Source organism: Acinetobacter sp. TGL-Y2 (assembly GCF_001612555.1).
Taxonomy (GTDB): domain Bacteria; phylum Pseudomonadota; class Gammaproteobacteria; order Pseudomonadales; family Moraxellaceae; genus Acinetobacter.
This window is the reverse complement of sequence record NZ_CP015110.1, coordinates 922745-980415: the sequence shown is the minus strand read 5'-3', so window position 1 is coordinate 980415 and position 57671 is coordinate 922745. Positions and strand designations below refer to the sequence as shown.

59 protein-coding genes, 6 tRNA genes and 1 other RNA gene (2 of these 66 running past the window's edge) are annotated in these 57671 nt (G+C 39.7%); 38 read left to right on the top strand and 28 right to left on the bottom strand.

The window, feature by feature from the left end:
* On the top strand, positions 1-1391 hold the 3' portion of the coding sequence (locus tag AMD27_RS04625; protein WP_067656994.1) for an aminopeptidase P family protein. It extends 412 nt beyond the left edge of the window; only the last 1391 of its 1803 coding nucleotides appear in the window; its start codon lies off the left edge, out of view; it ends in the stop codon at positions 1389-1391.
* Positions 1392-1477: 86 nt separating this feature from the next.
* Here AMD27_RS04625 and AMD27_RS04620 read toward each other — a convergent pair whose 3' ends face one another.
* From AMD27_RS04620 to AMD27_RS04610, 3 genes are all read right to left on the bottom strand, one after another.
* Positions 1478-2932 carry a flavin-containing monooxygenase gene (locus tag AMD27_RS04620; protein ID WP_067662770.1) on the bottom strand — a complete coding sequence of 485 codons (1455 nt, stop codon included), beginning with the start codon at positions 2930-2932 and terminating at the stop codon, positions 1478-1480.
* Positions 2933-3175: 243 nt separating this feature from the next.
* Positions 3176-4021, bottom strand: a complete 846-nt coding sequence (locus AMD27_RS04615) for an SDR family NAD(P)-dependent oxidoreductase (RefSeq protein WP_067656991.1) — start codon at positions 4019-4021, stop codon at positions 3176-3178.
* 74 nt (positions 4022-4095) lie between these two features.
* Positions 4096-5052 carry a metal-dependent hydrolase gene (locus AMD27_RS04610; RefSeq protein ID WP_067656988.1) on the bottom strand — a complete coding sequence of 319 codons (957 nt, stop codon included), beginning with the start codon at positions 5050-5052 and terminating at the stop codon, positions 4096-4098.
* A gap of 331 nt (positions 5053-5383) precedes the next feature.
* On the opposite strand from AMD27_RS04610, the gene AMD27_RS04605 reads away from it, so the two are divergent.
* From AMD27_RS04605 to AMD27_RS04595, 3 genes are all read left to right on the top strand, one after another.
* On the top strand, positions 5384-5893 hold the full coding sequence (locus AMD27_RS04605) for a hypothetical protein (protein ID WP_067656985.1): 510 nt from the start codon (positions 5384-5386) through the stop codon (positions 5891-5893).
* 269 nt (positions 5894-6162) lie between these two features.
* Complete coding sequence (locus AMD27_RS04600) at positions 6163-7788, top strand: NAD+ synthase (protein WP_067656982.1); 1626 nt, start codon at positions 6163-6165, stop codon at positions 7786-7788.
* Positions 7781-8797 (top strand): hypothetical protein, encoded by a 1017-nt coding sequence (locus AMD27_RS04595; RefSeq protein WP_228140705.1) that lies wholly within the window; start codon positions 7781-7783, stop codon positions 8795-8797. Before AMD27_RS04600 ends, AMD27_RS04595 begins: the two co-directional genes overlap by 8 nt.
* Positions 8798-8868: 71 nt before the next feature.
* Here the strand turns inward: AMD27_RS04595 and AMD27_RS04590 are convergent.
* A tRNA-Met gene (locus AMD27_RS04590) sits at positions 8869-8945 on the bottom strand.
* Between the two features lie 162 nt (positions 8946-9107).
* Here AMD27_RS04590 and AMD27_RS04585 point away from each other — a divergent pair.
* Positions 9108-9515 (top strand): hypothetical protein, encoded by a 408-nt coding sequence (locus AMD27_RS04585; protein WP_067656976.1) that lies wholly within the window; start codon positions 9108-9110, stop codon positions 9513-9515.
* Between the two features lie 643 nt (positions 9516-10158).
* Here AMD27_RS04585 and AMD27_RS04575 read toward each other — a convergent pair.
* The 4 genes from AMD27_RS04575 to coaD all read right to left on the bottom strand — a co-directional run bounded on the left by AMD27_RS04575 (position 10159) and on the right by coaD (position 11474).
* Positions 10159-10235, bottom strand: a tRNA-Met gene (locus tag AMD27_RS04575).
* 72 nt (positions 10236-10307) lie between these two features.
* Positions 10308-10689, bottom strand: an RNA gene (gene rnpB / locus AMD27_RS04570) — RNase P RNA component class A.
* 28 nt (positions 10690-10717) lie between these two features.
* Positions 10718-10981, bottom strand: coding sequence for a YfhL family 4Fe-4S dicluster ferredoxin (locus tag AMD27_RS04565; RefSeq protein ID WP_067656971.1), 264 nt, complete (start codon positions 10979-10981; stop codon positions 10718-10720).
* Between the two features lies 1 nt (position 10982).
* A complete protein-coding gene (gene coaD / locus AMD27_RS04560) occupies positions 10983-11474 on the bottom strand; it encodes a pantetheine-phosphate adenylyltransferase (protein WP_067656968.1) in 492 nt (163 codons plus the stop codon).
* A gap of 141 nt (positions 11475-11615) precedes the next feature.
* Between coaD and smpB the strand changes: the two genes are divergently transcribed.
* On the top strand, positions 11616-12092 hold the full coding sequence (smpB, locus tag AMD27_RS04555) for an SsrA-binding protein SmpB (protein WP_067656964.1): 477 nt from the start codon (positions 11616-11618) through the stop codon (positions 12090-12092).
* Between the two features lie 64 nt (positions 12093-12156).
* Here the strand turns inward: smpB and AMD27_RS04550 are convergent, their stop codons facing one another.
* The 6 genes from AMD27_RS04550 to rluD all read right to left on the bottom strand — a co-directional run bounded on the left by AMD27_RS04550 (position 12157) and on the right by rluD (position 17901).
* Positions 12157-13416 (bottom strand): hypothetical protein, encoded by a 1260-nt coding sequence (locus AMD27_RS04550; RefSeq protein ID WP_228140704.1) that lies wholly within the window; start codon positions 13414-13416, stop codon positions 12157-12159.
* On the bottom strand, positions 13397-13618 hold the full coding sequence (locus AMD27_RS19030) for a hypothetical protein (protein WP_228140703.1): 222 nt from the start codon (positions 13616-13618) through the stop codon (positions 13397-13399). The genes AMD27_RS04550 and AMD27_RS19030 overlap by 20 nt, the downstream gene beginning before the upstream one ends.
* Positions 13619-14012: 394 nt before the next feature.
* Complete coding sequence (locus AMD27_RS04545; RefSeq protein WP_067656961.1) at positions 14013-15299, bottom strand: hypothetical protein; 1287 nt, start codon at positions 15297-15299, stop codon at positions 14013-14015.
* Positions 15300-15478: 179 nt separating this feature from the next.
* The gene (locus tag AMD27_RS04540; RefSeq protein ID WP_067656958.1) at positions 15479-16033 is read right to left on the bottom strand and encodes a flavodoxin family protein; all 555 of its coding nucleotides are present in this window, start codon (positions 16031-16033) and stop codon (positions 15479-15481) included.
* 40 nt (positions 16034-16073) lie between these two features.
* Entirely contained in the window at positions 16074-16814 is a 741-nt protein-coding gene (gene pgeF / locus AMD27_RS04535) for a peptidoglycan editing factor PgeF (protein WP_067656955.1), read from the bottom strand.
* Positions 16815-16848: 34 nt separating this feature from the next.
* Positions 16849-17901, bottom strand: a complete 1053-nt coding sequence (gene rluD, locus AMD27_RS04530; RefSeq protein ID WP_067656952.1) for a 23S rRNA pseudouridine(1911/1915/1917) synthase RluD — start codon at positions 17899-17901, stop codon at positions 16849-16851.
* A gap of 71 nt (positions 17902-17972) precedes the next feature.
* Here rluD and AMD27_RS04525 point away from each other — a divergent pair, with 71 nt between their 5' ends.
* On the top strand, positions 17973-18992 hold the full coding sequence (locus AMD27_RS04525; protein WP_067656949.1) for an outer membrane protein assembly factor BamD: 1020 nt from the start codon (positions 17973-17975) through the stop codon (positions 18990-18992).
* Positions 18993-19144: 152 nt separating this feature from the next.
* Entirely contained in the window at positions 19145-21073 is a 1929-nt protein-coding gene (locus tag AMD27_RS04520) for a DNA primase (protein ID WP_067656946.1), read from the top strand.
* Between the two features lie 34 nt (positions 21074-21107).
* On the opposite strand, the gene hemA is transcribed toward AMD27_RS04520, so the two are convergent.
* Complete coding sequence (gene hemA / locus AMD27_RS04515) at positions 21108-22391, bottom strand: glutamyl-tRNA reductase (protein WP_067656943.1); 1284 nt, start codon at positions 22389-22391, stop codon at positions 21108-21110.
* 85 nt (positions 22392-22476) lie between these two features.
* Between hemA and AMD27_RS04510 the strand changes: the two genes are divergently transcribed.
* From AMD27_RS04510 to panD, 11 genes are all read left to right on the top strand, one after another.
* Positions 22477-24180 (top strand): tetratricopeptide repeat protein, encoded by a 1704-nt coding sequence (locus tag AMD27_RS04510; RefSeq protein WP_212846466.1) that lies wholly within the window; start codon positions 22477-22479, stop codon positions 24178-24180.
* A 5-nt stretch (positions 24181-24185) separates the two neighbouring features.
* Complete coding sequence (gene lolB, locus AMD27_RS04505) at positions 24186-24767, top strand: lipoprotein insertase outer membrane protein LolB (protein WP_067656937.1); 582 nt, start codon at positions 24186-24188, stop codon at positions 24765-24767.
* 40 nt (positions 24768-24807) lie between these two features.
* A complete protein-coding gene (ispE, locus tag AMD27_RS04500) occupies positions 24808-25638 on the top strand; it encodes a 4-(cytidine 5'-diphospho)-2-C-methyl-D-erythritol kinase (RefSeq protein ID WP_067656933.1) in 831 nt (276 codons plus the stop codon).
* Between the two features lies 1 nt (position 25639).
* A tRNA-Gln gene (locus AMD27_RS04495) sits at positions 25640-25714 on the top strand.
* Positions 25715-25755: 41 nt separating this feature from the next.
* Positions 25756-25830: transfer RNA gene (locus AMD27_RS04490), tRNA-Gln, on the top strand.
* Between the two features lie 30 nt (positions 25831-25860).
* Positions 25861-25935: transfer RNA gene (locus tag AMD27_RS04485), tRNA-Gln, on the top strand.
* A gap of 93 nt (positions 25936-26028) precedes the next feature.
* A tRNA-Gln gene (locus AMD27_RS04480) sits at positions 26029-26103 on the top strand.
* Between the two features lie 36 nt (positions 26104-26139).
* On the top strand, positions 26140-27093 hold the full coding sequence (locus tag AMD27_RS04475) for a ribose-phosphate pyrophosphokinase (RefSeq protein WP_067656930.1): 954 nt from the start codon (positions 26140-26142) through the stop codon (positions 27091-27093).
* 97 nt (positions 27094-27190) lie between these two features.
* A complete protein-coding gene (locus AMD27_RS04470; RefSeq protein ID WP_212846458.1) occupies positions 27191-27826 on the top strand; it encodes a 50S ribosomal protein L25/general stress protein Ctc in 636 nt (211 codons plus the stop codon).
* 8 nt (positions 27827-27834) lie between these two features.
* On the top strand, positions 27835-28425 hold the full coding sequence (pth, locus tag AMD27_RS04465) for an aminoacyl-tRNA hydrolase (RefSeq protein WP_067656923.1): 591 nt from the start codon (positions 27835-27837) through the stop codon (positions 28423-28425).
* Positions 28426-28571: 146 nt separating this feature from the next.
* Complete coding sequence (panD, locus tag AMD27_RS04460) at positions 28572-28952, top strand: aspartate 1-decarboxylase (protein ID WP_067656920.1); 381 nt, start codon at positions 28572-28574, stop codon at positions 28950-28952.
* 94 nt (positions 28953-29046) lie between these two features.
* Here the strand turns inward: panD and AMD27_RS04455 are convergent, their stop codons facing one another.
* Entirely contained in the window at positions 29047-29532 is a 486-nt protein-coding gene (locus AMD27_RS04455) for a DUF1289 domain-containing protein (RefSeq protein WP_067662766.1), read from the bottom strand.
* Between the two features lie 116 nt (positions 29533-29648).
* Between AMD27_RS04455 and AMD27_RS04450 the strand changes: the two genes are divergently transcribed.
* From AMD27_RS04450 to AMD27_RS04440, 3 genes are all read left to right on the top strand, one after another.
* Positions 29649-30581 carry a rhodanese-related sulfurtransferase gene (locus AMD27_RS04450; RefSeq protein WP_067656917.1) on the top strand — a complete coding sequence of 311 codons (933 nt, stop codon included), beginning with the start codon at positions 29649-29651 and terminating at the stop codon, positions 30579-30581.
* 207 nt (positions 30582-30788) lie between these two features.
* On the top strand, positions 30789-31094 hold the full coding sequence (locus tag AMD27_RS04445; RefSeq protein WP_067656914.1) for a hypothetical protein: 306 nt from the start codon (positions 30789-30791) through the stop codon (positions 31092-31094).
* Between the two features lie 163 nt (positions 31095-31257).
* The gene (locus AMD27_RS04440) at positions 31258-31851 is read left to right on the top strand and encodes a DedA family protein (RefSeq protein WP_067662763.1); all 594 of its coding nucleotides are present in this window, start codon (positions 31258-31260) and stop codon (positions 31849-31851) included.
* 196 nt (positions 31852-32047) lie between these two features.
* Here the strand turns inward: AMD27_RS04440 and AMD27_RS04435 are convergent, their stop codons facing one another.
* Both AMD27_RS04435 and AMD27_RS04430 read right to left on the bottom strand, forming a co-directional pair.
* The gene (locus tag AMD27_RS04435) at positions 32048-32572 is read right to left on the bottom strand and encodes a YecA family protein (RefSeq protein ID WP_067656911.1); all 525 of its coding nucleotides are present in this window, start codon (positions 32570-32572) and stop codon (positions 32048-32050) included.
* Between the two features lie 68 nt (positions 32573-32640).
* Positions 32641-32847 carry a PA3496 family putative envelope integrity protein gene (locus AMD27_RS04430; RefSeq protein WP_067656908.1) on the bottom strand — a complete coding sequence of 69 codons (207 nt, stop codon included), beginning with the start codon at positions 32845-32847 and terminating at the stop codon, positions 32641-32643.
* A 294-nt stretch (positions 32848-33141) separates the two neighbouring features.
* Between AMD27_RS04430 and rpoD the strand changes: the two genes are divergently transcribed.
* From rpoD to AMD27_RS04415, 3 genes are all read left to right on the top strand, one after another.
* Positions 33142-35085: an RNA polymerase sigma factor RpoD gene (gene rpoD, locus AMD27_RS04425; RefSeq protein ID WP_228140740.1), complete on the top strand. Its 1944-nt coding sequence runs from the start codon at positions 33142-33144 to the stop codon at positions 35083-35085.
* 127 nt (positions 35086-35212) lie between these two features.
* Positions 35213-35500 carry a YbeD family protein gene (locus AMD27_RS04420; protein WP_067662760.1) on the top strand — a complete coding sequence of 96 codons (288 nt, stop codon included), beginning with the start codon at positions 35213-35215 and terminating at the stop codon, positions 35498-35500.
* A 139-nt stretch (positions 35501-35639) separates the two neighbouring features.
* A complete protein-coding gene (locus AMD27_RS04415) occupies positions 35640-36587 on the top strand; it encodes an IS30 family transposase (RefSeq protein ID WP_067656902.1) in 948 nt (315 codons plus the stop codon).
* A gap of 101 nt (positions 36588-36688) precedes the next feature.
* Here the strand turns inward: AMD27_RS04415 and AMD27_RS04410 are convergent, their stop codons facing one another.
* A complete protein-coding gene (locus tag AMD27_RS04410; RefSeq protein WP_067656900.1) occupies positions 36689-37315 on the bottom strand; it encodes a class I SAM-dependent methyltransferase in 627 nt (208 codons plus the stop codon).
* Positions 37316-38376: 1061 nt separating this feature from the next.
* Here AMD27_RS04410 and AMD27_RS04400 point away from each other — a divergent pair.
* On the top strand, positions 38377-38643 hold the full coding sequence (locus AMD27_RS04400) for a hypothetical protein (protein WP_067656894.1): 267 nt from the start codon (positions 38377-38379) through the stop codon (positions 38641-38643).
* 21 nt (positions 38644-38664) lie between these two features.
* Here AMD27_RS04400 and AMD27_RS04395 read toward each other — a convergent pair whose 3' ends face one another.
* On the bottom strand, positions 38665-39363 hold the full coding sequence (locus tag AMD27_RS04395) for a hypothetical protein (protein ID WP_067656891.1): 699 nt from the start codon (positions 39361-39363) through the stop codon (positions 38665-38667).
* Between the two features lie 88 nt (positions 39364-39451).
* Here AMD27_RS04395 and AMD27_RS04390 point away from each other — a divergent pair, with 88 nt between their 5' ends.
* The 9 genes from AMD27_RS04390 to AMD27_RS04350 all read left to right on the top strand — a co-directional run bounded on the left by AMD27_RS04390 (position 39452) and on the right by AMD27_RS04350 (position 46814).
* On the top strand, positions 39452-39772 hold the full coding sequence (locus AMD27_RS04390) for a hypothetical protein (RefSeq protein WP_067656888.1): 321 nt from the start codon (positions 39452-39454) through the stop codon (positions 39770-39772).
* A gap of 10 nt (positions 39773-39782) precedes the next feature.
* Positions 39783-40682 (top strand): hypothetical protein, encoded by a 900-nt coding sequence (locus AMD27_RS04385; protein WP_067656885.1) that lies wholly within the window; start codon positions 39783-39785, stop codon positions 40680-40682.
* 59 nt (positions 40683-40741) lie between these two features.
* Positions 40742-41362: a hypothetical protein gene (locus AMD27_RS04380; RefSeq protein ID WP_067656882.1), complete on the top strand. Its 621-nt coding sequence runs from the start codon at positions 40742-40744 to the stop codon at positions 41360-41362.
* A 223-nt stretch (positions 41363-41585) separates the two neighbouring features.
* A complete protein-coding gene (locus tag AMD27_RS04375; protein ID WP_067655598.1) occupies positions 41586-41960 on the top strand; it encodes an IS630 transposase-related protein in 375 nt (124 codons plus the stop codon).
* On the top strand, positions 41957-42505 hold the full coding sequence (locus AMD27_RS17990) for an IS630 family transposase (RefSeq protein WP_081405901.1): 549 nt from the start codon (positions 41957-41959) through the stop codon (positions 42503-42505). Before AMD27_RS04375 ends, AMD27_RS17990 begins: the two co-directional genes overlap by 4 nt.
* Before the next feature lie 175 nt (positions 42506-42680).
* On the top strand, positions 42681-43358 hold the full coding sequence (lipB, locus tag AMD27_RS04365; RefSeq protein WP_067656878.1) for a lipoyl(octanoyl) transferase LipB: 678 nt from the start codon (positions 42681-42683) through the stop codon (positions 43356-43358).
* A gap of 76 nt (positions 43359-43434) precedes the next feature.
* Complete coding sequence (locus AMD27_RS04360; RefSeq protein WP_067656874.1) at positions 43435-43974, top strand: hypothetical protein; 540 nt, start codon at positions 43435-43437, stop codon at positions 43972-43974.
* Entirely contained in the window at positions 43971-45155 is a 1185-nt protein-coding gene (locus tag AMD27_RS04355; RefSeq protein ID WP_067656871.1) for an iron-containing alcohol dehydrogenase, read from the top strand. Before AMD27_RS04360 ends, AMD27_RS04355 begins: the two co-directional genes overlap by 4 nt.
* 267 nt (positions 45156-45422) lie before the next feature.
* Positions 45423-46814, top strand: coding sequence for an APC family permease (locus tag AMD27_RS04350; protein WP_067656868.1), 1392 nt, complete (start codon positions 45423-45425; stop codon positions 46812-46814).
* Between the two features lie 63 nt (positions 46815-46877).
* On the opposite strand, the gene AMD27_RS04345 is transcribed toward AMD27_RS04350, so the two are convergent.
* The 8 genes from AMD27_RS04345 to rplU form a co-directional block, all read right to left on the bottom strand.
* Positions 46878-47315, bottom strand: a complete 438-nt coding sequence (locus AMD27_RS04345) for a hypothetical protein (RefSeq protein ID WP_150115750.1) — start codon at positions 47313-47315, stop codon at positions 46878-46880.
* 157 nt (positions 47316-47472) lie between these two features.
* Entirely contained in the window at positions 47473-47952 is a 480-nt protein-coding gene (locus AMD27_RS04340; RefSeq protein WP_067656862.1) for a tRNA (cytidine(34)-2'-O)-methyltransferase, read from the bottom strand.
* Positions 47953-47987: 35 nt separating this feature from the next.
* Complete coding sequence (cysG, locus tag AMD27_RS04335; RefSeq protein ID WP_067656859.1) at positions 47988-49364, bottom strand: siroheme synthase CysG; 1377 nt, start codon at positions 49362-49364, stop codon at positions 47988-47990.
* A gap of 91 nt (positions 49365-49455) precedes the next feature.
* Positions 49456-50727 carry a serine--tRNA ligase gene (serS, locus tag AMD27_RS04330; RefSeq protein ID WP_067656856.1) on the bottom strand — a complete coding sequence of 424 codons (1272 nt, stop codon included), beginning with the start codon at positions 50725-50727 and terminating at the stop codon, positions 49456-49458.
* A gap of 119 nt (positions 50728-50846) precedes the next feature.
* Positions 50847-51578 (bottom strand): RsiV family protein, encoded by a 732-nt coding sequence (locus tag AMD27_RS04325; RefSeq protein ID WP_228140739.1) that lies wholly within the window; start codon positions 51576-51578, stop codon positions 50847-50849.
* A gap of 356 nt (positions 51579-51934) precedes the next feature.
* Positions 51935-52633: an outer membrane lipoprotein chaperone LolA gene (gene lolA, locus AMD27_RS04320; protein WP_067656849.1), complete on the bottom strand. Its 699-nt coding sequence runs from the start codon at positions 52631-52633 to the stop codon at positions 51935-51937.
* Between the two features lie 229 nt (positions 52634-52862).
* A complete protein-coding gene (gene rpmA, locus AMD27_RS04315; RefSeq protein WP_067656846.1) occupies positions 52863-53120 on the bottom strand; it encodes a 50S ribosomal protein L27 in 258 nt (85 codons plus the stop codon).
* A gap of 18 nt (positions 53121-53138) precedes the next feature.
* Positions 53139-53450 carry a 50S ribosomal protein L21 gene (rplU, locus tag AMD27_RS04310; protein WP_067656843.1) on the bottom strand — a complete coding sequence of 104 codons (312 nt, stop codon included), beginning with the start codon at positions 53448-53450 and terminating at the stop codon, positions 53139-53141.
* A gap of 417 nt (positions 53451-53867) precedes the next feature.
* Between rplU and sdsA the strand changes: the two genes are divergently transcribed.
* From sdsA to AMD27_RS04295, 3 genes are all read left to right on the top strand, one after another.
* Positions 53868-54845 carry an All-trans-nonaprenyl-diphosphate synthase gene (gene sdsA / locus AMD27_RS04305; RefSeq protein ID WP_067656840.1) on the top strand — a complete coding sequence of 326 codons (978 nt, stop codon included), beginning with the start codon at positions 53868-53870 and terminating at the stop codon, positions 54843-54845.
* An 18-nt stretch (positions 54846-54863) separates the two neighbouring features.
* Positions 54864-56918 carry a site-specific recombinase gene (locus AMD27_RS04300; RefSeq protein ID WP_067656837.1) on the top strand — a complete coding sequence of 685 codons (2055 nt, stop codon included), beginning with the start codon at positions 54864-54866 and terminating at the stop codon, positions 56916-56918.
* 160 nt (positions 56919-57078) lie between these two features.
* On the top strand, positions 57079-57671 hold the 5' portion of the coding sequence (locus tag AMD27_RS04295) for a phosphatase PAP2 family protein (protein WP_228140702.1). It continues 31 nt past the right edge of the window; 593 of the gene's 624 nt are visible here — the first part of the coding sequence; its start codon is at positions 57079-57081; the stop codon falls past the right edge of the window.

Here is a 57671-nt window from a genome sequence, read left to right as displayed (position 1 = left end):
ACATTTCTACTCAAATTGACTTAATATCCGAAATTTGGGCAGACCGACCTGCACTACCGAATCAAATGATTTGGCAAATGCCAGAGGGTCTAAATGCCTTAACACGTGCTGAAAAGATCCAAGCGATTCGTTTAAAAATAACTGAGTCAAATGCTTCAGCGCATTTCATTTCAGCTTTAGATGATATTGCATGGCTTTTGAACTGTCGTGGAAAAGACGTTGAGTACAATCCTGTATTCTTGGCACACCTTTGGATTGAGGCTGAGCACGTTTTTTTATTTATTGATACGACTAAAGTTTCGGAACAACTCAAAGACAACCTCATTGCAGATGGTGTTCAAATACTACCTTATATAGAAAGTCATGCTTTTCTCAGCGCACAGCAAAATCAAACCGTGCTGATTGACCCTGCTAAAGTTTCGATTCTACATGTACAACAAATAGCTAAAAATAACCGTTTGATTGAGCAAATAAATCCATCCACTTTATTCAAATCACGAAAGCATCCTTCTGAAATTGCACATATTCGCAATGCCATGCAAAAGGATGGTGTTGCACTGTGTCATTTTTTCCACTGGTTAGAAAATGCTTTAGCATCAAAGCAAAATATTTCTGAACTCACCATCGATGAAAAAATCACGGCTTTTCGTGCGGAACAACCAGGTTTTATTGGGCTAAGTTTTTCAACCATTGCAGGCTTTAATGAAAATGGTGCCTTGCCACACTACCGAGCAACCGAAGAGCACTACAGTCAAATTTCAGGCAATGGCTTCCTGCTAATCGATTCTGGCGGTCAATATGTGGATGGCACGACCGACATTACGCGTGTGGTTCCTGTAGGTCAGCTTACAGCGCAACAACGGCGTGACTACACCCTTGTTCTAAAATGTCATATCGCTTTGGCACAAACCACTTACCCTGAAGGTCTACAATCACCACTGCTCGATGCAATCTCTAGACAATCCTTATGGAAATATGGTTTAGATTATCGCCACGGAACAGGTCACGGCGTTGGTTTTGCTTTGAATGTACACGAAGGCCCTCAAGTGTTGTCTTATTACGCCCCTGTGACTGAACATACGCGCTTACGTGAAGGCATGATTATCTCCAATGAACCTGGTTTATATCATGCAGGACAATACGGTATTCGGATTGAAAACCTAGTCGTTAATCAGCTCAAACCATTAGATGATGATAGCTACGGCGAATTCCTTGAATTTGAAACACTGACTGTATGTCCGATTCATCTGGACCCCATTGATCTGGCGCTTTTAGATGACAGTGAAAAAAAATGGTTAAATGAATACCATCAAATGGTTTTTGAAAAATTGTCTCCCTTATTAAAGGGTGATGTCTTGGCTTGGTTAACACATCATACACGTGCAATTTAACTGCACGCTAAACCCACTCCTTGTATATAAAAAAGCCTGAATCAACATTCAGGCTTTTTTATCATTTACTCGTTCAAAATCTTAAATTAAGCGGCATCATAGTGATTCAATTCCAATGTTTTAAGCTGTTGTTTGAGTTTCTTCAGCGACCATGGCCATGCAGCAAAGTTTCGACCATTGACATCTAAATAATAACTCTTACAACCACCAGCATTAAATACTGTGGTTTTCAGATGTTTTTGCAGCAGATAATTATGCTTATCTAGCACATCTTTCTTAATTTGAATTTGCTTAATATTTTTAGACTTCATTTTTACCAAGCCATCGATAATATATTGAATTTGTGCTTCAGCAATGCCAATAAATGAATCATAGACCAAAATATTTGGTCCCAGAACCAAAAAGGCATTCGGCAAGCCTTCAATACTGGTGCCCAAGTACGCTTCTGGCGATGAACCTTTCCATCGATCTGCGAGCAATTTACCTTCAATATCATAGACGCGCTTACCAATGGGCGGATGTGACACTTCAAACCCAGTGCCCCAGATAATCACATCGACTTCATGGCGCTCACCATTGGCAGAAACGACTGTATTCCCATCAATTTCAACCAAACCATGCGGAATCAAACTGACATTGTCTTGTTGCAAAGCTGGATAATAATTATTGGCAAACAGTAAACGCTTACAGCCAATATCGAAATTAGGCGTCACGTCTTTACGTAATTGCTCATCTTCAATTTGAAGTTTAAGCAACTGACGACTCAATAGATTGATTGGTTTTAATACTTTTGGATTGCGTAAACCAAAATTAATCCCATTTAAAATTTGCGCAATACTGCCCCGCCATGTCTTTTGGATCATTGGAAAGCGCTTAATCACACCTTTGGCGGCATCACTTAAATCCATGTCTGCTTTTGGCAGCACCCACGGTGCAGTTCTTTGAAAGACGAATAACTCTTTTGCCAGTGGTTGCACTTGTGGAATAAATTGAATCGCGGATGCCCCTGTTCCAATCACGGCGACACGCTTACCTGTCAAATCATAATCATGATTCCAACGTGCCGAATGAAACATTTCTCCTTTAAAGGTCTCAATCCCTTTTAGTTTTGGCAAAGAGGGTTCCGTGATCGGACCCGTGGTGAATATAACGGTCTTCGCTTGATACATGCCTTTTGATGTTTCTAAGCTCCAAATTGCTTTGGCTTGATCCCATTTTGCAGTTTTAAGTTCATTGTTTAATTCAATCTTTTTATTTAAATCGAATTTACGCGTTACATTCTCTAAATAACTTAGAATTTCAGGCTGTTTGGCAAATAAATGACTCCACTTATGGCTTGGCGCAAAAGAGAAAGAATAAAGCGCAGAAGGAACATCACAACCACAACCGGGATAGTCGTTGTCACGCCATGTTCCACCTACTCGATCCGCTTTCTCTAGTACCACGTAATCATGATAGCCTGCTTGATTCATCTTATATGCCGCAGCAATACCAGAGATGCCTGCACCCACCACAATCGTGTCATAAATATGTATGTTCATATTCACTTTAGCATCTGAATTTGATTGTTGTTTTTGCTCTGCATCTTGGGTTGAACTACTCTCTGTTAATGAGTTTGCAATAAGATGAACTGGCGCTACTTTTAACTTATTATCAACAACATTCTGAGTGGTACTTTCTTTCACTGTAGCTTTTGATTTTTGTTTTGCTTGATTTTGATTGGTCATTTTTATGTCTCACTCACTGAATCTGAATCATTATTTCAAACACTTCATTCTGATCTTTTATTTCACAAATTTTTTAAAGAGCGGATAGCCCATACCCAGCATCTTTGCGTACAGCGCAGGTGAAGCGCGCTTCATGAGCCAAAATAGCTTTGCATCAGGTTGAGGAATGGTATAGAGCTTGCCAGCATCTAAGTTATTTAAGGTTTTCTGCGCCACTTGATCACTGGTCACAAAAGCATGGTTTTGCAATAAATCATCCGCTTTACCCGAGTACTGCTTAGGCAAACGTCCATTTTTCATAATATTGGTGGGTACCAGTGTAGGACACAGCACATTGACTCGAATATTGTCAGGATACAGCTCTGCCGATAAGGTTTCTGAGAGAGCTAAAACACTGGACTTGGTGACGTTATACGCTGTCATTTCAGGTGCAGCTGTATATCCTGCTGCTGACGCAACATTAATGATTGCACCATAGCCTTGCTTTTTAAATTTAGGCACAAAAAAGTGACACCCGTGAATCACCCCCCATAGATTGACATGCATACACCATTGCCAATCATCGAGAGAGACTTCATCAAATTTACCGCCTAAGCCAACACCTGCATTGTTAATCAGTAAGGTGACCGGATGGTTTAGCACCTTTTCAGCTTGCTCAGAGAGTGCTTGAACAGCAGTTTTGTCGCCCACATCACAGACTATCGCATAAGCTTTTTGCCCTGTTTCTGCCTGAATGAGTTTTACCGTTTCCTCAGCCGCAGCCAAATTAATATCCGCACATATAACTTCCCCGCCACGACGTGCAAGTTCAAGCGAAAAGCTACGACCAATACCACTTCCAGCCCCCGTCACCACTGCATAGGCTTTGTGACTTGGTGTCCTTTTCTTTTTAAATAATCTCATATTGATTCCATTTTATTTTTTATACAGTCATTTGCAGTGTGACAACTCGTCACCGCTTCCCACTTAGCTAATCCTTAGCTTTTTAAAGCAGGTGTAAATTCTTTAACAAAATAAGGCGTCAATACACCATTCACTGGATTTAACAGTTTCTCTTTGTAGTAAGCCAAAAGTGCAGAAGTATCATGATCATTCGGATGAAAACTTGGACGTAAATAGTCAAAAATATGTCGAAGGGTGCTGCCATATACGCCATCTTTTAGACCAAAGATCAGTCCAGCACTACGGTACATATCTTTGTAATACGCCAAGCTGATTAGATTAGACGGTTTACGATAAAACGGAACCAAAAGTGACGCCGCTGAGATCAGCACTAAAATCGTAATCAGCGCAGGAAAGAAGCCCGCCACACGTAATGCATAATTACCCGATAAATGCTGAAACACGTCATAGGCAATGTCTTTATGTTCAGACTCTTCCAACATGTGCCACATCCAAATCGCACGCTGTTTTTCATCTTGTGATTTAAAGAAAATCTCTTCATGGTTCATCATGTATTCAGCCAGCACCGCAGTAAAATGCTCAATACCCGCCATCAGCGAGAGTTTCATCGGTTGTGGTAAGCGGTTAAATCCATATTCAAAAATATTATGTGCAAGGAATCGAAATAATTTCACGGGTAAATCTACTTTTAAAAATACATCGTTTAATTCTTCATGCAGTTTTGAATGTAGTGCTTCTTGACCAATCAAAGAGGTCACACGCTGTTTCAATAATGGATCTTGTACCATATCGCGGTGATAACGCGCTGTATCAATCACCAGATCTTCACCGTAGGTCAAAAATATAGATAATGATGCAAAATATGCACTTGCCAGTTCAGCGTTTAAATAAAATTTGGGATCAATATCACGATGGTCAAAATCAAACTTCATGTGTCTAATCGGGATAATTTTAGACTGCTGAGCAGCATCGAACTTTGGACCTGCAAACAAATGTGCGAGCGACTTTTTTATAGGTTGAGCGAATAACATGGCGGATACTCTCTTCTAAACACGTGAATTCAATTCAATCCACCTTAAATGTGAATCAAACCTCGTATTTAGAAAATTACGCCAAAATACTCCTCACGCCATTTGCAAAATAGAACTTTCAATGTGCAAATAATACCTAATATGAATATTGTCTAACAAAATAAGCACTGAATGGGCATTTGAAGCAGCTTTTATGTCAATTCAGGACAGTAATGTTTAAAGCAGTGAGATAACACGTTTTGCAACTTTTTGCTTTAGTGTTATTTAGGCTACACTCCTAGAGAGAGCTTATGACTAAAACTGAGTGAAAAAGCATCATTGGAGTTCCTGTTTGAAATTATTACCTGAATTAATCCGCTTATTAAAATTAGATCGATTTCGATATCGTGGACTAACCTTGGGTGAGATTAAGCTGTGCCGCTCGGTTTATGCAGATTTGATTGAGTATGATCGTGTTAAAATCATGAATCATCCTTTTTTACCTTGGCAACCTAAGCATATGTTTATGGCACCCCAAGGCTATATTCATATTCGAAATGCGCATTTTAGTGCAGATTTTAGTCAGGAAAATCTAAGCTATAAATCCATATTCATCCATGAAATGGCTCATGTTTATCAGCACCAACAAGGCATCTCTGTATTGTTCCAAGGCGCGATTTTACAAACTGCATTTTATCTATCGATGGGCAAATACAATCCTTATCATTATCAGCTTAAAGACCATAAAGCGTTTCAAGATTATAATATTGAGCAACAAGGTGATATTGCCAAGGATATTTTTCTAGGCAAAATCCCGAATATTATTTTAAAATCGAACCGTGATGACTCCATTCATGGATGATGTGATTCTTAATATTTTTGATTTTGTGTAGGCTTCGTGTTGAATATTACTCACTTAACGCTAGTATATGATTTTTTTTTAGATAGAATACGTACAGGTCATAATTTTTGCCGTGCAAGAAATAAGATTTTTAATTTCATTTGTTGATGATTTTGATTTTTTCGCCCTTAGGCAGTGTTACTTTATCAGATGCATACGGCTGAATAATTATATTTATACGAATCAGCAAGTTGTGTATATTCAACCTATAGGAATAGGACTTGGTTTAAATGAATAGTTTTAAAATATCTCTTGCTCAATTCTCTCCACATACTGGCAATATCAACGCGAATGTTCAAAAAATGATTGAACTCGCCAATGAAGCCAAAGCACAACATGCAAATATTATCGTTTTTCCAGAATTATGCACCATTGGCTACCCTGCTGAAGACCTGTTATTACGCCCAAGTTTGATTAAACGCACGGCAACTGCATTTGAACAGTTGGCAGAAGTTAAAGACATTGTCATGGTGTTCGGTTTCGTGAATCAAACAGAAAGCGGGCATCGTTATAATTCTGCTGCGGTGATGAAAGACGGACAGGTTTTGGGTGTTTATAATAAACAAAACCTGCCCAACTACAGTGTGTTTGATGAAAAGCGTTATTTTGCAGAAGGTCATCAGCACCTTGTCTTTGAATACCTAGGTCATAAATTTGGCGTGCTTATTTGTGAAGATGTTTGGACCTTAGAAAGCGTTCAGCAACTGGCGAAATTGAATGTTGAAAGTATTCTGGTACTCAATGCGTCTCCTTATGAAGTCGGTAAACCGCAGCATCGTATTGTGACCTTGAAAGAACTTGCCAAACAGTTAAATGTCAATATTGTCTATGCCAACCAAGTCGGTGGTCAAGATGATCTGATCTTTGATGGCACCAGTTTTGTGATTAATCAATCAGGTGACGTGGCTTTAGAAGCGCCGAGCTTTAAAGAAGCGCTTTTCATTGTCGATTATGAGATTGAAACTAAAAGCTATAAAACAGCTGAAATTGCACCAAGCATAGACACCATTGCTGAAATTTACCAAGCCTTAGTCATGGCAACGCGTGACTATGTCGAGCGCTCTGGATTTACAGGGGTAATCTTAGGGTTATCTGGCGGAATCGATTCTGCTTTAACCCTAGCCATTGCAGTTGATGCGATTGGTGCAGATAAAGTTCAAGCGGTGATGATGCCGTATACCTATACCTCTCAAATCAGTGTTGAAGATGCAACTGAGCAAGCGAAGCGTCAAGGGGTAACCTTTGGTATTGCGGAAATTCATCCAATCGTAAACAGCTTTATGCAAACGCTACATCCCTTCTTTGGCAACTCTCCAGCAGATGCCACTGAAGAGAACTTACAAGCGCGTGCTCGTGGCACTTTGCTGATGGGTTTATCTAATAAATTTGGCAATTTGGTACTGGCAACAGGCAACAAATCTGAGTTGTCTGTAGGTTATTGCACATTATATGGCGATATGGTTGGCGGCTTTGCAGTCCTTAAAGACGTGTATAAGACCATTGTGTTTGAATTGGCGAAATATCGTAATAGCTTAGAAAAAGAGCCTGTGATTCCTGAGCGTGTGATTACCCGTCCACCTTCAGCCGAATTACGTCCTGATCAAAAAGATCAAGACTCGCTTCCGGCTTACGATATTTTGGATGCGATTTTATATGCGTATATCGAAGAAGACCTCAGTCAAGATGAGATTATTGAAAAAGGCTTTGATAAAGCTGTAGTAGAAAAAGTCATTCAACTGGTGGACCGTAACGAATATAAGCGTCGTCAAGGTGCGATTGGTCCACGTATCAGCTCACGCGCGTTCAGCCGTGAACGTCGTTACCCAATCGTCAATGGATGGAAAGCAGGTGTCTAATCAGGCACTTGCTCAACAACTTGCTCAAGCATTGATGCTTGAGCAGGTTCAATTTACCAAACAACAATTACTTGACTCAAATAACAACACTTATTTACAGCAGTTTGTGCATCGGGTTTATCAACAAGCAAATCAAATCTTACTTAAAGAGGTGATCCAGTGTCAGCAATTGCATGCTGTCGTAAATAAATATGCATTTGAACTCAATCTCGGCGCAGAACTCTTAGCGTTTATTGGCAATGTTTCACAGAAAATTCATCATTTTATTTTAAATACGCCGATGACTTTTCATGACCTACTGTCTGATGAATCTTTTGAAATCTGGCTGAATAAAATTTTAGAATTAGAACAAGTCCGCTTAAACGCCCAGACTTATCTTACGCAAAATTCTCAAGTTCAAAATATCAGTTTACAACTGGCCAATCAGATTGTGGAAAGCAACACCCCTTGGCTTGATCATTTGCGTAAACTGAAATTAGGTGAGCAAAGTTTAGGTTCTAAACTTCTCAGTCTTGTGCAAGAGCAACACTATCAAATTGAGCTCAAACTCGAACAACAGCTTGCTCAAGCCATTGTGAAGCAAATTGGCTTGGTGATTACGCTACCAAATGAAGAACTCGCGGAAATGGCATTGCAAATCTGGTCTGACCTCAAAACTCGCCCAGTTCGCGAAAGCTTTGCCCAGCTCAATGCCATTGACGTCGAAGAGTTTTTTATTTTGGTGTATGAGTTCTGGAAAGAATTACGTCAGACACCACAGATTCAAGCGATTATTTTACATGTGGTCGATGCTTTTTATGAGTCTTTCGCTGAGTATGACTTAAAAGCACTACTCAATGCTGTCGGTTTAGATGAGCAAGATTTACATGAGGAAACGCAGCGTTTTGCCCCTTATTTCCTAAGAGGCTTAGAGCAAGCTGAGCTGTTAGATACGCTTATTGAAGCATTGATCCAGCCGTTCTATCAATCAGATTCAACCCAAGAATTGATTCAACGCTTCCTTAAGTAGTAAATCTTCTTTTTAAATTATAATTTCGCGCACAAAAAAAGAGACCACGCGGTGAGCGTGGTCTATAAAAATGGTGGCTATGACGGGATTTGAACCTGTGACCCCCGCATTATGAGTGCGGTGCTCTAACCAACTGAGCTACATAGCCGTAACCTGTGCGCGCATTATCTAAATTTATATAAGTCCCGTCAAGCACTCAAAAATGCTTATGCTCATCCTTTGAGCAAATATGTGATAACTGTATATATTTAATACATTTTACTGGGTTTATTCATGCAAAATACTGATTAATCTAAAAAAGAGAAAAACCATGCATCTTAAGACCCTAGCACTACCATTCGTATTCATTGCGCTGAGCGCCTGCCAACTGATTAGTCCAATCTTTGTTGAATATAACGGGGTACGCCGTGATGTTGCAGATTGGATTAATCAGCAAAACTTGTTGAGCATGCAACAAAAACGAAGTTTGGTACAACTAAGTAAAGCTCAGCAAAAACTGGTCAATATTGATCGTATTTCCAATGAATCAAAGCTAAGTATTGCTAAAGAAAACTCTATCGCAATGCACTGTGCGCAGCTTCATTTAGAGCAATCACAAATCGAAGCCCTTCGAAGCCACATTTTTGCAAACCCCACTGAGCAAAATAGAATTTTAGAAAAATATGATCAAGAGTTTCCTAAACTTAGACTCGATCCAAATATGATTGAGTGTGAATAACTAAACTTTACGAGCTAAGCAATTAATTCATTTAATGCTTTTATTTAGCTTTATTCAACACGCATAGCCAGCAGAGCCTACACGATTGGATAACTCGTACCCAAGTTCTAAGAAGCAGCCAAACCTATCTCAAAATTAATCCGATCTGGAAAGATTATCTCTATCTGCTCGCATCATTACATCGATGATTCTAATCAGTTCAATATGGCAAGCTACACAGCGAGAGGCTCAAGACTTCTCTATACTAGGCTCTGATGTTCAAAACATTGAATTAAACACAAATCACATGTATATCGGTGATGCTGAATCTATTGATCAAATTTTAGTTTCTGATCTCAAGTCTATAAAAAAACTGATGACTCATTGGCAGCCATGTCTTTATTACAAAAATTTAATGATCAAAATTCTGAGTTTATAACTCGCAACAATGTCAATAAAACCCAACTCAACTACAGTTATCAATTTGGTTTAGTACGCATAAGTAATTCTATTACATATGATATTGTGGAAAATCGTGGTGTGATAACACTTACTCATTCAGGACAGGGACATTCGTTAAATTTGGGGTTTTAAGACTAAAATTTTGGAATGTCTTTTGGTAGACATAAAAAAAGACCTTGCTAGTGAGCAAGGTCTATAAAAATGGTGGCTATGACGGGATTTGAACCTGTGACCCCCGCATTATGAGTGCGATGCTCTAACCAACTGAGCTACATAGCCATAAACTGTGGGCGCATTATCTACTTGATTATGTTAATCGTCAAGTGATTTCAACACTGTTTGTTTAAATTTTGATGAAGTGAGCCGATAAGCCGGGTTCTGTCGTGAACGATCATTCCTCTAGGCGTACAATCACTCGTACGCTCAAGCGACCTACCCGAATCCAGCACGGGCCGTGCCTAATGGATTCCTATTTGGTCTTGCTTCTGGTGGGGTTTACCTTGCCGTGAACTGTTACCAGACACGCGGTGCGCTCTTACCGCACCCTTTCACCCTTACCATTTTCTAGGCTGACCCGAAGATCAGTTGCAAAATGGCGGTCTCCTCTCTGCTGCACTTGCCGTCGGCTTTCGCCGCCCAGGCGTTACCTGGCACCCTGCCCTATGAAGCCCGGACTTTCCTCCCCTGTTTCAATCACGAAGATCTACGCAGCAGCGATCGTCTAGCTCACTTCAAGTCGCGCATGTTAGCAAACTTTTGCACTAATTGCTCGCGCTTTTTTGAGCAATTAGCTTTTTATACTTTTCCATCAATGCCTCTTGGCTTTCCACATGATTAGGATCACGTGGAATGCAGTCGACTGGGCAGAAAAGTTCACATTGCGGTTTATCATGATGACCGACACACTCTGTGCACAAATCAGGATGAATCTCGTAGATCAGCTCCCCCATATAAATTGCCTCATTTGGGCATACGGGTTCACATACATCACAGTTAATACATTCATCGGTTATATATAAGGACACGCTACCAACCTTGCTGATGTTTACGTTCAAAAGCTTCGACCACAGCTTGGGGTACAAACTGAGTGACATCACCATTTAAACGTGCAATTTCACGTACCAATGTAGATGAAATAAAAGAATATTGCTCCGAAGGGGTCAAAAACACCGCTTCAAAATTTGAATCTAGACGGCGGTTCATATTCGCCAGTTGAAACTCATACTCAAAATCAGAGACTGCACGTAAGCCACGAAGGACTGCGGTGGCTTTCTGTTCTTGAAAAAAATTCACCAACAAACCGTCAAATCCTACAAACTCGACATTCGATAGATGACTTAAAGATGATTTCGCAAGTGAAACGCGCTCATCCAAACTAAATACAGGGTTTTTATGATGACCTATGGCAATCGCAACCACCACTTCATCAAACATTTTCGCTGCACGTGATACCAAATCGATATGCCCATTGGTAATGGGGTCAAATGTCCCTGGATAAATTACACGAGTTTTAGACATCTATTTATTCTCAAGTTTATTGTTTAGGTACATAGTTTAACAAAAACTTGTTTCATAGCGTACTCCCTCTTTAATATTGAAATGTCTTCACCTTGTGCGTGGTTTAAGGCAAAATATAACTAATCTTGGAATATTTGTATTATGTCGAAATCAATTGTCGTAAAAAAGAATAATGGTGGCACCATTGCGCTGAACAAACGCGCACGCCATGATTATTTTATTGAAGAAAAATTCGAAGCAGGTCTTTCATTGCAAGGCTGGGAAGTAAAGTCTCTACGCGCTGGGCGTATGAGTATTACAGAAAGCTATATTACCTTTAAAAATAATGAAGCTTTTCTTTTTGGTGCGCAAATTCAGCCGCTCCTGTCTGCATCAACGCATGTTGTACCTGAGGCAACACGTACACGTAAGCTGCTGTTGTCGCGTCGTGAACTGGAAAAGTTACAAGGTGCGATCAACCAAAAAGGCTACACTTGCGTTCCTTTAGCCTGCTATTGGAAAGGTCGTTTGGTCAAACTTGAAATTGCACTGGTGAAAGGTAAACAGTTGCATGATAAACGTGCTACAGAAAAAGACCGTGACTGGCAACGTGATAAAGCTCGAATTTTTCATAAATAATTATGAGATACATCGAAAAACCGCCGATATGGCGGTTTTTTAATGATCATTCAACGTCAAAAAATTAGCAGAATCTTAACGAACCATAACAGTTTGCGACCACTTCCTGATTACCTAGCTTTTGGTTGGTTAACTTAAAATAGACTGGATTAGAAGCAGATGCCGTATTTAAATCCGCCACAATCTTGGAAGTTAATGGATTATCTGCCAATAGACTCACAATCGCAGCAATACTAGTTGCTTCTGCCCGAGGTTTATTTACATAATCGGGCGTTAATGTTTGAGTTACGCGCTGCGCTACCTGTCCTAAAATATTATCATCCAATACAATAGGGTTGGTTACATCCAAATGCCCCAGTTCAACAGGTTTTGCAAATGACATCCACCAACCGGGCTGAGCAATATCAGAATTTGTCGAAATAGTTGATAAGCTGGTTTTGGTTGCATCATTTGAGCTTACGAAAGCACCTGGCCATAATAAGGCTATATCCTGTACAGACAAATAACCTCCTGTGCCTGTTAAAGGAATATTGTGAAACATGCTCAAGGACTGCTCGAAATCAATTTTCATATTCAAATTGGTAATGGCTGAATCTTGACCCATTTTAAATTTAGCGGTATCTTTCAATGCCGTAATTAACCCACAACCTCTTCCGCTTACATTATTACAATTTAAATCCACTTCAAGAACATCGTTGGTAAATAAACTGGATGGATACTGTCCTGCTGAATCGGCGGCGATTGGAATTTTATTAATAACAGTACGAATATTATTCACTGTAGCCTTAGTTTGACGTACTCCATTAATCGTAAATGGATTGATATTAAAGTTGGTTGAAACCGATGGCACGGTGATTCCAGTTGACCCAGTGGAGGTTGGTTTACTGACAAAGTTAATATCTGTATCTGCCAATAAACATGTACCCAAAATACCTGCACAGAGTCTAGCAACCCCTCCCAATTGTTGATTAGGCGTTAAACCAAATGTCGTTTGCTGGGTTTTGGCCGTTCCTGTGGTTCCCGCGATTCGCATAAATCCACTCAGGCTTTGTATACCATCGGTGCTGCTTGGATTGGCGCTATTATTTAAACCCGTAGTGAGTAAGGCATTAATGCTTTCTGCACTTAAACGAAAACCTCTTACTTCTCGTGTCGAAGCTGAGTTTGGATTCGTAATCGCAAATTCAATAAAAGGATTGGTTAAGACAGCACTTTCTGAAGGCCGACCAGTATTATATAGCGGATTACCCTTGCTATCATAATCATCAGGTAAACCAGAAAGTGAGAGGTTCTTAATATCAATATCACAAGCACCTCCCCCCATTAAATCCACCACAACCCAATTGCACATTTTGAATATTGGCATTTAGCTCAACATCAGCTTCTAAACCTAATTTGTAGAAGCCAACATTATTGTTAGAAATATTCTTCATAGGGTTGGCATTGTCTGCCGGGGCGAGATAAGACAAACTCATTAAAGCTTGCCCATTTACATCAGAAAGCTCACGATCAGATAAAGCCTGCATGGGCGAATCCACGACCGCATGTGTTAGCGATGACAGACTAATATAATAGGCGCAACAAAGCCAATCAAACATACTGATCTTTTTAGGATCATAATGACTCTCCATCTCATTTTATTTTTATGCTCGCTTAATCCATAAGCGACTTATATTATTAACACCTCTACAAAAAAAGCTCAATTTTATTCTTATTTAAGTAATGCACCTTATTCTTGACTGTTTTTGACAAGGCAAAAATAAAAAAATAATGTATTGATATTTAATTCTATTTAATAAATATCAACATAAACTACTTAAACACATTTCCGACGAGCGAACGATTTCCCCTATAAATTTTTATTAAGAATATGAAGACATAAAAAACTTCCTTTAAGAAAGTTTGAAATGGTGCCATTCCTCAACAAAACTTTAAATTTCCATAGCAGTTGGGTGCGAAATTTTGGGTTGCGAGCTTGAGATCTTTAATTGGGAAATAAAGGGGGTTCGCTGAAGATAAATTTACCTGTCCAATATTTAGTCCTGCAATTAAACAGGATCCCAATGGACAGTTAGGCGGGTTGTTGGTAAGGTAATTACTAATACTTGGAACAACTTGCTTCAGAATATCGTTAGTTACTTCGATTGGATTTGAGGGATTAACCTGCCCTATATCAATTTGATCTTCAATTGCAAGCCACCAACCTCGATTTGCGGCATATTCCGCACCCGGCCAATGGACTGTATTAGTTTGCAGTGAAAGTGAAAATGGGTTGTTTAATGGAAGTTTATGAATAAAGCCTAAATCTTCATCAATATCAAGATTCGCTCTAAGACCAGAGATATAACCATTTGCATTGATTGTCAGTGGAAGCAATGAAATCAGTGGAACTTTCACACTAGCATTAATATCGCCACCAAAGTTAAGGTCACTAATTGTCGCTGAACCTGTCAATTTCGCAGATTCCATTCGTGTTCCGTAAATGGTTGTTCCATTGATTGCAAGGTTTGCATTAGTCGATTGCAGTTGTAAATTGTAGTCATTGGTATCAAAATCAGGTTGTAATAAGGAACCTAACAGTTTGATTTTACCATTAATTTTCATGTCTGTGTCTGCATAGGTCATTGAACGCGCAGCAGTCACTGCTGTACCTGTGGTCGCTTTAATTTTTAAAGCACCACTTAATTGATTAATACCATTGGGCCCATCTGTATTTTCATCCCCTAGAGTCAATAAACCTAACGCTTTTTCAGCACTTAATCTAAACCCTACCATTTCACGCTGCGAAGCTGAATTTGGATTTTTAATCGCAAATTCTAAAAAAGGATTGGTCAATTTGGCCGATGAACCTACTCGACCATCACGCGTATCTGCTATGCCACTTAGGCTTAAATTATCGATGTCAATATCACAACCACCTGCACCATTCATACCACCACAGCCTAATTGTAATTTTTTAATATTGGCATTGAGCTCCATTTCAGCTTCTAAGCCCAACTTATAGAAACCCATACCTTGTCCCGACATTTTATTGGCCGCATCATTTGGTGCAATATAAGACATGCTCATCAATGCTTGACCATTTACATCAGATAGTTCGGTATCTGTTAAAGGCTGTAAAGCCTCTTTTGCATAAGCGCTTATTGGGATTAGACTAATTACGGGAGTGATCACGCATAAGAGTTCTAATGCTCTTCTTAAGTTCATCCTGATTCTCCATCATCTATTGAATTTTATTGTTGTATAGGTCATATTTTAGAGCAGATTAAATTAAATACAATTGGCATTTGTCATATTTTTTTTTTGACTTAATTATCAATAATTCAAGCGTAAAAAAGCACTGACTTATGCAGTGCTTTTTATTTTGAAATAAATTTTAAAGTTATTTAATGGTTAAGCTTATAGGTCAAGCTTGCAATGTATTCACCAAACCAAATGGCAGTCTTTAAATCACCTTCAGGTGGCGTAATTTCAACTGGCGCATTATCAGATTGAGTCATGAGCCCCAAGCTGCTCGACAGTCGATTTAAATCACTTTCACTATGCCCTGTTGACATTAAAGGTAGACCTGACCACAACATACCGTGTTGCATTGCAAATAAATTGATTTGCTGTAGTACAGAAAGCTTGTCCCCACTTAAGCCACCTGAGTTGGTAAATCCAGCAGCCAACTTTCCTTGCCAGTCACGATTTTTCCATCGTTTTGAGCTTGAGTCCATAAACATTTTAAACGGCCCACTAACACTGCCCATATAGGTCGGGCACCCAAAAATAATGGCATTCGCCTGATCCAATACATCCCAATCAATATGTTCGATATTCATGATATGCACTGTAGTTCCCAACCTCTGAGCACCTTGTGCTATGAATTGAGCCACTTTTGCAGTGTGTCCATATGGACTGTGATAAACGATAGCGAGAGATTTTTTAAGATCAGACATAAGATAACTAGATAACTACGTAGTTGTAGTTTAACACTTTCTATCGCATAAATACGAATGTCGCCATCCGTCCAGTCTGAGCATTACGGCGATATGAATAATATTTATTGGCCTCAAGATAAGAACACTTATCACCACCTAATACAGTTTCAACACCCTGTTTTTTTAAAATATAGCGTGCAATAGCATATAAGTCTGCTTGATATTTACCTAAGTTCAGATTTGCCATAAAAGCATGTGAAATTTCAGGATATTTTTCACAAAAAGTCTGCTTAACCTCCTCACCCACTTCAAAGCAAGGCTGACTGATCGCAGCACCTAACCAAGCCCATGTTGGCGCTGTATTCATAGTCGATATCGTATTTTCAATAATGCCGCCAGCAAGGCCTCGCCAACCTGCATGTAAATTGGCAACTTCTGTAGCTGTCGCATTACCCAACACCACAGGTAAACAGTCAGCCGTCATCATCATGAGTGCATGTGCTCGAGTTTGGGTAACCAAACCATCACCTTCTAATGCTTGAAAATATATTTGCTCATTAATAGTGTGACAAATTGTGCTGTGAGTTTGCGTCATCCATGTGACTTTATTCACACCAAAGGCTGCTAACTCATCCAGCAGCGCCATACGATGCTGCTGGACACGAATCGGATCATCATTGACATGCAAGGCCAAATTAAAACCTGCCAATTCTGCTGTAGCGGAATTTACAGTTTTGACGTGCTCAATTTGAGTTTGCCCCACACACACACCGTCGGGAAGCCCTTGAACAAATTGCATGTCGATGATCCTTTTTCAACGATATTAGATAAGATTAGTACGCTTTATTTTCAGTACGTAAAGTTTCAAGTAACTCTACAAAATCTGCAGGCCAAGGCGCTTCAAACATCATCTCTTCGCCACTACGCGGATGCTTTAGCCCTAGCTGCGTTGCATGTAGCGCTTGGCGTTTAAAGGTACGCATTTGGATTGCAAGTTTTTCAGATGCACCAGCTGGAACTTTGACACGGCTCACATACACTGGATCACCGACTAGCGGGAAACCTAAATAGGTAAAGTGAATGCGAATTTGATGGGTACGACCCGTCTCCAACCGTGCTTGTACACGGGTGAAGTTTTGGAAGCGCTCTTTGACATTGTAATGCGTCACTGCATCACGACCACCCGGTAGAATCGCCATTTTCACGCGATCCACAGGATGACGCTTAATTGGCTCATCAATCGTGCCACCGGCAATAATATTGCCGTAACAAATGAGGTCATAAACACGGAAGACTGACTTTTTCGCAAGTTGCTTACTTAAAGAAAACTGTGCTTCTAGGTTTTTTGCCACAACCAATAAGCCACTGGTATCTTTGTCGATGCGATGTACCAAACCTGCACGAGAAAGTTCAGCTGATTTTGGATTGTGATACAAAATCGCGTTTACCAGTGTTCCATTCGGATTACCTGCACCTGGATGTACCACCATACCCACTGCTTTATTGATCACTAAGATGTCATCATCTTCATAGATCACATCTAAAGGAATATTTTCAGGCTGGCTAGTGGTTTGTGCCTCAAGCTCAACTTCAAGTGTTAATGCTTCATTTCCTTCACATTTATACTTGGGTTTGACAATATTACCATTGATCAACAGATGACCTTCTTTCATCCATTGTTTCAATTTTTCACGAGAAAAGTCATTCCAAACCAGTGCTGCCACCTGATCAATCCGTTGACCTGAATAGCTCTCATCCAATTGAAATTGCAACGATACACGTGTTGCAGTTGGCGCTGAAGTATGATTATCTGCATCCTCAGATTCTTCAATTAAATTGAAATCGTTTTCTGGGAAATTAGAATTAGAAGATTGTGCTGAAGTCATTTGCTCATTCGGACAAAAGTGGTTTAATAGTGCAATTGTAGCCTATTGGCCGTATAAACAGAGGAATTTTTATGTCGCTACCACGTTATAAAGTTACAATGCTTGCTTTATCGCTAGGCTTAGCAGCTACATTTGTAGGCTGTAGTAGTAATCCAAAGAAAGATGTGGTCGATACTGGCCCAAAATCTAGCGAACAAATCTATTTTGATAAAGCGCAAAAAGCATTAGATCGTGGCCAATATAGCGATGCTGCACAATCATTAGAAGCAATCGATACCTATTATCCAACTGGCCAATACACTCAGCAAGCGCAATTAGACTTGCTCTATACCAAATTTCAACAAAAAGATTATGAAGGTACAGTGGCTTTGGCGGATCGTTTTATTCGCTTGAATCCTCAGCATCCTAATGTGGATTATGCCTACTATGTTCGCGGTGTTGCGAACATGGAGCAAAACTATGATGGCTTGATCCGTTACACCTCTTTGCAACAGTCACATCGTGACGTGAGCTACCTAAAAGTGGCGTATCAAAACTTTGTTGATTTTATTCGTCGTTATCCAAGCAGTCAGTATGCAGTCGATGCCGCGCTACGCATGAAGTTTATTGGTCAAGAATTGGCTGAAAATGAAATGACTGCTGCACGTTTTAATATTAAACGTAAAGCTTGGTTAGCAGCAGTCGAACGTGGTCAATGGGTGGTGGAACATTTCCCCAATACCCCACAAATTCCTGAGGCTTTAGCCACGATGGCGTATGGCTATGACAAACTGGGTGATAAAGCAACTTCTCAGCAATATATTGAAGTGCTGAAACTGAATTATCCGACTTTGGTGAAATCCAACGGCGAAGTGAACTTACGCGCAGCACGTCAAGATGGCAACTGGCTGAACAGAGCCACTTTAGGCATCTTGGGTCGTGAAGCCAAAGCGCAGAACAAAGACGCTACTGTTGAAGAAGCAGAGACTCAAAATCAGCCGGGTTTACTCAATCGTTTGAGTTTTGGCTTATTGGGCAATCGTGAAAATGATGCCAATATCCAAAGTGCACCAGCCAATGAAAGTTTGTATGATCCACAGCGCACCCAGTAATTTTGCGCTACATCTGCTCTAAATGAGGTGGGATTTATTCCCGCCTTTTTTATGCACAGCGTTTAAGACAAAACTTGAGTATTGATATATTTCATAGGCATAATGATTTAAACTTATCTTCCTCTGATATTTTCCAAACCTGACTTTTTAGTATGGCCATACCTCAGCACACCATTGATCAAATTTTGGATCGTACCGATATCGTCGATCTGATCGGTCAGCGTGTGAAATTAAAAAAATCGGGTCGTACTTACTCGGGCTGTTGTCCTTTTCATCAGGAAAAATCACCTTCTTTTCATGTGTATCGTGATAAACAGTATTTCCACTGTTTTGGCTGTCAAGCCAATGGTAATGCTATTCGTTTCTTGATGGATATTGATCATCGAAACTTTATCGATGTAATGAAAGACCTGTCCAGTCAAACTGGAATTGAGTTACCCAAAGACAATCACGATTCCAAAAAATTATCGTACAAGCGTGAAACCACCAAACCTGCGCCTGCTCAAGCTTCGACTCCAACGCCTGTTCAAAACAAAACCGCTCAGCAACCAAGCTCTAAGAACGTTTCTGATAACGCTACTCATTTTGAAACAGATCCATTTGAAGCTTTCCAAAATCTTGAGGGCTTTGACGCGTTTGATGGTTCAGCTTTCGCTTTTAATGACCAGTATGATCAAGAGAGTTCGCAAGAAGGTAACCTGTATGATTTGCTGGAAAATGTTGCACTGTATTATGAAAAACAGCTTCCACATAGCAAAATAGCCCAGCAGTATTTTAGGCACCGTGGTTTAGGTGCAGAAACCGTGAAATACTGGCGTTTGGGTTATGCACCAGAAGACTGGCAACATTTAGAAAAAGCCTTTCCACAAGATATTGAAGGTTTAAAGTTGCTAGGGTTAATCCGTACCAGTGACAGTGGTCGAGACTTTGATTTGCTGCGTGAACGGGTGATTTTCCCCATTCGTGATGCCAAAGGTCGTGTAGTCGGTTTCGGTGGTCGTGCTTTAAATGACGAAATCAAACCGAAATACATCAACTCACCCGACTCTGAAGTATTTCACAAGAACCAGCTTCTATATGGTTTATATGAAGGTCGCAAGCTTAAGGCGCAAAACTGGCTGATGGTTGAAGGCTATATGGATGTGATTGCTTTACAACAAGCAGGCATTCCAGGTGCTGTGGCAACGTTAGGGACGGCCAGTAATGCAGACCATTTAACCACGCTTTTTAAACAAAACAGTCAGATTACGATTGCTTTTGATGGTGATGCCGCAGGTCAAAAAGCCGCGCGCCGTACTTTAGATATTGCACTGCCCCTTTTAAATGACGGACGTGAACTCAAATTCTTTATTATGCCCAAAGAGCATGATCCCGATTCTTTGGTCCGTAAAGAAGGACTCGAAACCTTCAATCGCATGTGGCAACAAGCGCCGTTATTGTCCGATTTTATTTTTGCACTGCTGAGCCAGCAGTATGAGATCACCACGCCTGAAGGGAAAAGTCAGGTGATGGCAGAACTTAATCAACTGACTGACTTACTCCCGAAACATGGCTCATACCGCTATTTGATTCGTCAATTTTTTAAAGACAAATTGGGCTTTAATAAAAAATGGCAACCAAAAGTCAACCATGATGCTTCACTGTCTTTTCTACAGAAAATTGGAAATGAAGAGTTCGCCGTTTCATTATTGATAAATAATCCTATGGTTTATACTCAATTTGAAGTTTTACGAGCTTATATAAATGATGATTCTATATTAAGAAATGTACTTGATTCTTTAGATAAAATATTTGACTCATTACCTGATGACCAAGAGCTTGCAATTTATTATGTTCTAGGAGCTTGTTCAAAGCATCATGCGATTTTAGCTGAAATTTTAAAGCAAATTGATTTATCTGATACCTTAGAATCACCTGAAAAATGTTTTAATAGAGCTCGAGAAATATCGGAAGGTCTTAACGAAAAATATTTAAAGATCAAATTAAAAAATCCAAAAACTCTTATAGAATCAGCAAATTTAAGACGTCAATTAAATGAATTGACCAAGAAAATTGGATTAAAACTGGTGAATGAAGAGTGAACTACCTATTTAAAGATATTGATTGTTGGAATGTTTAAGGTTTGGTCTGACGTTGATGTTTAAAGATCTCTTCTAAGCTGTTCTGGATATCTTCAAAATAAGCTGGGTTTTCATCTTTCGCCACTTCTCTCAATAGCAATGAGGTTGGATGCAAGAGTTTCCGCGTTAAACGATGTGCAAATTCTTGCATCACTTTGGCAGCATCTTCACCATTTTGAATACGCTCAAGCGCGCAATTGAGTTCTTTTTGACGGACTTGATCACCCTGTTCACGGTAAAGCTGAATGGTAGTACCTGCTTGACTGACTTTTTGCTGAGTGATGAGCTGCGTTGCTAACTGATTGACCATCACCTCAGCTTCAACCGCCGCTTGACGGCGCTGGGCTAAGTTTTCATCAATCACGCTTTGCAGATCATCCACGCCATATAGATATACACCATCAAGTATTTTTACTTTCGGCTCTATATCACGTGGTACAGCTAAATCAACCAACAACATTTGCTTATATCGACGTTTTTTTAGCGCGATTTTCACATCCGCATGTGAGATCACTTGATGCAGACTTCCAGTACAACTGGAAATCACATCTGCACGGTGTAAATTTTCCGCCAATGCGGTAAATGGAACGATTTCCACTTCCACTCGATGCGATATTTCCTGTGCCAGCTGCTCTGCTCGCTCAGCACCTCGATTACAAATGAGGATTTTCGCCACCCCCATTTCCGCCAAATGTTTGGCAACCAAGCTATTCATCTCCCCTGCTGCCACCACCATCACAGTGAGCTTTTCAGGTTGACTAAACACTTGTACAGCCAATTGTGCCACTGCATAACCCATCGAAACGGCATGGCTACCCACGGCAGTTTCTGAGCGAACACGTTTAGCGGCATAAAATGCATATTCAAAAATACGGTTGAGCTGCGCTGAGACCACATCAGACTCTTTGGCCAAAGTCAGCGCAGATTTGACCTGCCCCATAATTTGCGGTTCACCCAGCATGAGTGAATCTAGACCGGAAGCGACTCGCATCAAATGGGTCACCGCATCTGAGTTTTCATGACGGTAGATATGATTTTGTAATTGCTTTACATCAATACCATTTTTTTGTGCGAGCCAGTCTAGTACCATTTCAGCATTGTCTGCCATGGCATAGACTTCAGTCCGATTACACGTTGACACGACCACCATATCATTCAATACATGATCGTGACGTTGCTCCGCCAACAAATCTCTTAACTTTTCAGGGTTAAAAGCCACTTGTTCGCGCAGTTCAACGGAGGCTGTTTGATGGTTGACACCCAATGCAAAGAAAGACATATCAGATCATCAATTCGCTAAATTTATGCTATTGTGCAATAACGGTGTCATAAAAAGCAGTACTTGGATAAAAAATTTGCGTCAAATAAATAGCCGAATCAACGGCATGACAATTAAGCAGTATTCTACCACACTCTTACTTGTCGGTAGCATGACTTACAGTGTTCATCTTAGAGCATCTGGAGAAATTAATCATGCACAATCGAATCATAAGATTATAGAACAAACCATGATGGCTGAGTTTGCCATTGCAGCGAACGATACAGCCACAGCGCTACACAATTATACCGTTCTGGCTATTCGGAGCAGCTCCACTGCCATTAAGCAGCGCGCCTTAAATGTTGCTCTTGAGCAAAATGACTTACAAGCTGCCTTAGACATTGCAACGCATTGGGTGGTACAAGAACCTGAAGACGTCCCTGCTAAGTTTTATTTGGCCCATATTGCACTCAAATCCCATGAGTATGAATTGGCCGCAGATGTATTGGACAGCATTTTAACGCTCGACCCAGACTCCGACTTAGAACGCATTCTCGAGGGAATTTCACCGGAATCTGCTGAAGATCGTGCTAATTTACTAACGACGCTGCGCAAAAGTAGAGAAAATGATAATCCGTCTGTATTGGTGCTGATTGCAAGTTTAGAAGCACAAAATGACGAAGTCGAACAAGCCCTAAAAACACTGAACAAAGCCCTGAGAAAGCGCCCCAAAGCCACTGGATTTATTCTGCTCAAAGCCAATCTACTGATGGCATTGGGTGATCAAGCCGCCACTTTAAAGTGGTTTGAACGTAGCAGTAAGAAGAATAAACATAATCTTGAAATTCACATGGCTGAAGTCCGCTACCTCATTAAACTGAATCAATCTGAAGTTGCGCTCAATAAACTCAAAAATATTATTAAAAAATGGCCGGATGCAGAAGAGGCGTTGTTTATTGCAGGCTTAACCTCAATTGATTTAAAACAGTACGAGCTGGCGGAACAATATTTGGTTGAGCTACGATATTCCAATCAATACCAAAATGATGCCTATTATTATTTGGCGGTTAATGCTGATCGTAAACAGCATTATGAAACTGCCAAAGCCTATTACCGACTGGTCGATGGCAACCTGTATATGGTCTCAAGACGAAACCTCATTGCTATCTATGACAAACAAAATCGTTTAAATGATGCCTTAAGGTTTCTGACTCAAGAGCGCGTCAATTACCCACAGCAAGCCAGCTTCTTGTACCAAGCCCAAGCTGAAATACTCAAAAAAATGGGCAATAAAAAAGCAGCACTGGGTTTGCTCAAAGAAGCGGTAAAGAATCTTCCTAATGATCCAGAACTGATCTATTCGGAAGTATTACTACTGGATCCTTTTCAAGACCGTGATCAATTAGATCGGGTTTTAAAGCGATTATTAACGCTTGAACCGAATAGTCCCACCTATTTGAATGCCTATGCCTACACCCTAGCATTACAAAATAGACGTTTAGATGAAGCACGTGGCTATGCAGAACTTGCGCTTGAAAATGCACCTGAGCAGGCGTCTATTTTAGATACATTGGGTTATATCACTTTCTTACAAAATGATTTTGATACCGCCAGTCGTGTACTCGCTAAAGCCTATCATTTAAGTAAAAGTGTCAATATTGGGGTTCGTTTTGCCAAAGCACTGTATATGCAAGGCTCACTGGATCAATTTAGTGATGTGTTACAACAACTCCAACAAAATCATCCGAATGATCCGCAATTAGAACAGCTCAATGGTTTATTGTTGCCTCAAAATTTTAAAAAGAGTTAGTTTTTATGTCTAAATTTGCCAAAATTTCTTTTATTTTTTTCAGCTCCATCAGTGCCTTGACGCTGTCTGCCTGTCAAAGTTTGCAAACACAGCCTCAAAGCACGCATCCTACGGCGCAAGGATTAAATCAATTTAATCTGCAAGGGAAAATTGGGGTAAAAACCCCACAGCAATCAGGTAGTGCCTTTTTTACATGGCAGCAAAATCAAGAGCAGTTTGATATTGAACTAAGTGGCATTCTGGGGGTTGGTAAAACTCAAATTACAGGTCAACCGGGGCAAGTCACTTTAAATAGCGCAAAAACTGGACGCATTACAGCAGCGTCGCCAGAAGAACTGCTTGAACAAGCCACAGGTTGGAGAACTCCGATCACTAACTTGGTGCACTGGGTACAGGCCAAGCCTGCAAGCTTAAAAGCTGAACTGCAAAAAGATCAACAACAACGTATTCAACAAATAGTTGAAGATGGTTGGACAGTTCATTTAAGCTACAACCAAACTGCGACCTTGCCCAACAAGTTAATTTTGCAACAACAGCTTGAAACGGATAAAGAAAACCGTATTACAATGATCATACAAAATCGTTAATACTATATCGTTATCGTTAATACTATAAAGCTCAATTCTTATGATTCGTATTCCCTCTCCTGCCAAATTAAACTTGTTTTTACACATCACAGGTCGCCGTGAAAATGGCTACCACGAATTGCAAAGCATCTTTCAGCTGATCGATTTGTGCGACTGGATGGAATTTGAACGATTAGACTCGGCAGAGATTCAGATTGACGGCTTAAACAGCGTCGAACTTGAGCAAAATCTCATTTACAAAGCCACGCAAATTTTAAAACCGTTTGCGCAAACGCTTTCAGGCTTAAAGATCCGCATTGAAAAAAATATTCCGATGGGTGCAGGACTCGGTGGTGGCTCATCCAATGCTGCGACAACACTGCGCATCGTGAATCAACTCTGGAACTGCGGATTAAACATTGAACAATTGGCAGATTTGGGGCTTAAGCTAGGCGCTGATGTGCCCATCTTTGTGTATGGTAAAAATGCGTGGGCAGAAGGTATTGGTGAACACTTAACATTCATAGACTTAGATCAAAAACAGTACATCGTGCTTAAACCTGATTGTTTTATCAGCACTCAACTGCTTTTTTCACAAAAAGCGTTGACAAGAGACACGAAGACCACTAAATTTTGCGCCTATCAGATAAAGCCATCTGATTTCGGAAATGCCTTTGAGCCTTTGGCAAGAAGTTTATATCCTGAAGTCGATGAAGCGATGCAATACTTAGATCAGTTCGGTGTAGCAAAACTTACAGGTACAGGTGCTTGTGTTTTTACTGAGCTAACTGAAGATATGAATCTTGATGAGATTCTTAAAGACTCTCCTTGTAAAGCTTACTCGGTGAAAAGTTTAAAAGAATCCCCATTAAATCATATTCAAGTTAAATGATAGGGGTATCGCCAAGTGGTAAGGCACCGGGTTTTGATCTCGGCATCCGTTGGTTCGAATCCAGCTACCCCTGCCATCATTTTCATCTGTAGATGTTTGTTTGTGTTTTAAAGTATTAGGGGCGTCGCCAAGTGGTAAGGCACCGGGTTTTGATCTCGGCATCCGTTGGTTCGAATCCAGCCGCCCCTGCCATCACTGTAGAATCAAACATAATATCGAATTAGGGGCGTCGCCAAGTGGTAAGGCACCGGGTTTTGATCTCGGCATCCGTTGGTTCGAATCCAGCCGCCCCTGCCATTTTAAGTTCAAAAAAGACAGAACACTCTTACGCTGATGTTTGTTCAACAACCTTGACAAACGAACGTAAAACCATTAAAGTTCTGCCGCATTAGGGGTATCGCCAAGTGGTAAGGCACCGGGTTTTGATCTCGGCATCCGTTGGTTCGAATCCAGCTACCCCTGCCATCTATTTCTATACATTTCAACCGCCAAGGGTGCTTCATGCCCAATCTTGTCGTTTTTAGTGGAACTGCGCATCCACAATTCGCCCAAAAAGTCGTTAGCCATTTACACATTCCTTTAGGTGCTGCATCTATCGGTCAGTTTTCTGATGGCGAAATCGCTGTCGAAATCACTGAAAATGTGCGTGGTAAAGACGTATTTATCGTACAGCCTACTTGTGCCCCAACAAACGACAACCTCATGGAAGTCCTTGTTATGGCTGATGCATTGCGTCGCGCAAGTGCAGGTCGTATTACTGCTGTCATTCCGTACTTCGGTTATGCTCGTCAAGACCGTCGTCCACGTTCTGCTCGTGTGCCTATCACTGCAAAAGTTGTAGCGGATATGCTCACCACTGTTGGTATTGATCGTGTTGTCATGATCGATCTACATGCAGATCAAATCCAAGGCTTCTTCGATATTCCCGTAGATAACATCTATGGTACACCTGCTTTGCTCGCTGACTTACGCCAACAACAACATCACAACTTAATGGTGGTTTCACCTGACGTTGGCGGTGTGGTTCGTGCACGTGCGGTAGCAAAACAAATGGGTGATATTGATCTTGCAATCATTGATAAACGTCGTCAAAAAGCAAATGAATCACAAGTGATGCATTTGATTGGTGATGTCAAAGATCGTGATTGTGTGATTGTCGACGATATGGTGGATACAGCGGGTACATTGTGTAAAGCTGCTGATGCACTTAAGTCATTTGGTGCACGCCGTGTTGTTGCTTATGCAACACATCCAGTACTTTCTGGTAAGGCACTTGAAAATTTACGCAACTCTGTGATTGATGAATTGGTTGTAACAGACACCATTCCACTTTCTCAAGAAGCGTTAGAACTTGGTAAGATTCGCCAAGTTTCAGTGGCCAGTATGGTTGCTGAAACAATTCGTCGTATTAACAACGAAGAATCTATTAGCGCAATGTTTGATTCTTATCTATAATATAGCGCTAAATTTTAAAGCTCTGCCTGATCGCAGGGCTTTGTCTCACTAGACTGGTCGAAGGTCTAGTTTAACTCACTCAAATAGGATGTCTATCATGGCAAACTTCGTATTAAACGCAGAAGCTCGTGAAGAATCAGTTCAAGGGAAAGGTTCGAGCCGCCGCCTTCGTCTTGCTGCTAAACTACCAGCAATTATCTATGGTGGTGCTGCTGAACCAGTATCTATAACTTTAGAACTTCGTCAGCTCGTTAAACAGCTTGAAAACAACGACTTTTTCTCTTCAATTATTACTATTGATGTTTCGGGTAAAAAAGAAGAAGTTGTGATCAAAGCATTACAACGTCACCCAGCAAAAAATACACCAATGCATGCAGACTTTATGCGTATTACACGCGGTGAAATTATGTCTGCAGTTGTACCTGTAAGCTTAATCAACCAAGATGTATCTAAAGGCGTTAAAGCTGGCGGTATTGCAACGCTTAACTTAAATGAAGTTCAAGTGGAAACTTTACCTCGCAATCTACCAACTTCGATTGAAGTAGATATCGCTGATCTAGAAATTGGTCAAGTTATTCACCTGTCAGATCTTAAACTTCCTAAAGGCGTAACAATTCCTGCTCTTGCTCAAGGCGAAGACCACGATCAAGCAGTTGTTTCAATTGTTGTTATTCAAGAAGAAGTAGTTAAAGATGCTGAAACTGATTCAGCTGAAGCGGAAAAAGGCGAGTAATCGCAAATATGAGTGATCGGAAAACTCCTTTGTCACTTATAGTCGGTTTGGGCAACCCAGGTTCTGAGTATGCCCAAACCCGCCATAATGCAGGCTTTTGGTTTGTTGAACGCCTTGCAGAGCAATATGGCATCCCCCTTAAAAATGATCAAAAATTCCACGGAATTAGTGGTCGTGGTAATATTGAAGGTCAAGACGTTCGTCTGCTTTTACCTACAACCTTTATGAATGCCTCAGGCAAAAGTGTTGTTCCCTTCGCCAAATTCTATAATATCGCTCCCGAAGCCATGCTCATTGCACATGATGAACTCGATATGGATCCCAGTGTGATTCGCCTAAAAACAGGCGGTGGACATGGTGGTCATAACGGTTTACGTGATATCGTCCCGCACATCGGTCCCAACTTCCATCGCTTACGCATTGGTATTGGTCATCCAGGTTCAAAAGAACGTGTTTCAGGTCATGTATTAAGCAAAGCATCTTCAAACGAGCAAAAGCTAATGGATGATGCGATTCATCATGCATTAAGCCGAATCAAGTTATTGGTCAATGGTGAAATTCAACACGCCATGAATCAAATAAACGCTTATAAACCTTGATTGATTAATTTGTTCTTTGTTCAACAATTTCGCTTGCCTTGCTCAAATTTTGAGAGCAAAATGCGCTTTCAAATGCACTACCCACTATAGAAATTGTTATTTAATCATTAGATAACAGGCCTAAGGCAACTCAGGAGACGCTTCCCATGCTATCTCGCTTATTAAAAGCTAAAATTCATCGTGCAGTCGTGACACAAGCCGAACTTCATTATGAAGGTTCATGTGCGATTGACGGTGTATTGTTAGATTTAGCTGGTATTCGTGAATATGAAGAGATTCATATTTGGAATGTAACCAATGGCAAGCGCTTCACGACCTATGCAATTCGTGGTGAAGAGAATTCTGGCATTATTTCTGTTAATGGCGGTGCTGCACATCAAGCTGATATTGGTGATTTGGTGATTATTGCAACTTTTGGTGACTTCACTGTTACGGAAGCAGATGCTCACAAACCACGCCTTGTTTATGCCAACCCAAACAATACTGTAAATCACACCGCGAACTGCATTCCTGTACAAGTGGCTTAATGGTTTTACATTAAAAAAGCTCGCAGATCGCGAGCTTTTTTTTACCTATTTATTTTATTAACGACTGCATTTAGCTTGATATCATTTAAAAAGACTAAAATTCATCTAAGCTATGCAACAAACTTTGACTGATACCATTTGCACGCAACCATGCCAATTCATAGCTAGCTGTCGCGAGTGCCAATACTCGGCGCTCAAACTCCGTCCAAATCGGTTTTACCTGTGAAGACTGAATCCCCAAACCGCTTACCTCTGCCAAATTTTTATTTTTTTCACAAATTTTAAGCGCATGATAAAGCTTACGTCCTGTGGTTGCGGTATCAAATACCCGAACACGCTTACTCTCAATGAATGCTTCAATGTGAATAATGTTGGCATGGGGCAACATCGGTACCAAAATTTGATCCAGTTGCACATCTAAGCGCTGCCAAATGATCATCCGCTGTTCAGACGTATAAGTATTCCACTGAATCACTTCATGATTAAATCTTCGACAGCCTCGACATACTGCATCACCAAATACCGTAGAGCAACGCCCTGCACATGGGGTAAGAGAAGGTATTCGACGATCATTACTCAAAATTATTTCCTCAATTAAAGCCATATTTACTATATGGTTTTCTCGCATATTACTTCAATACGCGTTAGAATATGCGCCTTGAATTTATCCCTATATTAATACATTTGGAGTACTCCATGAACGCTACTGTAGAACAGCTTGCACCTGTAGAACAGCAAGCGACCACTGGTTGGGTTGTTGCCGCACTTTATCAATTTCACGAAGTTAAAGATTCATTGGATCTACAACAACGTCTTTTAGATTTGGTCAAAACCCTCAACCTCTGCGGTACTCTCATTGTTGCAAACGAAGGGATCAACGGAACAGTTGCGGGCGATCGTTCCTCAGTGGATTGCATTCATCAATTTTTAATGAATGAAGGCTTTGGAGCAATGGAATATAAAGAATCACATAGTGATGAAAAACCATTCCGTAAAATGAAAATCAAACATAAAAAAGAAATCGTAACCTTAGGCGTAGAAGTTAAGCCACGTGATTTGGTCGGTCATTATCTTGACCCGAAAGAATGGAATGACCTCATTGCACGTGATGACGTGATTTTAGTCGATACGCGCAATGATTACGAATATAAAGCAGGTACATTTAAGGGCGCAATTGACCCTAAAACAGAAAGCTTCCGCGAATTCCCTGAATATGTAAAACAAAACCTTGAACAGCATAAAGACAAGAAAATTGCGATGTTCTGTACAGGCGGTATTCGCTGTGAGAAATCGACTTCTTTACTATTACAAGAAGGTTTCACTGAGGTTTACCATTTAAAAGGTGGGATCTTAAAATATTTAGAGGAAACTCCTGCTTCCGACAGCCTATGGGAAGGTGAATGCTTCGTATTTGATGGCCGTACAGCAGTTACGCATGGTGTTGAAGAAGGTGAAAACTCAAAATGTCACGCTTGTGGCTGGCCACTGCTTCCTACTGAAGTTGAACTACCTAGCTATGAACACGGTGTGTCTTGCATGTATTGCATTGAAAAAACCACCGAAAAACAAAAAGCTGGCTTTCGTATGCGCCAATCTCAAATTGCAGCAGCGAAACGTAAACGCCTATAATTTATAATCGTATATTATTTACAGAACCGCTGCGCCACGTAGCGGTTTTTTACATTTGAAAAACACAATTAATAGAAAACACTTAAATTCACAACACGGCTACACCTTTAAGTTCAAGACTTAATTTATGGTTATTGTTAATCTTTTTTCTAGTTAAGGATAATGCAACAGCACCTAAAAAGTCATTTAAATATAAGGGAATAGACTATGCCAAAACGCTTATATTTATGCTCGAATCATCGACATTTTAATTCAGAGCACCAAATAGAGACCGCGTATAACTCTACAAATCAGCCTCTTATTGTGGAAAAAACGCAAACCCAACTGAATCAACAATCCCACATTTTTGTGGTTTTCTTGGGTGCTATATTGGGTGCATTCATTGCTTTGGCAATTGGTTATTCGATTGAAGTATCATTATTACACTATTCAACGCTCTCCCTGATTCCAGTACTGACGAGTTTTGTGTTAAGGAAAGTTTATATCCATACCCTGATTCACTTTAGAGATTAATCCATAAGCAAAGTCAGTGTGACGTCTACGCTTAATGCAGATGTTTAGATCCATCATTTTTACATCTACAAATGAGAACTATATTTTCAAAATAAAAAACCTTAGTATGGATTAAGTTTTTTATTTTTTTCGATCTCACATGACAGCATGGATCATTTCAATCATGGAGCAACTCGGTTATTTCGGGATTGCGCTATTGATGTTTTTGGACAATGTATTTCCTCCTATTCCCTCTGAAATCATTATGCCGTCCGCAGGCTTTACTGCCTCTCAAGGACATCTCCTACTGGTTGGCGTGATCATCGCAGGAAGTGTGGGCTCCTTACTTGCAGCAGCAGTGCTGTATTGGATTGGGCGCAAAATTTCCCATCAAAGTATTTTCAGTTTTATTGATCGTTATGGAAAATATGTGTTCATAAAGTCGACTGATGTCAAAAAATCACTGGATTGTTTTGAGCACTATGGTCATCGTATTGTTTTTTTTGGTCGTATGATTCCTGCAGTTCGCTCATTGATCAGTATTCCTGCCGGTATGAGTCGTATGCCCTTTTGGAAGTTTATGACCTATAGCGGCCTTGGCACGATTATTTGGACCTCTTTTTTAGCCTGCGTCGGTTATTATTTTGGCAATAACACTGAGTTGATGCATCAAATTTTCAGTCAAGTCAGTTGTGTGATCATTGCCATTGTAATCATGATTGTCGTTTGGTTTCTTTATCGCAGACAACAACGTAAAAATAAATCCTATCGCACTTAATTAAGTAGCTAGATTTAAAATTTGGCCGACCCATGAACATATTCTCATTTGATTTTTAATAGCTCACTGTTCATTCGCGTTAATTGCATCGACTTTAAAGTGGTAGCTAGGAAAGTACTTCTTTTGATCAATTTCAAGCTAAAAATTCTAAAATCAAAAAAGCACCCGAGGGTGCTTTTCAATACATTCGCTTGTATTATTCCGGTGTGTGGTACATCAAATATAATTCATTTAAATTGTCTGGAATTTCTTCTGCAAGCTCGTCCATTAACTGACCGTTGCGACGGAAAGACTCCATTTGCGGATCCTCTTCGTCAACGCCACTGAACACCATAATTGGAAGAGTGAGATCAACCAATTGCTCTTCAAACTCAGGCGTGAACCACGCCTCTTCATTTAAGAACATTGCATCGACAAAGCCAACGCTCCAATCACCTAGACTTGATTCAACAGACGCTTCTTCAATTTCAAAAGGAAATGCAATTCCTTCTTCATTGGCAAGTTTTTGGCGAAGATCATCGAGCCAAAGCTTTACTTGTGTCAGCATATCTGTAGGAACTTTGGTTTGATTGCTGTCAAATAATTCATCTAACCAGCGATCAAATTTTGGACCTACTGCTGTTGCACATAAAAAGCCATGAGTCGCTGCGAAATCTAGACCATGCTCGTTTTGGTCGCCGTCTAGATATTCACTCAACAGGTCTAAATTTAAAGCACTCATTTTGTTTCCAACAGGTATTATCTCAATCGACTAGAATAACATTTTCGGCTGTGAAGCCCAATGTTAAATTAATCTTCTTCGTCATCTAAATCATCGTCATCAAAATCATATTCCAGATCTTTCAATTCACGATCTAAACGACGTTGTGCAAGCAAGTCATCAATTAAACGACGTTTTTCTAATGATTCTTTGACAGTAATTTTGCTGGTAGACTCATCAAAACTAACGTCATCATCACTGTAGCTATCATCTAGTTCAAAATCTGTAGAAGACACTAAAACTACCTCAGGAATGAAAAAAAGAATGGGGCTACGCGCTATTTATCTTTGTTCCGAAAACTTGTCAAGTTTTATTTTATTTTTCCCCCTCCACCAACAAAATTTTGCTTTTTTTATGAAGCCATTTTATGGCATGATTGAGGCTCAATTTGGATCGATCAATTCGTTCTGCAAATAAAGAGATTCGGACTTGAAAACAATAAAATCAGCCCCATATTGGAATGCAAGGCGTACATTCTTGGTTTTTTTAAACCAAATAAGCTGATCAATTCAGATACTAGATAACGATAACTGTGCTATCATGCACGGTTTTTCCATGCCACAGATTTCAACGAGAAGAGAGCAAAGATGAGCGATAAGCATTCCCCTACTTCCCAAGTAGCGGCTCTGATTAGCCGAGGCAAAGAACAAGGTTACTTAACCTACGCTGAGGTTAACGATCATCTCCCAGACTCAATCACTGAAAGCGAACAAATTGAAGACATTATCCAAATGCTTCAAGACGTTGGTATTCCAGTACATGAACGTGCACCCGAATCTGATGACACCATGTTCGAAGGCAACAATGCCGAAACAACTGATGAAGTCGCAGAAGAAGAAGCTGCAGCTGTACTTGCGTCTGTCGAAAATGAACCCGGTCGTACAACAGATCCTGTACGTATGTATATGCGTGAAATGGGTACAGTTGAACTGTTGACCCGTGAAGGCGAAATTGTCATTGCGAAGCGTATCGAAGAAGGTATTCGCGATGTTTTAAACTCAATTGCCTACTGGCCAAATGCTGTAGAAGTTGTTTTACAAGAATATAAAGATTATGAGTTGGGCGAACGTCGCTTAGCTGATCTTCTTTCTGGTTACTTAGATCCTGAATCTAACGAGCCAATTCCTGAAGTGATTGAAGAAGAGCCTGAAGTTATCGTTGAAGTCGATACCGCTAAGAAATCAACCAAAGATGTTAAGTTAGACGATGATGAAGAAGAAGAAGCTGAAACTGATGACGAGTCAGAAGTTGAATCTGGTCCAGATCCTGAGATTGCAAAAGTTCGCTTTGACGAATTAAAAGCGGCTTGGGAACTCACTAAAGCAGCTGTTGCAAAATCAGGTCGCAACAGTCCTGAAGCGACAGATGCATTAGAAGCACTGGCGACTGTGTTCATGATGTTCAAATTTACTCCACGTTTATTTGACATCATTTCTGAAATGATCCGTGGCACACACGAACAAATTCGTACATCAGAACGTGAAGTGATGCGTTTTGCAGTGCGTCGTGGTCGTATGGATCGTAACGAATTCCGTACTTCGTTCCCAGGCAATGAATCAAATCCAGCTTGGTTAGAAGAACAAATTGCAAAAGCACCTGCAGATTTAAAACCTTATTTAGAAAAAGTTCGTCCAGACGTATTGGCTTTCCAACAAAAGATTGCTGATATTGAAAAAGAACTTGATCTTACCGTGAAAGAAATTAAAGAAATTTCTAAACGTATGGCAATTGGCGAAGCGAAAGCGCGCCGCGCGAAGAAAGAAATGGTTGAAGCGAACTTACGTTTGGTAATTTCGATTGCGAAAAAATATACCAACCGTGGTCTGCAATTCCTCGACTTGATTCAAGAAGGTAACATCGGCTTGATGAAAGCGGTGGATAAATTCGAATACCGCCGTGGTTATAAGTTCTCGACGTATGCAACATGGTGGATCCGTCAGGCGATTACCCGCTCGATCGCAGACCAAGCACGTACTATTCGTATTCCAGTACACATGATCGAAACCATTAATAAGATCAACCGTGTGTCACGTCAACTTCTTCAAGAAATGGGTCGTGAGCCTACTCCAGAAGAATTGGGCGAACGCTTGGAAATGGACGAAGTGAAAGTTCGTAAAGTGCTGAAGATTGCCAAAGAACCGATTTCGATGGAAACACCGATTGGTGATGATGAAGATTCGCATTTGGGTGACTTTATTGAAGATGGTAACATTACCTCTCCAATTGATGCTGCGACTTCTGAAGGCTTAAAAGAAGCGACACGTGAAGTTTTAGAAAACTTAACTGAACGTGAAGCGAAAGTCTTGAAAATGCGTTTTGGTATTGATATGCCAACCGATCATACTTTGGAAGAAGTGGGTAAGCAGTTTGACGTAACACGTGAGCGTATTCGTCAGATTGAAGCAAAAGCGTTACGTAAATTGCGTCATCCTTCTCGTTCTGAACACTTACGTTCTTTCCTTGAGAATGACTGATCTATCCATAGGATAATACAGGCTTGAATATGGGCTGAACTGCCCCATAATATGAGCATGTAGCAAATGAAAACAAAATACCTGCACATTGCAGGTATTTTTAATGATGAGGTGTCCTATGAATGACATGACCAATCGCATGCCATCACGCGATTTACAAGAACATCTTTGGGTGTTCCCGATGGATTATCCAATTAAATTGATTGGTCTTGCAGGTGCAGAGCTCCGTCAAGCCGTGAATGATATTTTCGTAAAGCATTTTCCTGAATTTGATGGGTCAACCATGACGGTGACGCCTTCACGCACAGGCAAATATCATTCAGTGACTGCGCAACTGCGATTTGAAAAGCTTGAGCAAGTGCATGCTGTGTATGCAGATTTGGCTGCATGTCCTCTGATTAAAACTGCACTTTAATCAAATTAGAAAACACGCTTTAGAGCGTGTTTTTTATTGCCTTAGATTCTCAAACGAAGTGCAACAGAGATTAATTTTAGGTAGGAAGTAAAATGAGATAGCATTCTGCTTCCAGACCGACCAAAGTCAAAGTTGCATCATGAACTATACTCATCTTACCCAAGAAGAAAGATATCAGATTTATACATTACTACGCGAAGGTTTTTCTACGCGTCATATTGCCCTCAGATTGGCTCGTGCTCCCTCTACAATTTGTAGAGAGATCAAACGTAATCGTAATAGAAATGGCTACTTTGCTAAACATGCTCATAAACTGGCTAAAAGACGCCATATCTCGAATCATAGAACTGTAAGTTCCTCCCTATTGCAACAGATCGAAAGCTATCTTGCTTTGCAATGGAGTCCCGAACAAATCGCTTCTCACGTAGCTATCAGTATGCATTCAATCTATCGATATATTCAGCAAGATAAACTCAAAGGAGGCAGTCTTTATCTTCATTTACGTTTTAGAAATCAACGAAAAAGAAAGTATGGACAACCAGAAACTCGTGGGATGCTCAGTAACCGTAAAAGCATTCACGATAGGCCACACATCATTGAGAAGCGATCACGTTTTGGTGATTTAGAAATAGATACGATTGTGGGCAAAAATCAGCAGCAGTCTTTAGTTTCAATTGTAGATAGGAAAACAGGCTATCTTTGGTTAAAGAAATGTAGCACTCGCAAGAGTCAGGCGGTTTGTGAAGCCACTGTTGACTTGCTGGCTCCAATCAAAGAGAAGTTAAAGACGATTACTGCTGATAATGGCAAGGAATTTAGCCTACATGAACAAATCGCGAATGAACTGGAAATAGAATTCTACTTTGCAGATCCTTACAGTGCATGGCAGAGAGGCACAAATGAGAATACGAATGGTCTGATCAGGCAATACATCAGAAAAGGAAGTGATCTAAATAACTACACGGATGAATATATTTCAGAGATTACTAAGCGTTTGAATCATCGCCCAAGAAAAAGACTCGGATTTAAAAGTCCGAGTCAGGTATTACTCCAAGAACATGGTGTTGCACTTCAAGTGCTAATCTAAGTGCTATTAATTTAGCCGAATTCTTTTAATAAATTAAATATTTCCGTATTTCTCTCTCGCTTTGAAATTTTAAATTTCGCATAAGGTGTATTATGTTAATTTTAGAAAACCTTAAAAGAACATAAAGCATTTTTTTCTTTTAGAATATTAATTTGAGTAAATCCTGCTAAAGATAATGCTTTTAAATGTTCATCAATTGTCATATACAAGTCATTATTTTTCATACCATTATCTGCAACAATATGATCTGTAACTATATATACGCCATTGTTATTTAATAAATGATCTTTAACTTGGGTGTGAAAATTCTTAGCATAGGCTTTATGCCTTAATTCATGTAATGCTTGATGGATTATCACAATGTCATACTTTTCTTGTTCTGCTATATGAAACCAGTCAGAATCTTTAAAATTAGCAACAAAATACCTTGCTTTAGCACTCAATTCACCTAAATATTCTTTTGATAATTGGTGCATAGCTTCTGAGAAATCTATTGCTGTATAACTAATATTTGATAAGTTTTCCAATAAAACCTTTGCTAAATATCCTGGACCAGAACCTATTTCGAGAATTTTAGGACTTTCGATACTTAAACTATTAATTTCATCAACATAAGCATCAAAAAATTCATATCTCCATGGACGCTTTATATTTACTTCAGCAGCCCATTCAGATGCGTCATTTAAATTTCTTAAATCAATAGGACTTGCTACCTCATTGATATTCATTTTGTGCTCCTAGAGTTAGGATCTATTGTTCTAAAAAAAATGTTTTATCATTAATTTCTAAATTTGAAAAATACCCTATCAATTTAACATAATGGACGTTATGCGAACTCCAATCTTATTAATTATTTAAAAACAATCACTTAACTATTTTACATAATCTAAAAACACCCCAAAAATCCGGCTTCGACACATGTCGGTTTCTTTTTGAGCGGTTTTGATATCTTCTGCCAATCATTTTGATTAAAAAATAATCAATTTTGCGGTTTTTTGAACTTTATCAACTGTCACACAACCGAAATAATCCACAAAAAATGGGGATAAATTTTAAGCAATGTAAGCTTAGGCTTACGCCATAAACCGTTCTTTGCGTCTAGCCTGAGTCAAAGCTATTTTCTATGATGGGGACATAGAGAGCAGGATGCTCCAGATAAGAATAAGAAAAGACAGCAACGGAAAATGCCGGTACGACAGGAGTTATACCAACGCATCAAATATGTAAAAAAGCCCAACAGGATGTTGGGCTTTTTTATTGGCTATTGTTTTTCATTTGTTTGAGAAAGAGATTTGGGAATTGAGGCATTAATAGTTATGTATAACAATTGGAAAAAGAGCATTAAATATGCACTCATTAATCGAGAAGATCGACTTTTATATAAATGATATTCTTCAATAGTTGCTTCACGAATAAAAGTTCCACGATTGTTTAAGACATACTCTAATCCATCTTTTTCGACATTAAAGTTATCCAATAGCCCTGTAGTTATAAAGAATGTTGCAATTGCATAGAAAAATAAAACGAAGGAAAGACTATTAAAATTAATCTCTAATTTTTTAGAGATGACTATGATAGCTACACCAAAAAGAAGTAAGATTAAAAAGATACAAAGTATGAAAGAGAATGCAAAATGAAAAAAATAAGAGCTTAGATTGATTAGAGCAGAAAGAGTACATGCAATAAGTGCGACAGAAGATAGAGTTCTCATAATTATTGGGGATTTTGAAAAAGTTTTCGCATTATCTAATATTGCTTGAACTCAATACTACTTCGCATAAGAGATTTTATGTTTAATAATACTAAGATAAGTGTTTGTTTTATGCTTGATTTAAAAGTACAACTAAAAAAAGTTAAGAGTTTTGTAGAAACAAACTATGACCCTGATGACGTAGCAAGCAAATGCATGCAAATTTACAATCAGTTTTCATTTGAGTTCTCTGAAATATCTCATGATGAAATTATGAGATTAATTGCTATGGATATGGGAGATGAGTTTGATTTAGGAAAAGATGAAACTCTGAAAGTCTTAGAATTTCTCATAGATCAAACTTGATTTCGTATAATGCCCATTATGTTAAATGGACTCTGAATTGATGGAAATTTCTTTAAATTCTAGTGCTGTATTTTGCGTATTGGGCACATGACCAAACACGTATTCATTTTTGCTTTGAAAAAAGATATCAAAGCTTTGACTCATCAATGAATCTACTTGGCTTTGTTTTTGATAAATTGGTGCAATTCGATTGATATAGTAATTGATCCAATCGACTTGGTTTGCAAAGGCTGAGTAATCTTTCAAATTGAGATATAAGTTTTTTAAATCCAAAGTAATGCTTTCGACATTGGGGTTAAACATCCACACGGTCATGTCCATCGGTTCTATAGCGGTCATGCTGTAGCTTTTATCATCATCGATCCGTTCGATTTTATACAGTTGAGCACCGTTTTCACTGTAGCTAGAGCATAGTAGTTTGGTGTTTTGTACCTGGAAATAATCTCTACCGATTTCGTATTCTCGAATTTTCCGTGAAAGTGCCAAATAATCAGGTAGGGATGTTAATTCTGATTGAGCGAACTCTTTAAATAAAGCGATACAGCGATTAATCACATAATATTCGCCTGTGCCCGTAACAATCCCACTACTCCAAGCATGAAGTTTTGATGTTGATCGTTCAAGAAGCTCATTTGAGTGGTCTTCTTTGAATATGACTTCTTTATTGTCTGCAGCAACAATAATGCTATCATTCAGTTGAATCGCTATGATGAAAGTCATACTTTGATCAAAAATATTGAATTATTAGATGTTTATTTTAAGCTAAATTGCAGCTTAAATTTTGAAATTTATAAAGATAGGTAGACCTATGGCTGGTGGTTCTCAAATCATAATTAATAAGAATGGGATTACATTCATTACACCTGCAAAGTTTGAGGCGAAAGCTGGACAACATTTGTTTAAAGGTGGGGCGAAGGTAATAACTAAATTACCATTTCTTCCTGAAAGTCAGCAAAATAGTTTGCGTTATAGGTTTGTTGATGATGATTCCGTACCTTATGGATATACTCAATATACGGCTTACTACGAAAATGGTAGGGAAGTAAAAGGAGTAACTGATAAAGATGGATTTACACAGACTCTGTATAGTTCAAATCCTCAAGAACTAAAAATACATTTAGAGATATGACGATAACAATATGGCTAATAATGACTCCAAAACTTCAGATGGTATGACAACACCAGAAGGCAACCAAGTTACTCAAAAAATTACTCGGAAAGTACAAATTTTTTTACTTTTTTGGGTTGCTGAAAAAGATAAGGCTAAGAATTTATTTCAAGAGGCTGCTCAAACTAGAAATATTATATTAAAAACAGAGCCTTGGTATGACCCTTTAATACATAAAGTACATCTCCCTGATATTACTAGCTTTAGTAGTATCCAAAAAGCAATCGATTATTGGGTGAATTTTTATGGAGGAGAAACAAAAGCAGCAGTGAAAGAAGTAAGTTTTTTTTCACATGCTGGTACTCAAGGACCACTTATTTACAATGCTCATCAGTTTGATCCCAAGGAAATACTTATTTTGATCGCATCTGGTAGACATCAACAGATGCTTGAGTCTGAATGGGCAAAATTAAAATATTATTGGGCAAATGGAGAAACAAGATTAAACTTCTTTGGTTGTAATACAGCAAGGTTAGATGCAAAAACAAAAAATTATGAAAAGGCTTTTGCTCGAAAAATATCTGCATATAAAAATTGTCAAAATGTCGTTGTGGCAGGACAACCAAGTTGGTCTTATCCGTCATTTTTGCCAGATCTAAGAATAACTGCAGAGCATATTGCTGTACATAAAGGTATTGGTTGGGATTATGCACCTACTTTCATGGTAGCAAGTGAAGGTGATAATGGTCTTAAAGCTATCACTACACGTAACGCTAAAATATTAACGATGAAATTTTTCAAAAATGAATTGCGTTTAAAAGATGATTTTCAATCTATTTTTAATGATTATCGAACAACACGAAATTCTGCCAAAACACCTGAATTAGCCAAGGTTCACGAATGGAATAAGTTAGGATATCGTTACCGATGAATAGACTTAAACATTTATCAAGCATAATAATTTTATTTTTTATAATAGGATGTAGTCCAATGAATGGACCAAATAACGTCACTTATGAGTTTAATATTGATCCTGCTGTAGATTTAAGTGGTTTAAGAGTAAATTTATATATTTATGGTAAAAGTACAGGATCATCCTGGTATAGCTATGACAAAATTATAACAGTAATTGATAAAGGTAAAGTTTTAGATAAAAATTTCAAAGATAATACTGATATTTCTTACATAATCGAGGCTGTTGATACTAAACGAGGACATTATTTTTACTATGATGATCCCTATGAACATGATGGTTTACGTACAGATTATATTCGAACATTTATTTTTTCTGATGACATGGTGAAACAAATCACTCATATTATTAGAAATCAGTATGAAAGTGATGCAGTCTATGAAAAGAATCTTCAGTATGTTGAAAATAAAGATAATAAAAAATTAGAATTTTTTCATCCTAAGATAAGCAAATATCATATGTCTCAACCATCACAGGAATGGCTAGATAAAGAAGTAGAAATAATGGGATTTGAAGGTTTAAAAAATGGACCTAAAATCAAAGAGAAAGATATTCTTCGTTTAAAGAATATTACAGATGCCCAAAAACAAGAATTGATTAAAATCCATAGTCAGCTTGAGTTTAACAAGCAGCCATAAAATCGGACATATTTTTTAACTATTTTAAAATTAACATAATACACCTTATGCGAAACACCTTTAATTTATTAATAACTTTCAATGTCTTATACTAATAAAAAAGTTCCACCTTAGTGAATAGAGCTTTTTTGTTGATTTTTCATGTTCCACATTTATTAATTGAGTAATATAGCTGCAATCTTATTTTGGGATACAATGATAAAAAATTAATTTGTTCAAGATCATGCCTAAAGTATATTCAGTGGATTTACGTGAAAAAGTCATGCAGTTTTATGAAGAAAATAATCACAAATCATATACATGTAAAACCTTTAAAATATCTAGAACCACTTTGGATGATTGGATTCTTCTTCAAAACACCACTGGAGAATTGAAACAGCCTAAAATCAATGCAGGTCGACCCACTAAAATCAAGGATATGGATGCTTTCAAACACTTTATTGAAACTACTGAATTTTCTCAAGTGAAAGATCTCATCCCTTTATTTGAACAAAAGTTTGGGTATCCAATCCTTTACTCAACCCTGTTAAAAGCCATTCATAGACTTGGTTGGACACGTAAAAAAAGAGTTTTCTCTATAAGCAAGCCGACAAAATAACAAGGGCTGTATTCAACTGGTTTCTTCCGCAATGGAAAGAGGAGTTTGGGGAAGATCAGATTCTTTATATTGATGAGTCTGGGATAAACACCACAGATACAGCGCAATATGGTTGGTCTAAACTAGGCAGTCGTTGCGCTGCTTTAAAATTGGGTGGTCATGGTAAAAGATTAAGTATCATCAGTGCTGTGAGGTCTAATTCAGCGTATCAGTTCCTTTACCCTTTGATTTTTCAAGGTTCATGCGATCGAGCAATGTTCACGGGATGGTTGAGATATCTACTTGAAAATTTAACCAAAGATAATCAAGATAAGACCAAAAGACATCTGCTGATTCTAGATAACGCTTCGATTCATAAGAACGGAGATATCAAAAAACTAGCCAAAGACTTTAACTGTAGAATCATGTACTTGCCTGCTTACAGTCCAGATTTAAATCCAATTGAAAAAGCATGGTCAGTGCTAAAATCCAAAGTTAAAAGTATCGCTGTCCGTTTTGACAAAAACATAGAAGAAGCGCTCGATTTAGGCTTGAAGGCAATGTAGCTTAAAATTTAAATCCAGCTATACAGCACAATATTATTTAACTTTATTTAATATTAAATGAGATAAATATCAATTGATAAAAGACAGTCATTATGCTTGATGCAATTAGCTTTAAAAATTAAAATGCCTCCCCGCTTTGATCACAGATTGATTATAATAAAGCCCTACTTTCCTCATGATACAGGCTCAAAACGCTGTGGATGCTGTGACCAAACCCAATTTAATTATCCGTCAATATTCTCAACTCACCTTATATGAAGATCGCTTTTTAGCCATGAAAAGTTTGACTGAACAGCGTGACGAAAACACCGCGGATGAGTTATGGATTTTACAGCATCACTCTGTATTGACCCAAGGTCAAGCCGGTAAGCCTGAACACATTTTATTTCCGAGTGATATTCCTGTTGTTCAAACAGATCGTGGCGGACAAGTCACTTGGCATGGTGAAGGTCAGCTCGTTGCATATTTTATGTTTGATTTAAATCGCTTGAAATGGAATGTCAGAACACTGGTCAGTTATGCCGAACAACTGATGATTAATTTACTCCAAAAGTATGGCATTGAGGCCTATGCCAAAGCCGATGCACCGGGCGTGTATGTAAATGAGCGGAAAATTGGTTCACTGGGTTTTAAAATTCGTAAAGGACGCAGTTACCATGGCTTATCATTAAATGTCGATTGTGAGCTGGGCGGCTTCAATACCATTAACCCTTGCGGTTATGCGGGCCTTGAAATGGTGCGTGTTTGTGATTTAATTCAACCCTACCCTGATTTTAATCAATTGTGTTTAGATATCATTGAATATCTCAAAAAAGATGTATTCTTTGCAAATATTGAGCTGATTCAGCAATAACCCCTTTACATTGCAGTCCAAAATAAATTAGAGTAATTACTCTAAAATAACGAATAACTGCAATAGGGATAAGCGAGTGATTTCAATAAACTCAGTAAAGCCCGCTTTAGAACAAGCCTATGTCAAACTCATGTTAGATGTGATTGGCAGAGGCTTAGCGATGGCGAGTCAAGTCGATGATGAAATCAAACAGGATGTTGCAAAGTTTCCAGTTGGTTTTATCGTTTCTATGGCCGTATTTAACAGTGACGCGGCCTTCATTGCCCAAGTCAATCCTCAGCATCACTTAGAGCTGATAGATCATGTGCCCACCAAACCTGATTTAACCATTACTTTTAAACACATTCACCATGCCTTTTTGGTCTTTTCTTTCCAAGAAAGTACAGCACAAGCCTTTGCGAATGACCGTATGATTGCAGATGGTGATTTGGGGCATGCAATTCGTTTAGTACGCTGCCTAAATAAAATGGAAGCTTTAATTTTACCTAAATTGGTCGCAGAAATGGCGATTAAAGAATACCCACAACAACTCAGCCTCAAAGAAAAACTCACAGGCGCTGCCAACATCTATTTAAAAGTTGCTCAATCGTATCTCAAAGGGAGTGCATCACAATGACCAAGCCGTATTACGAATTTTTTTGTCCTGTCAAAGTCATTGCTGGAAATGCAGCCTTAGAACATATGCCTTTTGAACTCACCTCTATGGGTGCAAAACAACCCTTGATCATTACCGATAAAGGCGTTCGTGCCAACGGTTTGCTTGCTCCTGTCGAAGCTGCATTTGCAGCAACCGATGTGAAAATTGGTTTTATTTTTGATGATGTACCACCCGATTCAAGCTTAGAAACGGTGCGTAGTGTTGCAGCAGCATATCGCAACAATCAATGCGATGCCATTATTGCCATTGGTGGCGGTTCGGTGATTGACACAGCCAAAGCTGCCAATATTTTGGTAACTGAAGGCGGTGATGACTTGTTGAAATATTCAGGTGCGCATAACTTACCCAAAGCCCTGAAACCTTTTTTTGTGGTACCAACCACATCGGGGACAGGCTCAGAAGTCACCATGGTCGCGGTCATTTCTGACAATGCCACGCAGCAGAAAATGCCATTTGCATCTAAATATCTCATGCCGAATGCGGCAATTCTAGATCCACGGATGACGCAAACCCTACCACCACACTTAACTGCCATGACTGCTATGGATGCCATGACACATGCGATTGAATCCTATACCTGTCTTGCTGCGAATCCAATCAGTGATGCTTATGCAACAGCCGCGATTAAAAAAGTCAGCGAAAATTTATTTAAAGTGCTAGAAAATCCGAAAGATGCAGCAGGTCGTTTGGAGTTGGCTCAAGCCTCAACTATGGCTGGTATTGCATTTTCAAATGCCATGGTCGGCGTGGTGCATTCACTGGGTCATGCTTTAGGCTCGGTGGTGCATTTGCCACATGGCCTGTGTATGAACCTGTTCTTACCTTATGTGCTCGAGTTTAATAAAGACGTGAATGGCAACAAAATCGCGGATCTGCTGCTACCACTTGCGGGCCCAGACATTTACGCACAGACTCCAGCACATTTACGTGCGGATAAAGCCATTAGCGTAATCAATACCATGCGCGATCACATTTATACTTTAACCAAGTTGCCTCGCACGCTGCGCGAAACTGGGAAAGTGACTGAGGCTCAGTTTGATGAGATTGCGGAAAAAGCACTTAATGATGGCTCAATTATTTTTAATCCGAAAGAAACCTCACTTGCAGATTTGAAATCAATTTTAGAAAAAGCTTGGTAAATGCAAAAAAGTAAGCCAATATACCCCCAAATTCTAGCCTGATGTTTTTTTAAACATCGGGCTTTTATCATGCAGAATCTAAAATCACTTATTTTTATAGAATGTGGTACATTTTCTGCTAAAAACTTCATGCAAGTTACTGACAAACTGTCTCAATCTAGTTTAGGTTGGCGCACTTTTGTTTCATCCATTAGGGGGGATCGTTCGTCTCAAATGATCCTAATAGATTTGACTGATCCTTGATCAACGATTAAGAGGATAACGCCGTTGACAAATACCACTGGGACTCAATCGGCAGCTAAACTGCAAAAAACGCTAGGTCTCTGGCACATCATTATTATCGGTTTAGCTTATATTCAGCCAATGACCTTATTTGATACGTTTGGTTTAGTATCGGAAGAAAGTCATTTTCATGTACCCACATCTTATATTATTGCGCTGGTTGCAATTTTATTTACCTCGATCAGTTATGGACATATGATCCGTCGCTATCCGTCGTCGGGTTCAGCATATACTTATGCACAAAAATCCATTCACCCGAACGTAGGTTTCATGGTGGGATGGTCATCTTGGTTAGACTATTTATTGTCACCCATGGTGAATATTATTCTGGCTGTAATCTATCTTGAAGCACTTTTCCCCGATGTGAATCATTGGGTTTGGGTGGTCAGTCTGACTGCATTTATGACTTTGGTGAACTTACGTGGCGTTAAATTCGTTGCCAATTTCAACAGCTTGATTGTATTTACTCAGCTGGCAGTGATTGCTTACTTCACTTGGATGGTTTATTCATTGTTGGCGGGCGGCGTAAACGCGGATGGCTCATTGGTGAATGCGCCATATCAACTGTGGAGTCTTGAACCATTTTGGAATGAGATGACCACTGTCGGTGCACTCATTACAGGCGCAACACTGCTGTGTTTTTCGTTCACTGGATTTGACTCACTCAGTTCGCTTGCAGAAGAAACCAAAGATACTGAAAAAACCCTACCAAAAGCGATTTTCTTGACCGCTTTAATTGCTGGTGTGATTTTCATTATCAGTACGTACTTCATGCAAATCTTCTTCCCGAATGATCCGAAAACGTACTTCGCAGATGTTGCAGCAACCCAGCCTGACATTTTACAAGCAGTCGGTGGTGTAGCATTTAAAACGGTGGTGCTGTACTTCGCAATCATTACTGTGATGGCGTCTGGTATTTCAGCACATGCTGGTGTATCACGCTTAATGTACGTGATGGGTCGTGATGGCGTCATTAACAAAAAGATTTTTGGTCATATTAGTCCAAAGAGCTTCACTCCATCTTACAATATCTTAATTGTAGGTGTAGTGGCGTTAACTGCTGGCTTTATGGATCTTGATATCGTGATTTCGATGATCAGTTTTGGTGCTTTAACTGCCTTTACTTTTGTGAATTTATCTGTAATTTCGCGTTATGCACTGCGTGATGGTCGTACTAAAAACTTTAAAGATATTTTTAGCTTTGTGATCATTCCATTAATGGGCTTTATCAGTATTTTCGCGATGTGGTTAGAAATTGAAGATACCGCATTGAAGTTTGGTTTATGGTGGGCAATGTTTGGTATTTTATACTTAGGCTATAAAACCAAAGGCTTCCGTCAACCTGCTCCACAGCACGATGAGTTTAGTGACAAGTAATATTTATGCTCAAATCAAAAAAGGCGCACGATGCGCCTTTTTTGATTTAAAATTTTAAAATCTTTACTTCATTCGACAGTCAAAACCTAATTCGGTTTGCACAACATTATGCTTAAAGCCTAAAGCATTGATAAAGTCTGTTCGACTACTCAGCACCCTTTGATCGGCGTCAGTTAACCGATGTTTATTGGCTTGTGCAGCAAGGTATGTCTCATCTATCACTTCCTGAAAAATCGCACATACTTCTAACTGCTTAGCAGCTTTTAGCTGCATTTTACCGCGCACACGGTCAAAATCCTGCCTATTGAGTGCATTTCCCCATTGCTCAATACGTTGATTCATCTTATTTTTCATATTCAACAACCCTTGTTGAATTTCTTGCTCGGTCAATATGGCTGGTGAGGCTGTCACATTGGCGTTAGCATAGATTATGGGCATTGCTACAACAAAAGAGATAAGGGCACACTTTAAAAGGGTCGATAAATATTGAGTAAAAGACATTTCTTCGTCGTCTATTTTTATGAGTTCAGCTAGATTGTAACCATATTTTCAAAGCAAAGCAGTAGATTCGGATTTATCCCTCAAAGCCACAAAAAAGCCATCCGCAGATGGCTTTGATTTGAGGGACTTTGACGCAATACATTATATGATCGTGACATTATTCTAAGCTTTTAAAACCTTGTTGACGCCATGCTTCATAGACAATCACCGCCGTCGCATTGGATAGATTCAGACTACGTGAATCTGGTGCCATCGGTAACCGTATCCAGTGCTTTTGTGGAAACAGCATGCGTACACTTTCAGGCAAACCCCGTGTTTCAGGTCCCATTAATAGCGCCACAGGTCGGTTCAGATCCGAAGTATGCGGCGTCTCTGTACCTTTCGTGGTGAGCGGATAAATCGAGTCTAGATCAATGCCTTTACTTTTAAGGTTTTCTAGGCAAGCCTCAAAATTTTCCCAAATTTGCATACGTGCATATTCGTGATAATCCAAACCCGCACGTCTCAGTTTTTTATCATCCAACTCAAAACCAAGGGGTTTAACCAAATGTAGCTGTGCACCAGTATTGGCACATAAACGAATGATATTGCCTGTATTTGCAGGAATTTCAGGCTCGTACAAAACAACATGAATCACGGGAGATCTCTTCTATAAATGAAGCAACAAAGAACTTATCTTTGCCACTGTAATTGTTCGCGCAGCTTCACCACTTCACCAATAATAGTCAGTGTCGGCGCTTGAATTTGATGCTCTGTGACTTTAGAGGCAATGTCTGCCAAGGTGCCAACCACCACTTTCTGCTCAGGTGTGGTGCCTTTTGAAATGAGCGCAACTGGCATATCTGAACGCTGACCATGCTCGATCAAACGCGCGCAGATTTTCTCTAGCCCCACCAAGCCCATATAAAGTACAAGCGTTTGATGCTCATAGACCAATTCACTCCAAGGCAACTCTGGCGAACCTTCTTTTAAGTGACCTGTTAAGAAACGAACACTTTGTGCATAGTCACGGTGGGTCAGCGGAATACCTGCATAGGCAGAACAACCTGATGCAGCCGTAATTCCAGGAACGACTTGAAAACTTACGCCAGCTTCATACAGCTCTTGAATTTCTTCACCACCGCGTCCAAAAATAAAGGGATCACCGCCTTTAAGACGACAGACCCGCTTCCCTTCTTGTGCATATTTCACCAGCAGCGCATTAATGCCCTCTTGTGGTACAGCATGATTCGAGCGTGCTTTGCCCACATAGATTTTGATCGCATCACGACGGCATAAGTTCATAATCGATTCAGAAACCAACCGATCATAAATCACGACATCCGCTTGCTGCATTAAACGTAGCGCTTTAAGTGTTAATAGTTCAGGATCACCGGGACCAGCACCAACCAAATAGACTTCACCCTTTGGTGTTTTCCATTCAATCAATGCTTGTTCAATTAAGGCATCAGCCGCTTCAATGTTGCCGTTAAACACCTGCTCTTTAAGGCGACTCGCATACAAGTCTTCCCAAAAAATTCGGCGCTCTTCAGGATGGGTAATTTTAGCTTTAACAGCGCTACGCCATTTTCCTGAAAACTCAACTAGACTTCCCATCTCATGAGGAATGGAGCTTTCAAGTTGAGTGCGAATTTGGCGCGACAATACAGGAGATTGACCATTGGTGGCAATGGAGATGATCAGCGGTGAACGATCTACAATCGCAGGCACCATAAAACGGCAATGTGGTGGATCATCAACACTGTTGACCAATATTTTTTCAACTTCACAAGCTTCGAATACCGCTTTGTTGGTCGCAGCATCATTGGTTGCTGCTATCACTAAACGATAATCGCGCAGCTCAATTGTTAAATTAAATACAGACTGAACATGTTGCCCTTGAGTGTTTTGAACAATCTCAAGTAAATCCGGCTCAATGTCAGGAGAAACCACCGAAATGATAGCTCCCGCTTGAGCCAGCAAAACTGCTTTACGGTAGGCTATACGCCCACCACCAACAATCAGACAAGGTTGCTGCTGCAACTTTAAAGAGATGGGGAAAATATCCACGGATTACCTCAATATTAAGATCTGATTGTCTCAAGCAAATTTTATGCAAACTATATCTAAATACAGGTTTTATTTTCTACATGACTGTAAATTAGTCGATATAGGTCAAACCACCCATATACGGACGCAGTACTTCTGGCACTTCAATTGAGCCATCTTCACGTTGATAGTTTTCCATCACCGCAAGTAAAGTACGACCGACAGCCAAGCCTGAGCCATTTAAAGTATGAACAAACTCAGTTTTCTTTTGATCTGCACGATAGCGCGCTTTCATACGACGGGCTTGGAATTCTCCCATGCATGAACATGATGAAATCTCACGATAGGTATTTTGGCTTGGCACCCAAACTTCAAGATCGTAGGTTTTGATTGCGCCGAAGCCCATATCGCCGCCACATAAAATCACTTTACGGTATGGTAGACCCAAGGCTTGCAAAATACCTTCTGCATGACCCGTCAATTCTTCTAACGCATCCATTGAAGTCTCAGGTTTTACAATCTGAACCATCTCAACTTTGTCGAATTGATGCTGACGAATCAAACCACGTGTATCGCGACCATAAGAACCTGCTTCACTACGGAAACACGGTGTATGCGCTGCATATTTGAGTGGTAAACGCTCAGGGTCAATAATCTCATCGCGTACAAAGTTAGTAACAGGCACTTCAGCAGTTGGAATGAGGTAGTATTCTTTTTCACCTTGAAGTTTAAACAAATCTTCTTCGAATTTAGGGAGCTGTCCCGTACCACGAAGTGATTCTGCATTCACTAGATAAGGTACATAGGCTTCAGTATAACCATTTTTTAAGGTATGAGTATCCAGCATGAATTGAGTCAATGCACGTTGCAGACGCGCCAAAGGACCTTTCAAAACGCTAAAACGAGAACCGGTGAGTTTAGTGGCCGTTTCAAACTCCAAACCGCCCATCCATTCGCCTAAGTCAGTATGATCTTTCACTTCGAACGCAAACTGACGCGGTGTGCCCCATTTCAAAATTTCAACATTATCACCTTCATCTTTACCTTCAGGCACAGACTCATGCGGTAAGTTTGGGATAGACAATGACTTCTCTTCAATCTCTGCCTGTAGCTGTGACAAAGCAACTTCAGCAGCTTTAATTTCATCACCAATCGCGGACATGCGTGTCATAATTTCAGAGGCATCGCCACCTGATTTTTTAATTTGACCGACTTGTTTTGCACCAGCATTACGTTCAGCTTGTAGGCTTTCGGTTTTGGACTGAATTTCTTTACGCTGAGCTTCTAATGACGCCCACTCTTCCACGTTTAACTGTACGCCACGTTTTGCTAAAGCTGCATTTACAGCCTCGATACTATTTCTGAGTAATTTTGGGTCAATCATGGTCAATCTTTTGTAAAGAAAAAAACTGGCTATAGTGTAAGCGCTTCAAGCCAAAAAATACAGTGACTCTGCTTGCAGCTGCGCCTTATTAGAACAATAACAGCGCATTTTTCTCAAAATTAACGCTCAGCATATTGGGGCAAATTAGGTAAATATTCAGGCTTAATCAAATCCTTAACCAAAACATAGGGCAAATTCAGCTCAGACATTCCTTCTGCATAGGAGGCAAGTTCATAAAGGGGATAAACAAAAATAATGCCATTGGCACCATAATAAAAATTATCGCTTAATTGAAGTTTAGCTTGCTCAACTGAATGCGCGTCCAACCACGTCATATTATTTTGATATAAGGCTTCGATTAATTTCGCTTCTGAACCCGAAGCGATTAAATCTTGCAAGGCAATACGTTTCTTGTTTTTTAAATCAAAATTCACATATTCCTTATGGTACATCCCATGTGCCGCACCTGCACTATAACTATAAGTAAGCAGTTCAAAAGTGGCTAAATTTTGATTTTGTCCGACATAGCGCACGACAATCGAAGATTCATTCAACTGCTTTTCATCCACCGTTTCCGCTGTCGCATTTTTCACATTTTCAAATGCCAGAGGCTCTATTTTTTGAATCCGATCTAAGAAATATTGATTAATCCATGCATGATTGGTTTGCACCGTTTGAAAATCATAACGAGTGCAACCTGCTTCATCACAGCTCTGCGACTGTTTTGGCGTGAGCACTATGCTTTTTGATTCAATGTAAGGACTGAGATTTTTTTGTTGTTGCGATGAGGATACATTTTCTGATTTTTTATCACTCGGTGCATCCGCTTTAGGTTGACATGCGGTCACCATGATCAGGAGCGATAATATCGCACTGGTTTTTAAACCGGTTTTGACACTTTTTTTAACTACTGGCTTTAACTGAAAATGCATGCCCACTCCTTCATTTATATTTCTCAATCCATATACTATACAAAGGCGCATGCGCATTCAGGCAAGATTATTGTATCTAAATGGTTGGCACTACCTTACTTACGTTCAGCCACTATCAAGCTTGATTAAATTTAAGCAAAAAAAAAGCAGCCCTAAGACTGCTTTTAAATCATGCCATCATCGGTGTTGGCTAACACACTGATTATCTAAAATTTTGATCTATCAAAATCTGATCAATCAACCTATCATCGATCAGCACCCTATAAATCAATGACTTATTGATCAATAATGTCTGTGCCCTTCGGTGGAGTGAAATTAAAGGTCGTATCTGACAAGCTTGGATTGACCTTCACATTATTAAAGCGCACGTAGGTGGTTTGACCCAATGAGTCTTCCAAGATCATTAAACTTGGTGCTTTATTGGCACCAAAACTAATGGTTAAGCTTTGAAAAGCACCATCATTTTGTTTCGGGAACAAGGTGTAATACGTTTTACCTTTGTTGGGCTGAGTCACACGGTAAGACTGCATAATTTGATTGGTATTGCCCGACAAAAGCAGTGCAGGTGTATTTGCCACTTGTTCATCTAAGTTTTGACGAATGGCTTGCTGTAAGTCTGGATCATAAATCCAAACCATTTTACCTGTGGTCACAATAGTTTGTTTCGCAGGTGATGTGGTTTCCCAGTAAAATTTACCTGGACGTGCCACTTTCATTACACCTTTAAAGGTTTGGTTCATGTGCTGGGCACTTAAGCCTTTTTTCTGAGGTGCTTTACTGCCAGCAGTGGTTTTTGTGCTTTGCTCAAAATTAGCCGTAATGCTTTTAATACCATTTAACTGTTTCACCAAATTTGCGGTTGCCTGTTGTTCTGTTGCCGCAGTAGGTGCTGCCAAAATACTCGTGCTGATCACTGGTGCAAGCATCACCGTACTCATTGCTACTGCACTCATGGTTTTACGAAGCATATTCATGGTTTCACCTTTTTATAAGTTTGCGTCGATCGCAATTTGCTAGATGGTTCATCTTAAAACATTTTTTTACTGCAATAATTGAGAAAATAAGAAGATTTGTATGGTTATTTAAAATATTTGTAGGAAAAACTTCATCATGATGGAGGTCGTTTTTCTTGATTTGTACAGATTTTAGGCATAAAAAAGCCCACACAAATGCGGGCTTTTTTGGTTACGTAGGTCTTAAAACTTATACAGTTTCAACAGATACATAACGACGGCCAAATTGACCTTTCACTTCGAATTTGATCACGCCATCAGCGGTCGCAAATAAAGTATGGTCACGGCCCATGCCAACGTTTGGACCAGCGTGGAATTCAGTACCACGTTGACGAACGATGATGTTACCAGCAGTCACAGATTGACCACCGAACATTTTAACGCCTAACATTTTAGGGTTCGAGTCACGACCGTTACGTGTCGATCCACCAGCTTTTTTAGTAGCCATGTTTCAAAATCCTCGTAATTAGCCTGAAATAGTCGTAATTTTCAACTCGGTAAACCATTGACGGTGACCTTGTTGTTTACGGTAGTGCTTACGACGACGCATTTTAACAATACGGATTTTGTCGTGACGACCGTGGCTAACTACTTCAGCAGTTACTGTAGCACCAGCAACAACTGGAGCACCAATTTGAATGCTTTCGCCATTCACTAGCATCAACACGTCATCAAACGTAATTGTTGAACCAGTTTCAGCTTTTAACAATTCTACTTTAAGGGTTTCACCCTCAATAACACGGTGTTGTTTACCACCGGTTTGGATAACTGCGTACATACCGTACTCCAACAGACCCGTGTCGTCGTGCCGATAAAGGAAGATATCGAGCTTAAGACGAGCGCCACTGGGGTTAAATCAAGGTGATGGATTTTAAGTGATAATCAAATAAACAACAAGGTCTTTTATCTTAAAGTTAGGTAAAGCCTGAAAATCAGGCTGTTTTAATGCAAGATTACAATCCGAACATGAATTAATTTAATTTTTTTAGCAAAATGAATAAATTTCACTCAAATGCTGTTATTTTAACGGACACTGAATGAGCTGCAGTTAAAGCAGGCCAGATTCAATATGATTAAATTATAAACAAATTGTTAATTTTCAGTCACATTAAGCTTCGCTAAAGCAACATTCAACGGTGTTAATTGTTACACTAGCCAGCGTATAGAACTAAATTTGTATGAGGACTTCCTTCACATGACCATCGATTTTAAGCAAGATATTCTCGCGCCTGTTGCTACAGACTTTGCTGCGATGGACACTTTAATTAATGAAGGGATTAGCTCAAAAATTGCATTGGTCATGTCGGTCAGTAAGCATGTAGTTGAAGCTGGTGGTAAACGTATGCGTCCGATCATGTGTCTTTTGGCGGCGCGTGCTTGCGGTGAAACCGACCTGAAAAATGCGCAAAAGCTTGCTGCAATTATTGAAATGCTACATACCGCAACGTTGGTCCATGATGATGTTGTGGATGAGTCTGGTTTGAGACGTGGTCGTCCTACGGCAAATGCCACATGGAACAATCAAACGGCGGTGTTGGTCGGAGATTTTCTGATCTCGCGTGCTTTTGATTTGTTGGTCGATTTAAACGACATGGTTTTGCTCAAAGACTTCTCAACGGGCACCTGTGAAATTGCTGAAGGTGAAGTTCTACAACTCCAGTCTCAGCACCAGCCCGACACCGATGAAGCCACTTATCTGGATATTATTCATGGCAAGACCTCTCGTCTTTTTGAACTTGCGACAGAAGGTGCTGCCATTTTAACGGGCAAACATGAGTACCGCGAGGCACTGCGTAGTTATGCTGGACACTTTGGTAATGCCTTCCAAATTATTGATGATATTTTAGATTACACCTCTAACGCAGATACGTTAGGTAAGAATATCGGAGATGATTTAATGGAAGGTAAACCCACCCTGCCTTTAATTGCTGCGTTAAAAAATACCACAGGCGAAGATCATCAATTGATTCGTAAAAGTATCACCACGGGCGGCACACAAGATTTAGAGCGTGTGATTCGCATCGTACATGACTCAGGTGCCCTTGCGTATTGTCATAAACGTGCGGTTGAGGAAACAGAGGCTGCCTTGAATGCATTAAACCAACTTCCGCAAAGCATTTATCGCCAAGCGCTGATTGATTTAGCGCGACTTGCTTTACATCGAATCCAATAATTAGACCTACACTTGCTTATGCATATTAATTTTAATGACCTGTTTGTCAACATGCAGGAACAGCTCGATCAACCGCGCGCTGTTCCAGATGAAAATTTACTGATCGAATTGGTCGCACGTCTTCGGCCTGAAGACAGTTACAACACTGAAGAAATCAAAAAAAAGTTTCAGGCGCTGATTCAAGCTCTACTGATTACACCAACCGCAGCCAACACCTTCCAAGCGTATTTGGTTACATTGATCAATCGCTATAAACAAACCAGTATTTATGCAGATAGCGGCATTTTATCCTTAGACGGTTTCTGGAATCAGTTGGGTCAGCGATTAGGCGCTCACTTTTTGCCACTTTTGGTCGATGAAACAGATCTCAAAGATTTGGTGTTTCGAGTGTTTGCTTATCGAAGTGATCGGTATTGGCTTGAAAATATTGAAGATGAGCAGTGGATTCAGTTTTTTCAAATTTTAAATCAAAATCATGGTCATCTTGATGCAAAGCTTGGCATTAAGCGCGATATGATCAAAGCCATTACGGTACTGTCATATCGTATTAGTGGTATTGGTTTATATCCCGAATTCATTAATGCACAGCCTGAACTGACTGAATATGAATCACCTTTTTTGGTACAAAACCGAGAAATTGTCGAGTTCATTGAAGCTTATAAGAAACAGCACCGCGATGCAGAAGCTCTAAGCGCCCTGATTCCACCCGATGCAGATCAAGCGTTGGTGATGATTGATCAGTGCCGTGGAGTGGTGATGAAAATCCGCCGCGCAACCAAACGCATCGGCGTCAGTCTTAGCCTGACCTATCTGCTGTCATTACTCGAGCAATGTTTAGATCGAATCGAAATCTTGCTGAATATTTTGACTGAACAAGGAAAAACGCAATATCTAGCTTTAGCGGAGTTGACCCAAGACTTGGTTGCTGCCCACTATGTTGAAAATAGTGTACGTGAACTGCTCAAAACCAACAGTGAATTAATCGCACTTCAGGTGACCGAAAATGCCAGTAAAACAGGTGAGCACTACGTAAGTACAGACAAGTCTGGTTTCTTGGGTATGTACAAGTCGGCCGCAGGTGCGGGTGTGATTATTGCCACCATGGCGACCTTAAAGATATTAACGGCGCGTCTGACTTTAGCACCACTAATGCAAGCATTCATGTTCAGCATGAACTATTCGCTTGGTTTTATGTTGATTCATGTATTGCACTTTACCGTTGCAACCAAACAACCCGCAATGACTGCGGCTGCACTCGCATCGACTGTACAACACCGTAAAGGCTCTAAAACCACTCAAATTGCTGAACTTGCTTCCTTGATTATTAATATCATTCGAACGCAGTTTGTGGCTATTTTAGGAAATATTTCGATCGCAATTCCAACCGCGGCGCTCATCACGATGTTTTGGCAATATGGTTTGGATGAGCCTTTGTTGAATCATTCGAAAGCCTCACACGTATTGCACAGTCTAAACCCCTTTACTTCTTTAGCCATTCCACATGCAGCGATTGCCGGTGTATGTCTATTCTTTTCAGGTTTAATTGCAGGCTATTTTGACAATATGGCGGTTTACCGTAAAGTCGGTCCGCGCTTAAAAGCCCACTACAAGCTCGAAAAACTCATGGGGCAAGAAAGACTGCATAAGTTTGCAAACTATATAGAACGTAATTTAGGGGCCTTGGCGGGTAATTTCCTGTTCGGTATCATGCTCGGTAGTATGGGTACGATTGGCTTTATTTTGGGCCTACCTCTAGATATTCGTCATATTGCCTTTGCTTCAGCCAACTTTATTCAAGGCCTGCTCAGCATTAATGGTTCTCCCGAAATTGGTTTAATTATTGTATCTTTCTTGGGTGTGTTACTGATTGGTCTCACGAACCTTTTCGTAAGCTTTAGTTTGACCATTATTGTGGCGCTACGTGCCCGCCGTGTTCGCTTTGAACAATGGAAACCTTTGGCCAAATTGGTGTTTACCCACTTTGTGACCCGCCCTATGGATTTCTTTTGGCCACCGAAACAGCCCTTACAAGTTGAGGATGGTAATTCTACAAATCAAAAAGCAAATCATTAATGGATCTGTTATTTTTTGTTCAAAATATGATATGTTTCAACAAATGAATCTACTATTAATATGATTTTTACAGACTTGAAAAAAAGTGTACTGACGAGTACACTTTGGCGCATTCAATGAAAAAATGTAATGCGTTTATAATATAACTTGGTTATTTTGTATGCCTTACACATTCATATTTATAGGTTGTTTAGGACTCACGATAAGTAGTATTGGAATCTATATTCCCTTTATACAACAACTAGATACATCTGCAATTGGATGGATAAGTCAGCATCGTACTACGCTTTTTGATGATGTCGCAATGTTCTTATCTTATGTTGGCGGATTGCCAGTCATGCTGTTGTTCTTTGGAATATGGTGCGTTCAGCTAATCCGATCAAAAAAACGGACATCCAGTCTATTTATTTTTCTAGGTCTTATTGGTGGCTCAATCATTGGATGGATACTGAAGTATCTATTTGATCGACCTCGTCCCGATTCAATTTATCAGATGGTAGAAACCTATGGTGCAGCATTTCCAAGTGCCCATAGTCTTTATGCAGCAGTACTATCTTGTTTGATTATGTTTATATTTTATAAACATAAACATGCAAGATTAATTACATTCTTCGCCTGCTTATGGGCAGTTAGCATGGGTTTTTCAAGAGTTTATCTTGGTGCACATTATCCAACTGACGTCATAGCAGGATGGAGTATAGCTTTGATCTGGGTTGCGTGGCTGTGGTTACACTTTGCACAAAACATATCTAA

Coding starts and splice junctions, on each gene's coding strand:
- AMD27_RS04300 (WP_067656837.1), top strand. CDS start 54,864: ATGCATATTAATTTTAATGACCTGTTTGTCAACATGCAGGAACAGCTC.
- AMD27_RS04385 (WP_067656885.1), top strand. CDS start 39,783: ATGGCTAATAATGACTCCAAAACTTCAGATGGTATGACAACACCAGAA.
- rplU (WP_067656843.1), bottom strand. CDS start 53,450: ATGTACGCAGTTATCCAAACCGGTGGTAAACAACACCGTGTTATTGAG.
- AMD27_RS04355 (WP_067656871.1), top strand. CDS start 43,971: ATGACCAAGCCGTATTACGAATTTTTTTGTCCTGTCAAAGTCATTGCT.
- AMD27_RS04395 (WP_067656891.1), bottom strand. CDS start 39,363: ATGACTTTCATCATAGCGATTCAACTGAATGATAGCATTATTGTTGCT.
- rluD (WP_067656952.1), bottom strand. CDS start 17,901: ATGACTTCAGCACAATCTTCTAATTCTAATTTCCCAGAAAACGATTTC.
- AMD27_RS04610 (WP_067656988.1), bottom strand. CDS start 5,052: ATGTTATTCGCTCAACCTATAAAAAAGTCGCTCGCACATTTGTTTGCA.
- AMD27_RS04410 (WP_067656900.1), bottom strand. CDS start 37,315: ATGAATATCAATGAGGTAGCAAGTCCTATTGATTTAAGAAATTTAAAT.
- AMD27_RS04600 (WP_067656982.1), top strand. CDS start 6,163: ATGAATAGTTTTAAAATATCTCTTGCTCAATTCTCTCCACATACTGGC.
- AMD27_RS04415 (WP_067656902.1), top strand. CDS start 35,640: ATGAACTATACTCATCTTACCCAAGAAGAAAGATATCAGATTTATACA.
- AMD27_RS04345 (WP_150115750.1), bottom strand. CDS start 47,315: ATGTCTTTTACTCAATATTTATCGACCCTTTTAAAGTGTGCCCTTATC.
- smpB (WP_067656964.1), top strand. CDS start 11,616: ATGTCGAAATCAATTGTCGTAAAAAAGAATAATGGTGGCACCATTGCG.
- ispE (WP_067656933.1), top strand. CDS start 24,808: ATGATTCGTATTCCCTCTCCTGCCAAATTAAACTTGTTTTTACACATC.
- AMD27_RS04475 (WP_067656930.1), top strand. CDS start 26,140: ATGCCCAATCTTGTCGTTTTTAGTGGAACTGCGCATCCACAATTCGCC.
- AMD27_RS04545 (WP_067656961.1), bottom strand. CDS start 15,299: ATGAACTTAAGAAGAGCATTAGAACTCTTATGCGTGATCACTCCCGTA.
- hemA (WP_067656943.1), bottom strand. CDS start 22,391: ATGTCTTTCTTTGCATTGGGTGTCAACCATCAAACAGCCTCCGTTGAA.
- AMD27_RS04525 (WP_067656949.1), top strand. CDS start 17,973: ATGTCGCTACCACGTTATAAAGTTACAATGCTTGCTTTATCGCTAGGC.
- lolA (WP_067656849.1), bottom strand. CDS start 52,633: ATGAATATGCTTCGTAAAACCATGAGTGCAGTAGCAATGAGTACGGTG.
- AMD27_RS04550 (WP_228140704.1), bottom strand. CDS start 13,416: ATGGGGGGAGGTGCTTGTGATATTGATATTAAGAACCTCTCACTTTCT.
- sdsA (WP_067656840.1), top strand. CDS start 53,868: ATGACCATCGATTTTAAGCAAGATATTCTCGCGCCTGTTGCTACAGAC.
- AMD27_RS04615 (WP_067656991.1), bottom strand. CDS start 4,021: ATGAGATTATTTAAAAAGAAAAGGACACCAAGTCACAAAGCCTATGCA.
- panD (WP_067656920.1), top strand. CDS start 28,572: ATGCTATCTCGCTTATTAAAAGCTAAAATTCATCGTGCAGTCGTGACA.
- AMD27_RS04380 (WP_067656882.1), top strand. CDS start 40,742: ATGAATGGACCAAATAACGTCACTTATGAGTTTAATATTGATCCTGCT.
- serS (WP_067656856.1), bottom strand. CDS start 50,727: ATGATTGACCCAAAATTACTCAGAAATAGTATCGAGGCTGTAAATGCA.
- AMD27_RS04420 (WP_067662760.1), top strand. CDS start 35,213: ATGACCAATCGCATGCCATCACGCGATTTACAAGAACATCTTTGGGTG.
- AMD27_RS04585 (WP_067656976.1), top strand. CDS start 9,108: ATGCATCTTAAGACCCTAGCACTACCATTCGTATTCATTGCGCTGAGC.
- AMD27_RS19030 (WP_228140703.1), bottom strand. CDS start 13,618: ATGCAGGCTTTATCTGATCGTGAGCTTTCTGATGTAAATGGGCAAGCT.
- coaD (WP_067656968.1), bottom strand. CDS start 11,474: ATGTCTAAAACTCGTGTAATTTATCCAGGGACATTTGACCCCATTACC.
- AMD27_RS04440 (WP_067662763.1), top strand. CDS start 31,258: ATGGAGCAACTCGGTTATTTCGGGATTGCGCTATTGATGTTTTTGGAC.
- AMD27_RS04445 (WP_067656914.1), top strand. CDS start 30,789: ATGCCAAAACGCTTATATTTATGCTCGAATCATCGACATTTTAATTCA.
- AMD27_RS04540 (WP_067656958.1), bottom strand. CDS start 16,033: ATGTCTGATCTTAAAAAATCTCTCGCTATCGTTTATCACAGTCCATAT.
- AMD27_RS04520 (WP_067656946.1), top strand. CDS start 19,145: ATGGCCATACCTCAGCACACCATTGATCAAATTTTGGATCGTACCGAT.
- AMD27_RS04390 (WP_067656888.1), top strand. CDS start 39,452: ATGGCTGGTGGTTCTCAAATCATAATTAATAAGAATGGGATTACATTC.
- lolB (WP_067656937.1), top strand. CDS start 24,186: ATGTCTAAATTTGCCAAAATTTCTTTTATTTTTTTCAGCTCCATCAGT.
- lipB (WP_067656878.1), top strand. CDS start 42,681: ATGATACAGGCTCAAAACGCTGTGGATGCTGTGACCAAACCCAATTTA.
- pth (WP_067656923.1), top strand. CDS start 27,835: ATGAGTGATCGGAAAACTCCTTTGTCACTTATAGTCGGTTTGGGCAAC.
- AMD27_RS04375 (WP_067655598.1), top strand. CDS start 41,586: ATGCCTAAAGTATATTCAGTGGATTTACGTGAAAAAGTCATGCAGTTT.
- AMD27_RS04435 (WP_067656911.1), bottom strand. CDS start 32,572: ATGAGTGCTTTAAATTTAGACCTGTTGAGTGAATATCTAGACGGCGAC.
- rpmA (WP_067656846.1), bottom strand. CDS start 53,120: ATGGCTACTAAAAAAGCTGGTGGATCGACACGTAACGGTCGTGACTCG.
- AMD27_RS04470 (WP_212846458.1), top strand. CDS start 27,191: ATGGCAAACTTCGTATTAAACGCAGAAGCTCGTGAAGAATCAGTTCAA.
- AMD27_RS04450 (WP_067656917.1), top strand. CDS start 29,649: ATGAACGCTACTGTAGAACAGCTTGCACCTGTAGAACAGCAAGCGACC.
- AMD27_RS04620 (WP_067662770.1), bottom strand. CDS start 2,932: ATGAACATACATATTTATGACACGATTGTGGTGGGTGCAGGCATCTCT.
- AMD27_RS04400 (WP_067656894.1), top strand. CDS start 38,377: ATGTTTAATAATACTAAGATAAGTGTTTGTTTTATGCTTGATTTAAAA.
- AMD27_RS04325 (WP_228140739.1), bottom strand. CDS start 51,578: ATGGTGACCGCATGTCAACCTAAAGCGGATGCACCGAGTGATAAAAAA.
- pgeF (WP_067656955.1), bottom strand. CDS start 16,814: ATGCAATTTGTTCAAGGGCTTCCCGACGGTGTGTGTGTGGGGCAAACT.